This window comes from Brevibacillus soli, from assembly GCF_044759095.2.
Lineage (GTDB): Bacteria > Bacillota > Bacilli > Brevibacillales > Brevibacillaceae > JBIYSM02.
This window is the reverse complement of the sequence record NZ_JBIYSM020000040.1, coordinates 1-43,382: the sequence shown is the minus strand read 5'-3', so window position 1 is coordinate 43,382 and position 43,382 is coordinate 1. Positions and strand designations below refer to the sequence as shown.

Genomic DNA, 43,382 nt, shown 5'->3' with positions numbered 1-43,382 from the left:
AGGGACTCGCTCGACTTGCATGTATTAGGCACGCCGCCAGCGTTCGTCCTGAGCCAGGATCAAACTCTCCAATAAAGTTAGAAAGAAATTGATCAAGGTTCAAAACCATGTTTGCTTGGCTGTTTAAAACGCTTCGCTGTTCAGTTTTCAAAGAGCATTTTTTCTTACTGCCGCCCAGAGGCGACTTTTTTAATTTACCACATCACTACTTATCAGATCAAGTGGTAATTTTTTATTTTTTACCTTGCCACCGCGTTTCGTATCAGCAGCGACGTTTGTTAATATAGCATGGATGAAAGGGAAAAGTCAATAGGATTTAAAAAAATTCATCCTGATAAAAGATAAGCTTTTTCATTCACATGTTCCGTTATTGACGGCAGGAATACTTCCTGGACGATGGAGCGTTGAACCAGTTTTTCCAACAAGAGCGGTAGCTCAATGCGGCTTCTGGCGAGTACCGGGTGATCCAACAATTCTTGCAGAAGCCACGGTCGGTTTCTCGATTGCATAACGTCCAGCACATACTGTGAGCACTCCCTGAGCTTGGACGTCAGACAAAAATCAATAGCGAGCAACAGCAGTTCAATTCTCTTTTCCACTGTCTCACTGCTCGCCGACAATTCTTCGTAAAGCTTGTACACAGCGGAATCGAGCTGCTTAACCTGCAACCAGATGGCGGTTTGTGGCTGTTCACCTGCTTCGCTGACAATCAGTCTAGCCCAAGCCCGAAGAGCCAGCATGAGCGATTGATAAGCGTCAAGCGCGAGCCCTTGCTGAAGAAGATCTTTTGCCTCCAGGTACCGGCGTAAAAGACCGGAATACTCTTCACATACACGCTGTTTCTGCAATGGTGCAGGCAATCGCAGGAGACGCTGCTTCATCCCCTTCATATAATCAGCTTTGTCCCAAATAATTTCAGCCTGTTGGAACAACCCGACCAGCCGTTCGTTCATTCCATGGACCGCCCACTTTTCCAGCTGCCACGTACTAAACTGCTGTTCCGAAATAAACTCTCCATCATAGACGAACTGCCTGATTGTCATATCCGCATCCGGGCGGTTTACCATAACCAGGTAGCACTTTTCCGCGAGAAAAGAAGTGGGCATGTCGTGTCTTTGCACCACCAGCACGGATTGCACATCTGCACGTTGCAACAACGCCTGTGTATATGCACGTTGGGTTTCCACGACTCGCCCTCCCGTCCTCGCCAGTTTTGAACTTATGGATTCTACATGTTTTCCCGGTTTCCTGCTTGTCAACAAACAAATGGACAGTATGCTATACTGGAAGACAGGAGGAATGATGATGAAGAATATTGAACGCCTGAACAAAATCAAACGAATCCGAACGTGGGCAAACTGGAATATGGGACTCTCTATTTTGTTCATGTTCGTGGGAATGGGATTCTTTCTATATTTTCGCGGCACCGGACTCCAAAGTTCCTTTCAGATGCTGTTCCTTATCCTCTTGATGATCAGCTTTTTCATGATGATGATCGGAACGGTGCTATATATGATCTCCGGCATGGTTTCCACTTCGGCACCGGTGGTGGAGTGTCCATCGTGCCATAAGGCGACGAAGATGTTGGGAAAAGAGGACGCCTGCATGTTCTGCGGCCAGCCTTTGCGTCTGGACGAAGAGCGTGCCCAGGAAAAGAAAGCATAAGCCAGCCAACTCAAGCATAAAGCCACCTATCTCCGTACGGGAGAAGGTGGCTTTTGCTTACTTTGTGTTCAATCCCGATTCGATTGCCGACCAGATCTCTGCCTGTTCGAAACCGCGGCGCCACGCCGCCACACCGGCCAGATTGTACTTCTTCACGAGAGCCATTCGCTTTTGCATGGATGTCTCGTCTTCCAGCCACATTTTATAAACAGCCCGGTCCGTCGGGTCATTGTAGCTGACAAACAATTGCCCGGAGGCCGCATCCGGCTGCGGAGTCAGGTTGCGCTGCTTTACCCATTCTTCCGCGCGCATCATGGAGAGTGCCTTGGAGGTAACCTTCACACTGCCGTCCGGCTGCTTTTCTTCCTTCCACAAACGGGTGTAAAAAGGCACACCCAGCAGCAGTTTTTTGTTCGGCACCTCTTCGAGAACGCCTTTTAATCCCTGTTCGGTCCACGGAAGGGACGCGACCGAACCTGCCTTGGGACTGGTTGCCCAATGCTCATCATAGGTCATGACCGCGATGTAGTCGACCACCTGGGCCAGTGCTGCCCGGTCATAAAAACGGGACCATCTGTCGCTGCTCGATTTGATTGTCACATCCATTGACACCGTCAGACCTTGCTCATGCAGGAAAGGCGTCAGTTCCCGGACAAATTGAACCAACCGCTCTTTGTCATCGAGGTAGACATTTTCAAAGTCCAGGTTGATTCCATCCAGATCGTACAGGCGAGCATAATGCAAAATCTGGGCAATCAGTTTTTCCCGGAGCTGGTAGCTGCCAAGAACCGCCTTTGTCCAATCGGGATGAAAGCCGTTTGACACCAGACCCCAGACCTGGTACCCCCGCTTGTGTGCCCACTGCACGTACGCAGGATCGGCCTTGTTTTCCAATGTTGCCTGGTCGTCCTTTAGCTCAAACCAGGTAGGAGAAACTACATTGACTCCCGGCATTGTTCCAATATCCGAAAGATTTGGATTACGGTTGACGACGTGCTCCCACACCAGATTTACCTTGGCTCCGATCGGCTTCCACGCAGTCGTTTGCTGACTGGGCTGGGGAAGAATCACCTGGCGAATATCTGTCAGGACCACGGCCTCCTTTGGCAGAAAACCGGCAATGCCGTCGTCGGTGAGAACGCGGTACCAGCCCGCATCTTCCCCGAGAATATCGACCACTGATCCCGGCTGCAGCTCAGCCACGATCGGTTTCTTGGCAGAATTGCCCGTTCTCACAAATTGCGGCTGAGGATTCTTCTCCTCCCCCGGTATTGCCACTTTCCCCTGCTGAACGGCGTACCCCGCTTTCTCCACCAAGAGAACCCCGCTCTCCTTTTTATGCGTCAGGACAAGCGGATACAGCTTTTCCAACGGAGCCACCGGCAGATATCGGACACCGTTGACGTCCTTGACCGGAACGCGCAGGTCGACGGGCCGTTTGTTGAGATAGGCGACAAGTTGGTCGCTCTCCATCCGCAGCACCTTGTCTTTCGTCGTCACGATGACCGAGCGGCTCGGCTCGTCCCAGAACAAAATCGGATCGACATGCTCCTTGATAAAATCAAACGGAAGCATCAGCTGCTCTTCTTCCAACCGATACGACGCAGCATACGCCTCGCCCTGGAACACAATCACGTCTTTGCGGCCGTCATACGGAGCAACCCGCTCTGTTGATGGCAGTTGCAAGGCAAACCAGGCACAAGCGGCTGCCACCCCGACAGCGGTCGCAATCACTGCCACCTTAAGTGACGTGAACAGCTTATGTTTTCGTTTGGGGCGAGGAGACATGCCCAACGGCAAACTCAAGGCTTCAACCCCCCATGCTTTTCTTCATACTGAATGATATAGCAGTATGCTTGTTTCCACAACCTTTTGAAAAATCCCCATTGAAGAAGACGGTGATTCGGACAAAAGGTTTCAACGAAAAACGCCTCTTCCTTCTTGTTTCGAAAGAAAAGGCGTCATTTAATCCTGAACCTTAATGGGTATTCTTTTGGCATGCTTCACAGACCCCGTATACCTCCAGGCGATGTCCTTTTACCTGAAAACCAGCCGATTTCGCGGCAGCCGCCTCCGCTTCATGCAAGGAAGGGAAGTGGAAGTCGTGGATCGCGCCGCATTCCGTACAAATCACGTGGTAGTGATCCTCGGATACGTTGGCGTCAAAGCGGCTGGATGCATCTCCAAAGGTCAGTTCCCGCACCAATCCCGCTTCCTTGAACACGCGCAGGTTGTTGTAAATGGTCGCCACGCTCATGTTGGGAAATTTGCCTTCCAACGCTTTGTATATTTCGTCGGCTGTCGGATGGGTCATGGATTCGAGCAGATAGGCCAAAATCGCATGACGTTGAGGTGTCATCCGCACTCCGGTATTCTTCAGTATTTCGACAGCCTTTTCCACACGCTGCGCCATCATGTTACACCCCACAGTCCTTCAAAACAAATATCTCATTAGAATTACTTTAAATAAGTGTACGTCTAGGTGACGAAAGCTGTCAATATCCATTCCGTGTAAAACAGGCAATATGGTCAAGATCCTACTTGGCTGTTGTTTTTTTGACGGAGGCTTTCGCGGCCTTTTTGGCTTCGGCCTGTGCGTACCGGCACATCTTGTTAAGCGGGCACTCCCCGCATTTCGGGTTGCGCGCCGTACAAATCCGCCGTCCGTGCCAGATCAGCCAATGGTGCGCATCCGACCACTTTTCGCGGGGGATCCGTTTCATCAACTGACGTTCCACTTCGTCCACGTTGTCGCTTTTCGCCAGCCCAAGCCGGTTGGCTACACGGAATACGTGTGTATCCACCGCAATCGCCGGGATGCCAAACGCATTGGAGAGAACGACGTTTGCCGTCTTCCGCCCGACCCCTGGCAGTGCCTCCAGCTCCTCGTGGGTTTGCGGCACCTGACTGTTGTATTTTTCATACAGGATCCGACAGGTCTCCAGGATGTTCTTACTCTTATTCTTATACAATCCCAAGCCTTTTATATGCTCCTCCAGCTCTTCCTGAGTCAAGTGAATAAAATGCTCAGGCTGGTTGTGCTGCTTGAAGAGGGGCTCTGTAATTTCGTTTACCCGCTTGTCCGTGCATTGGGCTGACAAAATGGTCGCCACCAGCAGTTCAAACGGTGTTGTATAGTTTAATTCACAATGGGCGTCCGGATACATCTGTTGCAGAGTATCCAGTATTTCCCCCACCGGTACTGTTCGTTGCGCCATGAAAAATCCCCCTCTCATCTCTTCTTTTCATTATAACGCGGGAAAGGGATCCGACTACAGTAGAAGTGATTTTAGTCAATCGTGTACAATAAACTCAATGGAAACAGTTACCTTGGGGGTGGGGGATTCGTGAAAGTTCTCGTAACAGGCAGTACCGGATTTGTAGGAACCGGCATTGTGGCGAAGCTTGCAGAGGACGGCCATCAAGCGGTATGCCTGGTTCGGCCCGGGTCGGAACACAAACGGAAACGGGACCGCGTCGCAGTTTCCGCAGTGACATTTGCGCCGGGCGACCTGTTTGATACGGACTCGTTGGAACGAGCGGCAGAGGGATGCGATGCGGTGATCCATCTGGTGGGCATTATTCGTGAACAGCCAGGCAGAGGCGTCACCTTTTCCCGGATTCACGTAACCGGTACACAAAACGTGCTGGCAGCGGCAAAAAGAGCGGGAGTGCGCCGGTTCGTTCACATGAGTGCGCTTGGTGCGCGGGAAGGAGCCGCCAGCGCTTACCACCAGACGAAGTATGCCGCCGAACAACTGGTGAGGCAAAGCGGCATTCCGCACACCATTTTTCGCCCCTCGGTGATCTTCGGTCCCGGTGATGCGTTCGTCAACATGCTGGCAGACATCGTACGCCTGCCGGTTACACCCGTAATTGGAGACGGATCCTACCTGCTGCAGCCCGTGTCTCGGGTAACGGTGGCCGACGTTTTTTCCCAGGCACTTTCGCTTGAGCAGGCGACCAATCAAATCTTTGAAGCTGGCGGGCCGCAGCCGCTCTCGTACGAGCAGATTTTGGAGGCGATTGGCCGGGCCATCGGCAAAAAGCGGTTGAACAAAGTCCACATTCCCCTAGCCCTGATGAAACCGTTGATCAGCATGATGGAAGGCTTCTCTTTCTTTCCGATTACCAACACGCAGCTGACGATGCTCCTTGAGGGAAATGCCTGCAAGGATACTGAGCGGTTGTACAACGTGTTCCAAACGAAAAAAATCCCCTTTCAAGAGGGGATTGAGATGTACTTGCGGTAAGCGGTAACGCTTTGACCGGACGACAGTGTGACGCTGCGATCAAGCGCTTCGGGGATGTGGCGCAAAAGCCCGCCGATTGCCCTCGCCACCTTTACCGTATTTCGTGAATGCCTTTTCCGCCGCGAAACGCATGAACGAAGGGCAAGTGCCCCACCGTGTCAAATCCATATCTTTGGTACACTTTTTCCACCTGCTCATTGATGGGACAAACCAGCAGATGAGCAGCGCCCATGCGAGCGAACTGCTCCTGTACGTGCCGCAGCAAATGACCGATCAACCCCTGCCCGCGATAACCGGCAACGGTGGCAACGCTTTCCACGCGAACGCAATCTCCTGCGCGGAACAAGCAAGCAGTGCTGGCCGGTTCCCCTTTCCAGCGCAGCAAATAGTGCCGGTAGGCCGTGTTGCGGAATTCGAGGGCAAATGCCTTTTCACGCACAGCCCTTCCGCCGAATTCATCGATCGATTCCACCAACAGGAAATCTTCGTAATTTTCTGTCGTTACAGGTTCGATGCGAATGTCGGACATGGGCTTCACTTCGGCAAACGCTCCTGTCCACACTTGCACCGGTGTCTGGAAAAACTCCAGCCGAAACTGATGGTGCACAAGCACATCCAACAGCTGCTGATACTCCTGCTGGCCGTACAGGTAAAAGCGGGGAAAGATGTCTTTCTCTGAGTAAAAGCGAACGACTTCCCGCACGATGGATTCATTCTGGTCAGGGGCTGGTGCGATGTGAATGTGGGCGTGGTTCGCGTCGTAATGCAGCGGATTTCCCCTGTTGGAAAAAAGATACCCCCACGGTCTTGACTCCGTCGCCGCAAACGTCTGTTTCATGGCGAGATCCGTTTCACACACAAGCTGAAAGATATTCATATGCCGCTCCTATTCATGCAGATTGGGTTCGACCCTGCCTGTCTGTTGATTGACAAAACGCGTGACGACAAACAGGTAGTCGGACAGTCGGTTCAGGTATTTGAGAACCGCGCTGTTCACCTGTTCGTGTTCCGCCACCAGAACGGCCTTTCGTTCCGCGCGTCTGGAAACGGTCCGGGCTACGTGGAACGCGGCAGCGGCCGGATGTCCGCCAGGCAGCACAAAATTGGCAAGCGGCGGCAGCGCAGCGTCCAAGGCGTCAATCTGCTGTTCCAAAAAAGTGACATCCTCATCCTGGATCGGCCAGCCCACTTTTTTCCCTTCCGGGGTAGCCAGCTCCGCGCCGACGTGAAACAGCTTTGTTTGCACGATGTGAAACACCCTCCGCAAGTCGTCCCACTCTTCTGCTTCGGGAAGCAGCGACAGGGCCAGACCAATGGAGGAATTGGCTTCGTCACACGATCCGTACGCTTCTACGCGAGCGGAATGCTTCGGGACGCGAATCCCGTAGACAAGCGAGGTCTCACCTTTGTCGCCAGATTTCGTGTAAATCTTCACGTGCTTTCCCCTCCGTTTCCTTATTTCCCTGGAAATCGACAATAAAGAGGGCATTCACCATGCCTGTCACGAAAAGTGAATGCCCGTTGAAGCCATTGCCATCGGCCGTGATCAGATCGTCTGCGCCACGATGATCAGTTCCGAGCTGTTTTGAGTAAACGGCTCCTTGGTGAACGATCCAAAACGTTGGATTACCTTAAACCCGTTCAACCGAAGCAGATGGTGCAGTTCAGCGGGAAAAATGTAACGCAGCGTAAACCGTCCCACCACTTTTTCCGTCACCAAACCTTCCGGACTGATCCGTTCGTAGGTGCGGGTCACTTCGGAGAGCTGCTGGAAGTGATCGTATCGCGTATAGTCCCACATGGCGATCTCCTCTCCCGTTTCAAGACGGTACGTTCCCCGCAGCGACATTTTTTCGCTCTCCTCATACAGATGGGAGATTTTCGGGACGAATACATTCATCACAAAGGTACCGCCCGGCGCCAAATGCTTGCGGATGCAGGTGAGCGCCTTCATCTGCTCGTGGATATGCAGCAAGTGCAGGAAGGACCGAAACGGGATCATGATCAGAGGAAATTTCCTGCCCAAGTCAAATGTACGCATGTCACCCTGCAAAAATGAGACTCGGTCGGCAACGCCGCGCTCTTTTGCCTTCTCTTCCGCTCGCTTAAGCATCTCGGCCGACAAATCGAGCCCCGTGACCGTAAGCCCTGCCTCCGCCAGAGGAATGGAAATTCGTCCTGTCCCGCAGGCGAGATCGAGAATTTCTCCCTGCGCCTGTTGCGCCATCTCCAGATAAAACGGGATGTCCCCGGAAACTCCGCGCTGGGTCAAGTCGTAGTAATCCGCCCAGCGATACATGTCGTTGTTCATGTGAATGACTCCTATGCTTGCATCTTTTCAGACTGAAGGTAAGCAAGAACCAGCTTCGCCGTGTTGTCGAGCGCTTCCTTGTGTGTGCGCTCGTGCGAATGGGAAGCATCGACGCCCGGTCCGATCAACCCGTGAACGATGTCGTAGCCGGCACGCAGTGCTGCACTGGCGTCCGATCCATAGTAAGGGTAAATGTCCACCTGGTAGTTCAATCCGTTTTCATCTGCAAGGCGAACCAGATGCTTCCGCAAACCGTAATGGTACGGACCGGACGAATCTTTGGCACAGATGGAAACGCAGTATTCGTCAGTCGTTTGTCCGTCGCCAATGGCGCCCATGTCGACTGCCAGGTACTCCACCGTTTTTTCCGGTACGCCGGAGTTGCCGCCGTAACCGATCTCTTCGTTGTTGCTGATCAGGAAATGCGTGGTGTACGGGAGGGTTGTTCCCGTCTCCTTCAGGTGCTTCAACACTCCCAGCAGGATGGCCACACTCGCTTTGTCATCGATGTGTCTGGATTTGATAAATCCGCTGTTCGTCACCGTTACACGCGGGTCGAAGGAGACAAAATTCCCCACGCGGATCCCCAGCGCCAGCACGTCCTCCCTGCTTTTTACTTTTTCGTCCAGGCGAACTTCCATGTTTTGCTCCGTCCGCTCCATTTTGCCCGCTTCCCGCCCATAGACATGGACGGAGGCTTTGGTGGACAAAATGGTGCCGGTGATGATGCGTCCGCTGTCCGTCTCAATCTGGCAGTGCTCACCTTCTACCGCGTTGAATTCAAATCCGCCGATCAAGGCCAGCTTTAATCTGCCGTTACCCTTGATCTCCTTTACCATGGCCCCCAACGTATCGACGTGAGCGGTCAGCAGACGGTGCTTCTCGTCGTTTGCACCCGGCAGCGTAGCCATAACCGCTCCTTTGTTCATGCGGAAAAATCGAATCCCCAGCCGCTTCAGTTCCGTTTCAATCCACGCCATCACCTTTTCCGTGTTGCCTGACGGACTGGGAATGTTCGCCAAAGCGCAAAAGGTTTCCACCATGTAATCTGTCGATACCGTCATCCCTGCTCCCCTTTCCTGCCTACTGCAGATGTTCCTTGATAAACTCAAGCACTTCCTGGACGTGCCCTTTTACTTTTACCTTCGGCCATACCTTGGCGATGTTTCCTTCGTGGTCGATGACGAACGTCGAGCGCTCAATGCCCATGTACTCTCGGCCGTACATTTTTTTCAACACCCAGACGCCGTACGCTTCCGCCACCCGGTGATCGGGATCGGCCAAAAGCGGAAACGGCAGCTCGTGTTTGGCCACAAACTTGTCATGGGATTTGACATCGTCCGGACTGATGCCTAATACGACCGTATTCAACTTGGCAAAATCCGGATGAAAATCACGGAAATCGCAGGCTTCCGTCGTACAGCCCGGAGTCATGTCTTTGGGATAAAAGTACAACACGACGTTTTTCCCGCGATAATCCGATAGGGAAATGGTTTGATTGCCGCTCGATTGCAGCGTAAATTCGGGTGCAGCCTGTCCTACCGCTACCATATTTTGCATCCCATCCTTTTTTCCTATCGATCTTGTCTTATTTTACCACAAGCATAATAAGAATTCCCATTTTCGCTTACGCGTTGCGCTTTTTGAAAGAAAGAGATAGAATTGATTGATAATAAACATAAAGAATTATAAATTCGCTGAGCTAGCTGGATGGTGAAAAAGCACGATGAAAGAGTTTTTTGATGTAACCGACCCGGAAGCCCTCAAGTCGCTTGCAATACCCGAACGTGTAAAAATACTCGAACTTTTCGAAGATCTTGAGCCGCGAACTGCCAAGCAAATTGCGACCGAACTGGGTGAAAATGCCGCTCGTCTCCACTATCACGTAAAAGAACTTGTGCGAGTCGGTCTTCTTGAACAGGTGGATACCCGGGTAAAAGGGTCCATTGTAGAGAAATACTATCAACCCGTTGCCAAAGTCATACAGGTAAGCCTGCGGGTGATGATCGAAGAGAACGCCCAGGAGTTGAGCGACATCATCTTCACCCCGTTCCGCACCACGGAGAACGACCTCGTGCGGACGCTTAACCGGTTTGTCGCCAGTGATGTAGACGTACGCAAGGAGTACAAGGACACATTTGCCTACAACTTTACCGAGGTCTATCTGAACCAGGAAGAGCGGAACCAGTTTGTTCAAGAACTGCAGGAATTGGTGCACAAGTATAAGGGCTTGAAAAGCGAGGGAGGCCGTCGCAAGTTTAAATACTACGACATCCTGTTTCCTCTGACACCCGCGGACCCAAGCGAAGATGACAACGATTCTTTTGTAGACTTAGACGAATAAACATAGAAGAACAGCACACATCGCGAAAACCATCGGGCAGGATGGTTTTCTTTTTTGGGGAGGGCGTGGATGATAAAGACGATCTTGTTTGATTTTGACGGAACGGTCGCCGATACGTTGCCGATTATTTTTCACGCGTTTCGTTCCACTTTTCGCATGTTTCTTCAGCAGGACTATTCAGACGAGCAGATTGTCCGACTGTTCGGCCCCACGGAGACTGTCATTCTTGAGCAAATGATTCCTCCCGAGAAGCAGGAAGAAGCTTTGAGGCATTTTTTTCAGCTGTATGAACAGGAACACCGCCTGACAGCTGAGACCGAACTCGTACGGCAGATGCTGGCAAGTGTCCAGCAAGCCGGGATTCGCATGGGGGTGGTAACCGGAAAAGGGCGGCGCAGCGCGGAGATCTCCCTGAGGGCGCTTGATTTGACGCACTTTTTTGACGTAATGATCACCGGCGACGAAGTAGTTCTGCCAAAGCCCCATCCTGAAGGCATCTGCATGGCGATGAAGCAGTTGGGTGCAGAGAAGGAGACGACCTGCTTCGTCGGGGACAGTGATGCCGACATCAAGGCAGCCCGGGCTGCGTGTATCACCGCGGTGGGAGTCAATTGGCTGTCGGTTTCGCAAAAGACGGGTGGATTTACCCCTGAGCCGGACCTTGTATTTACAGATCCTATCGCCTTTGTCGATTGGGTGCAAAAAAATAACAGGCGAAACCGTTGAGTGGTTTTGCCTGTTATTTTTTCTTTGTTTTTTTATGCGCGAAGGTTTAGCCGCGGCGCCAGCTTGACGAAAATCGGATAAGCCAAGAGCGAGAGGACTACCCCTTTGATCACATTAAACGGGGCGATCCCGTATAAAATCAGTGACAACAGACTGTCGACCTGAAACATGGCCAGAAGATTCTCAATGGATACCTGATAAAGCGCGGCATAAGCCGGAATCAGGAACACCCAGTTGGCAATCGACATAACCAATGTCATCAAAACGGTGCCAATCGCAAGTCCGGCAAGAAATCCGCCTTTTCCCTGACGAAGGCGATGAACATATACCGCCGCCAGGATAAAGCTGGAGCCGGCCACAAAATTGGCAAACTCGCCGATAAGCAGGCCGTCCGTATTTTTGAACAGAAAGTGCAACAGGTTTTTCAACAGTTCTACAATGACCCCGGCCATCGGACCAAACATAAGGCCGCCCACCAAACCGGGGAGCGTGCTGAAGTCAAGCTTCAAAAAGCTCGGCATCAGCGGAACCGGGAACTCCAGATACTGCAGAATGAACGCGACTGCTGCCAACAAGGGCACTGTTACCAATCGCTTCATTTGCGTGGATTGCTGCGTGTGAAGTGCTGTTCCTTTCATCTGTACCATCTCCTCGTTTTCTCTTTCCTTCCTGAGGAATGGCAACAGCGGATTCGCCCGTACTTTTGCCCGGTCGGGTGCCGATCGGGCCCAGTCAAAAAAAGCCCTGAGGATGGAAAATCCCCAGGGCTTGGTCTTTATGACTGTGCTTTTTGCAAAACGGAACAGGAAAGAAAAGGGGTGAGTTCCCGCAAAATAACCCCTGTCATCCGTCCGTTTGCACAAGCAAACAAGCACGTGTGCGAACGTACTGTCGTCATCCTTCTCCCATCCAGACTGTACTGTCGGCTCTGGAGTCGCACCAGATCCTGCACTCTGTCACGATAAACCGCTCAAGAGGCTCGCGGGCTTACACCGTATGGCAGTAAACGCTGCCTGACTGTGATCACCGCCGGTCGGGAATTTCACCCTGCCCCGAAGGAAGTGTGTCGTTGTACGCCTTATTATACCGTGGCCGTTTTCGTTTTGACAATACCGGAAAGTGCAATCGGCTTTGTTACGACCCTGCGCCCCTGTACTTGCGCACACCCCAGTTCCACACAAGCAATCCGATGGAAAAGAAAATGATCCCCATGACTGGTGTAAGCATGGCGTAGGTGTACCAGACCTCTTTTCGCAGAAAGTAGGCGGCAGGATATACTCCGACGAAAGCAAACGGCAGGATCCAGGTGAGAATGAAGCGGATGATTTTGTTGTAGACATCCACCGGATAACGGCCGTAGTTTTGGATGTTCCAGATCATCGGGGCGATTCCGGTTCGGGAGTCGGAGAAAAAGCTGATCGCAGAGATCGAGGTGTACACCCCGGCGTAGATCAACACGCTGCTGATCACCAGTCCCACAAACAAAAACGGATCGTACCAGGCAAACGACAGATCCAGGCGAATAGCCGCGTACCCCATGATGATCAACCCCGTAAACACTCCAAAAATGCGGTCGGGGGCAATCGATTCCAGACAGATCTGGGCCAGGTTGTGCAGCGGACGGGTCAGGACTCGGTCCATCTCGCCGCGAATGATGTACTTTTCATTGAAGTCCCAGAAACCGAAAAACATCGTGAACACCGCGTACGGAATGAGGAAAAAACCGTAGATAAAAATAATCTCCTCGCGCGTCCAGTCGTTCAATAACGGCACATGCTGAAATACGACGATGATAAAGACCAGGTTGATCAGCTCAAAGATAAAATAAGAGACAAGCTCACCCAAAAAGTCGGTGCGATAGGCCAGCCGCGTCTTGAAATACTGGCTTAGGTAGTCCATAAAAATTCCAAGTATATGTCGCATGCGTTATCCCCCCTGCACGACCAGCTTGTGTCGGGCGCGACGCCAGAGCAGCACAATGGGAAGCAAAATGACGGCGATCCAGACGACCTGCAGCAGGATGATTTCCAACGCCCGCCCCGTGTCGACCGCCCCCGTAAAGATCAAGCTGGGGTAGTAGTTGATCGCCTGGAAAGGAAGATATGCCATCAGCGTCTGAGCCCAACCGGGAAAAAAACTGATCGGCAAAATCAGACCGGACAGGAGGTCGACAATGACCCGCTTGGCCCGCATGATGCCCTCGTTACGGAACAGGAAGAAGGTAAACAATCCGGTCAACAGGTTGATTTCCGTATTAATGATGAAGGCAAACATCAGACTGAGCAGGTACAGCCCCCCGGTTTCCACGGTGCCGGGAAAACGGAACGGGATAAACAGACTGACCAGCAGAATGCCAGGCGCCGCAAAAAACAGCAGGCGAAAAATTCCCTCTCCCAGCGCCTGCGCCGTTTTCACCGACAGGTAATTGTACGGCCGAATCATTTCGATGGCTACTTTCCCTTCGCGCACTTCCTGGGCAATCTCCATGTCGATGTTGTTAAAGTAAAACGCGCGTGACATCCAGGAGATTGCCACGTATGCCGTCATCTGTTCCACGGAGAGGCCGCCCAGCTGCTGCTGCCCGCCGTAGATGGCACCCCAGAGGAAGTAGTACGCACCGATGTTAATGCCGTAAATGACGATGCCGCTGTAATAGTTGACGCGATAGGCAAGCATGGTCAGAAAACGAATGCGGATCAGTTCGGCATACAGCTTACCCATAGCTGACAACCTCGCCGTCGGTGGAGTAGATGTTGCGCACGATGTCTTCCGTGCTCGCCTCGGAAATTTTCACGTCGCTCACCTCAAACGAGGTCATGACCGCGGACAGGACATGCGGCAGCATTTCCTGACTCCTGTTGATCTTGACCCGGATGGCGAAGTCGTTTTCCCGATTCACTTCGCACGGTATATCGCCCAAAACGGCACGCACCTGTTCCGTTGTCGTCCGCTTTTTGAACTGGAAAGTCACCTCGGTACCGTTCCCCCAACGTTCCTTCAGTTCGCTCAACTGTCCGTCAAAGATCAGTTTGCCTTTGTCCATGACCAGCACGCGCTTGCAAAGCGCTTCAATGTCAGAGACGTCATGGGTGGTAAGCAGGATGGTCATCTTCTCGGTCTCGTTCAGATTGCGCAGAAACTCACGAATCTTCTGCTTGACCAAGACATCCAGACCGACCGTCGGTTCGTCGAGAAACAGCAGTCTTGGCTTGTGAATCAGTGCCGCTGCGACTTCACACCGCATCCGCTGGCCCAGGCTCAGCTTCCGCACCGGCTGACTGATGAATGAACGGATATCCAGCTCCTCGATCAATCGTTCAAGCCAGCGTTCTCCTTCCGCTTCCTCCACCTTGTAGACTCTCTTGAGCAGCCGGAACGATTCCATCGGCGACAAGTCCCACCACAGCTGGGAACGCTGTCCGAACACCACTCCGATGGAGCGTACGTACTCTTCCCGCTGCTTGAACGGCACATACCCGTTGATCCGAATATCACCGCTGCTCGGGGTCAGAATGCCGGTCAGCATTTTGATCGTGGTCGATTTGCCGGCCCCGTTTTCGCCGATCAGGGCGAACATCTCTCCCTCTGCCACTTCAAAGGAAATATCATCTACAGCTTTAACTGTTTTGTACTCCCGGCTGAACAAGTCTCGAAACGCTCCCCCCAGACCCGAGCGCGCCTGGTGAATGCGAAACACCTTTTCCAAATGGTTGACTGAAATCATACGTTCCACGTCCTTTTCAGGCGTTGTGTCAAAAGTTCCATTGTAAGTGTATATGAGGAACGGGGATATCTGCAAAAAATATTGTGTGTGAAAGTGTTGCCATTCGATATCCAAAGTTTTTTGCTTTTGACATTTTGGTTGTATGTTACTATAAATGAGGACTTTTATGGAGAGGAAAGAGGAACCATGAACCGAGAACGTTCTGCCCGCCTGCATGAGCAGGCATTGGAAGTGATTCTGGGGGGAGTGAACAGCCCTTCCCGTTCGTTTAAAGCAGTTGGCGGAGGCGCACCCGTCGTGATGGAGCGGGCGCAGGGAGCCTATTTCTGGGACGTGGACGGCAACCGTTACATAGACTATCTGGCCGCATACGGCCCGATCATTACCGGACATGCTCATCCGCATATCACGAAAGCCATTACCCGCGCAGCGGAAAACGGCACGCTGTACGGTACCCCTACGCCGTGGGAGATCGACTTCGCCCGAATGATTCGCGAAGCCATCCCCTCCATGGAGCGCATTCGCTTCAACAACTCGGGGACGGAAGCGGTTATGACCTGCATCCGCGTTGCCCGCGCCTACACCGGCCGCAATAAAATCATCAAGTTTGCGGGCTGTTACCACGGCCACTCCGACCTGGTGCTGGTCGCCGCCGGTTCGGGCCCTTCCACACTGGGCATCCCGGACAGTGCCGGTATTCCCCAAAGCATCGCCAACGAAGTGATTACGGTTCCGTTTAACGACATCGACTCGTTTGCGGAAGCAATTCGCGTCTGGGGTTCGGAAACCGCCGCTGTGCTGGTGGAACCGATCGTCGGCAACTTCGGAATTGTTCCGCCCAAGCCCGGCTTTTTGGAAGAAGTAAACCGCCTCACGCATGAAGCAGGCGCTCTCGTGGTATATGACGAAGTGATTACCGCCTTCCGCTTCTGTTACGGCGGAGCCCAAAACCTGCTGGGTGTGGAGCCTGACTTGACTGCCCTGGGGAAAATTATCGGCGGCGGTCTGCCAATCGGGGCGTACGGCGGACGACGCGAAATCATGGAACAAGTGGCGCCGCTGGGACCTGCTTATCAGGCGGGAACGATGGCGGGAAATCCTGCCTCCATTTCTGCCGGCATCGCCTGCCTGGAGGTACTGAAACAGCCCGGCGTATACGAAGAGTTTGAACGGCTGGGAGCTCTGCTTGAGGACGGCATTCGTACAGCGGCTGCCAAGCACGAGTTATCCATCCAGTTGAACCGCGTCAAGGGAGCGCTGGCTGTCTACTTCACTGACAAGCCCGTCAACGACTACGAAACCGCACAGGCTGCAGACGGCGAATTGTTTGCCCGCTTCTTCCGCTTGATGCTCGACGAAGGCATCTGCCTCGCTCCGTCCAAGTATGAGGCATGGTTCATCACAACAGCCCACACCGAGGACGACATCCGTGAAACTATCGCTGCCGTTGACCGCTCTTTTGCACAGATGCGGAAGTAATTTCAAAGCGAGAGCGAAAGCCTTCTGGACATACTAGGGGTGAACCAAGAAGACAGGAGGGACCCTTCGTGTCAAAAGGCGAAAAAACCTTTCCGCAAGCACCGGAAAAAACCATGGAACCCAAAATGAACTCCAAAATGATGGAAGTGGTCGGGTTTCAGAATCCGCGCAAAACCGAACACCATAAAACGGAAGAACACGAGCGGTAGAAAACCCATCCGGTTTGAGCCCGCCCGGCGAATCGTTGCACCACGGACAGTGCGCATTCTCCTTTTGCGGAGGATGCGCTTTTTTCATTTCCGTTGTTTTCATTCGCCATTCGCCCGACAAAGAAAATTTTATTTGCATAAAAACGCTTACATTTGTATAAAAAGCCAAACGTTTATTGTGTCCCCTAGTCATTCGTGGTATCCTAGACAATACTTATTTAGACTTTTCCGACTTTTCACAAAGGAGGTGGAGGGTCAGGTTAACTGACCGGGACCATGCTAAACAGAGAGAAAAGAGAATCTATTGAACAGTTTCAACAGTTCGATCGCATCGAACACGACAGCTGCGGCATCATCTGTATTATTGAAAAATCAGGTAAACCTTCGCGAAAGAACGTGGACGAAACCATTCGCTCCCTCATCCAGATGGAACATCGTTCCGGATTTATTGACGGAGAAGGGGACGGCTGCGGGATTCTTACCGATATTCCCCGGACCTTGTGGGCGCAGTACTTGCATCTGGCCAACCTTGAAGGAGAGATCGCGTTTTCTCCCGCATTTGCGGTCGGACACATCTTTGTCCCTCGCACCGGACACAACGCTGCTCACGTGCAGGCACAGATTCGCGAACAATTTGCCAAACACGGCTTGACCATCGTGCTGGAGCGTGAAAATCAAGTCAACTCCACTGTTTTGGGCAAAAATGGAAAACGCGATGAACCGATTTTCTGGCAGCTTGCCGTCACTTCCTCCGAGGGGCTGACCGGGCAGGCGTATGCGAAGCAGCTGTTTGAGCTTCACACCGCCATCGAACTCGCCCACAATGTGCATGTCGCTTCGCTTAGTCCTTATTCCGCCGCTTACAAGGTAATGGGGGCCGCCAACATTTTGCCCCAGTACTTTTACGATTTGGCAAATGAAAACTTTGCCTCGTCCGTGACCATTGGTCACAACCGTTACTCCACCAACACCCTGTCCAATTTCTTCCGCGTTCAGCCGTTCTCCCTGCTAGGACACAACGGCGAAATCAACACGATCAGCAAGCTGGAGGAAGAAGCGCAGATGCTCGGCGTGCCGCTGGTGGACGGCGGAAGCGACTCGCAAAACCTGAACCGAACCATTGAGACCTTTATTCACCGTTACGGACTCACGCTGTTTGAAGCGATGGAAGTGGTGTTCCCGCCGATTCACCACGAAATGAAGGGGCTCGCCGAAGACCTGCAGGATCTGTACGTCTACCTGCGTCAGGCGTGGGGCCATTTTGCCCAGGGACCTGCCGGCATCGTCTCCCGCTACGGCAGCGAATGCGTATTCAGTGTCGATTCGCTCGGCCTGCGTCCGCTCTGGATGGTGGAAAGCGCGTCGTCGTACTACTTCTCCTCTGAACAAGGGGTCATTCCCGTGCATCAGATGGCAAGCGAACCAAAGTCGCTCGCTCCGGGCGAAAAGGTGGGGGTTATCCTTCACGCCGACCGTGACGTGGAAGTGGTGTACCATCACAAGCTGCAGCGGATGGTCCTGGAACGCTTTCAGGAGAAGGTGGAGTTCAGCGGCTTCCGCAGTCATCTTCACTTCCAATACGATGCGGAAGCGCTGGTCGCTGAACCGGATACACCAGAACCCACTTCTTCGGTATACAGTGCGTTCGGTTGGGATCGGGAACAGATTCAACTGGTGGAACAAATGGCCACCAACGGAGCGGAGCCGATCCGTTCCCTCGGCTATGACGGGCCGCTCGCTGCATTGGCCAAGGAACGTCAGAACCTCGCCGATTTCATCAAGGAAAGTGTCGCCGTGGTCACCAACCCGGCAATTGACCGTGACCGCGAAATGGAGCACTTCTCCACCCGCGTCGTCATCGGCTCGCGCGTGCCCCTTTCCTCCAAGCAAAGCAATGGCAGCCGGCTGGAGCTTCCTTCGCCGCTTTTGTTCGAAGGGCAGTCGCTGCAGTCGGTGGCTCAGGAACACGGCACTCTCTCATTGGAGCAAGTGGTGCATCACTTTAACAACCATCCGGCCAGCATCGCCATCCTGCCTACCTATTTCACCGAGCAGGAGGGTCTCGCCGGCGGGTTGGAACGGCTGAAGCAATCCGCCATCCGGGCAGTGGAAAACGGCGCGGAACTTCTCATTCTCGACGATACGGAGACGCATCAGAATGAAAAGTACTGGTTAGATCCGCTTCTGGCAGTCGTGCACACGGATCAGTCGCTGAAGGCGGCTTCAGGAGAAAACGGCAACCTCCGCCGCCAGTGCAGCATCCTTCTGCGATCGGGAGCCATCCGCTCCCTGCACGACCTGGCCTTGGCCATCGGTTCGGGAGCAGACGCGATCTCGCCGTATCTGATGTTTGCCGCTGCTTTTGCCAAGAACGGGGCTTCCGCGGTCGGCAATCTGTACGCGGCGTTGAACAAAGGATTGGAAAAAGTAACCTCAACCATTGGAATTCACGAACTGCGCGGATACGGCCGCCTCTTCTCCTCCATCGGTCTGCGCAAGGAAGTAGCTGATCTGCTGTCGATCGTCAACTTCTGCGGTTCCGAACATGCAGGTCTTTCCCTGGCTGATCTGGAACAGGACAGCGTGAAGCGCCATCAGGACTACGCCAGCGCTACCGCTCGGGAAGCAAAGACGTTCCACATCTTCCCGCGCCTGTGGAAGCTGATCGGACAGGTGGCGGCAGGAGAGATCCCGTATTCCGACTACGCGTTGAAGCTGGAAGAGAACGAGCGGGAAAACCCGATTGCCATTCGTCACGTCACCGATTTTGCCTTTGACCAGGTACAGGAACAGGCCGATCCCGAACAGGTTGATCTCAGCGTGGGAGATCACTCCCTGCCATTCCTGATCTCATCCATGTCATTTGGTTCGCAAAACGAGACTGCCTTCCGTGCCTACGCGGAAGCCGCAGACCAGCTGAACATGATCTGCATGAACGGCGAGGGCGGCGAAATCAAAGACATGCTGGGCAAATACCCGCGCACACGCGGCTTGCAGATCGCGTCCGGCCGCTTCGGTGTCAACGTGGAACTGGCCAACTCGGCCAACATTTTGGAGATCAAGATCGGTCAAGGCGCAAAACCCGGCGAAGGCGGACACCTTCCCGGCTCAAAAGTGACCGCAAAAATCGCTGCAGCTCGTAATGCAACCATCGGCTCCGACCTGATCTCGCCGTCCAACAACCACGATATTTACTCCATCGAGGATCTGGCGCAAATGATCACCGAGTTGAAAACGGCGAACCATCAGGCAAAAGTGTGCGTAAAAGTGCCGATCGTACCGAACATCGGAACCATCGCTGTCGGGATCGCCAAAGCCGGAGCTGACTTCATCACCCTGTCCGGCTTCGACGGCGGAACGGGTGCCGCCCGCGTACACGCCCTGCAGCACGTGGGTCTGCCTGCGGAAATCGGCGTAAAGGCGGCGCACAATGCACTGCTGGAAGCGGGACTGCGCGACAAAGTGGAGCTGTGGGCGGACGGCGGTGTGAAAAGCGCTGCCGACGTTGTGAAACTGATGCTGCTGGGAGCAAACCGCGTCGGTTTCGGCACGCTGGCCATGATTGCTGTCGGCTGCACCACCTGCCGCGGCTGTCACCTGGACACCTGCCACGTCGGGATCGCCACCCAGATCGACTCGATGGAAGAAGCTCATGAAAAAGGGCTGCGCCGCTTCGTTCCGCGTCAATTGGATCTCGCTGTTGCTGGATTGAAGAACTTCTTTACCCTGTTCGGGGAAGAAGTGCGCCGGATCACGGCAGCGCTCGGCTTTGACCGTGTGCAGGATCTGGTAGGCCGCTCCGACCTGCTGGTGCAGGCGCGGCTCCTGGAAAAAATCGACCTCTCCGCCCTGCTCGCTGTACACCCGCTCTACACGGCCGCTTCTGTCGTCGCAACGGAACAACAGGAAGCGCGCGTACTGGTAGCAGCAGGCAGCCACAGCGGAGAATCCGACCATCGCTACTTCAATGCGGAACAGCCCATTCAGGAAACGTTTGCCGGCATTCTCTCCAGCGAGCGCGTACTGGGCAGCCGCTGGTCCGGAGCCCGCGTGAAAAACTATCTGGACGGAAGTTACACACAACTTCCCGAAGTTTCCCTCAACTTCGTCTCCGGCAGCGTACCCGGCAATGGTTTGGCCGCTTACAACGCACAGGGTGTAAACATTCGCGTAGAAGGCGGCGCACAAGACGGCGTAGGCAAAACCGGTTTCGGCGGCCGCGTCTCCATTTTGAAAGCAAAAGGGCTGCACGGAGCATATATCAACGGATCGGTCGGCAAGAGCTTCTGCTACGGAGCGCAAAAAGGACTGTATATCGTTCAGGGCAACGCTGACTCCCGTGCATGTATCCGCTTGTCGGGTGCAGATGTCGTCTTCGGGGGCGAGATTACCCAACCGGTTCGTGACGATCTGGGCGGCATCGGGGCACGTGCCAACCTGAAGGGATTTGCCTTCGAATACATGACCAACGGCCGCGCCGTGGTGCTGGGCGATCCCGGTCCATGGATCTGTGCAGGGATGACCGGCGGAGTCGTATACGTTCGTCTGCAGCCGGAGCTTGGCTTCGACAAGGCGGCACTGGAGCGGCGCATCGCCAAAGGTGCGAAGGTATTCCTCTACAAGCTGGACGAGAAAGGCATCGCTGACATCCGCGAGCTGCTGTCCGCCTACAAGGAAGAGCTGCTGGCTACCGAACAGTATGAGACGGCGGGACGCGTACAGAAGCTGATCGACGACCCTGCTGCCCACTTCCTGATGATTTCTCCGAAGAAGGAACAAGCCGATCCGTCGGTGTCCACGGAGTAAAAAACTCAAACAAAAGCACTCTTTCCCGAGAAGAAAGAGTGCTTTTTTTGCCATATATAAGCATACAGTTATATTGTCAAAATTGGTCAGACATTGTACAATTTAATTGAAACGGGTGAACCGGTTCATCGTAAGAAGAAGTACAGGACAGAATAAAAGGGTACAGCCGTTATACGTACCCATACAAATAATCACTGAGGAGTGAATGTACGATGTTTTTTCACCCCATGGACTTTCTCATTCTCATCGCGTTCGGTTTGTCGCTTTGGGCCCAGTTCCGTGTGAAAGGCACCTTTAACCGTTACGCGGACGTACCCGCCTCTTCCGGTTTGACCGGGGCGGAGGCCGCACGCCGGATGCTGGACGCCAACGGTTTGTCCCATATTCCGGTACAGCATGTTCCCGGTACGCTGACAGACCACTACGACCCGATTGCCCGCGCGGTGCGTCTTTCGGATCCGGTTTACTTCGGCAATTCCATCGCTGCCTTGTCCGTCGCCTGCCACGAGGTAGGTCACGCCGTACAGCATAAAGTTTCCTATCCGATGCTGGTGGCGCGTCACCGCATCTTCCCGATTGTCAATATCACCTCGGGAATTGCGCCGCTCCTGCTCTTGGCCGGATTTTTCTTCAAAGCCGCCAACCTTTTGCTGTTGGGGATTATCTTCTTCTCCGCTGCGGTCGCTTTCCAACTGATCACCCTGCCGGTTGAGTTCAATGCAAGCAGCCGGGCCAAAGCAATGATGGTGAAGATGGGCTTCATCCGCAACGTGGAAGAGGAAGGTGTCAACAAGGTTCTGGGCGCCGCTGCCCTGACGTACGTCGCTGCTGCCATGATTTCCGTCCTGGAGCTTGTGAAATACCTGATGATCTTCAACAGCTCCGACGAAGAGTAATGCAAGGGTAGACATTAGTGAAAAGGTACAGCTTCCCTACGAGGCTGTACCTTTTTTCGTGGTCTGCTATCCGAGGCGTTCCCTCAGCTTCCGGCAAACCGCATCGCCCACTTCTACGGTGGTTGCTTTGCCGCCCAGGTCAGGAGTGACGGCCACTCCCTCTTCCAGCACGTCTTCCACTGCCTGCATCACGGCATCGGCAAGCTGTTCTTCCCCGAGGTGTTCCAGCATCATGCTGGTGCACCAGATGGCTGCAACCGGATTGGCGATGCCTTTGCCCGCAATGTCGGGAGCGGAGCCGTGAACCGGTTCAAACATGGAGGGGAAGTTCTTCTCCGGGTTGATATTGGCCGACGGAGCAATGCCCAGCCCGCCCACGATGGCAGCGCCCAAATCGGTCAGAATGTCGCCGAACAGGTTGGAAGCGACCACGACGTCGTACACGTCGGGTCTGGAAACGAAAAAGGCTGCCAGTGCGTCGATATGCACAATGTTGGTCTGCACGTCCGGAAACTCCTGATTGATCTTGTGTACGTACTCATCCCAGAACGGCATGGTGTGGTTGATCCCGTTTGACTTGGTTGCGGCGGTCAGCCTTTTTCTCCTGCCTTTCTCCTGAGCCAGCTTGAAGGCGTAGCGCAGCACTCTCTCCACGCCTTGGCGGGTAAAGACACTGCTTTGAATCGCCATGTCCTGGCTGGTGCCTTCGTACATGCGGCCGCCGATGCTGGAGTATTCCCCTTCGTTGTTTTCACGGATGACGATAAAATCGAGATCTTCCCGCCCCCGGCCGGCCAGCGGGGATTGGATGCCTCGCAAAAGCTTCACCGGCCGAATGTTGATGTACTGCTGAAACCCGCGGCGGATGGGCAAAAGCAAGCCCCAGAGCGACACGTGATCGGGTACGCCGGGATACCCGACTGCCCCCAGATAGATGGAGTCAAACGGTTTTAACAGCTCAAGACCGTTATCCGGCATCATTTTTCCGTGCCTGGCGTAATACTCGCAGCTCCACTCAAAACTCTCGTACTGCAAAGAGAGCCCGCCGTCCAGCTGGCATACCGTGTCCAGTACCTTTTTCCCTTCCCGAGTGACGTCTACGCCAATACCGTCACCTGGAATCAGTGCGATAGAATACTCTCTCATAGCCCCGCTCCTTTTATTTGATTCCTCTGTATAATCACTTCAGGATTCCCGATAAACTCCGGTGTTTCCCCCGCCAGCAGCCGCAGCACGTTTTTCGCCACCGTCGTCGCCATGATATAGTTGCACTCCACTGTGGTTCCTCCCACGTGCGGAGTCACGATCACGTTTGGCAAGGACAAAAGAGGCAGGTCCGGCTGCGGCGGCTCCGGGTCAAACACGTCCAGCCCGGCACCTGCAATGATTCCGGTATTCAACGCCTCGTACAAATCATCCTGCTTCACCACCGCGCCGCGGGCCGTGTTGATCAGATAAGCGGTCGGCTTCATCAGGGAAAAGTGGCGCTTGTTGATCGAGCCTCTCGTGTCGGCCGTCAGGGGGATATGCAGACTGACAAAGTCCGATTCAGCGAACACTTTGTCCATGTCGGTTGTCAGTTCGATACCCAGCTCTTCTATAAGGCCGTGCTTGCTTTTGTCGTACTGTCTGACCCAGACGGTTACGTCCATCTCCAGCCCCAGCTTTACGCGTCTCGCCACTTCCTTGGCGATGCTGCCGAAGCCGATGATGCCGACGCGTTTGCCTTTCAGCTCCCAGGTTTTCAGCACGGTTCGTGATGAGTAGTTGCCCTTGCTCATCTCCGCATGAAACGGAATCAGCGATTTACCCAACGCCATCATCAGGGTAACGGCATGCTCCGCCGTAGACGCGGCGTTCACGGAGGGAGCATGCAGCACCGGGATTCCCTTGGAGGTGGCGTACTGTACGTCGATGTTGTCCAGTCCGACACCCGCGCCGGAGATCACCTTCAGATGGGTAGCGGCATCCAGAATCTCGCGGGTAATTCGGGCGGGGGCACGCAGCACGATGCCGTCCACCTCTTGGACCCGTTCGCACAAGTGGGCCACATCGTAGTTGTCGGTGCGGATCACTTGCGCCCCCTCGTGAAGGATTCTCTCCCCCGCTTCGTGGTACATGGACAGAATCTGCAGAACTTTTGGTTTCGCCATGATCCCTGCTCCCTTCTGTTTACACGCGCAAATTCTCTACGATGGTGGCCAGGCCCTGGCCACCGCCGATGCAGAGCGTTACCAGACCATAGCGGCTTCCGCGCCGCTCCATCTCGTACATCAGCTTGGTCATGAGAATGGCGCCGGTACCGCCAATCGGGTGTCCCAATGCGATCGCCCCGCCGTTCACATTCAGCTTCCTCTGATCAATCCCCAGCTCTTTCACGCAGGCCAGCGTCTGCGCCGCGAAAGCTTCGTTCAGCTCGATCAAATCAATGTCCTTCATCGTGAGCCCCGCCTGTTTCAGCGCCTTCCACGTGGAAGGAACAGGTCCGATTCCCATGATTTCCGGGGAAACGCCGGCAGAGGCCTGGGCAACGATCCGAAGACGGGGGCTTAGACCGCGTTTTACCGCTTCTTCTTCGGCCATGACCAGCACCGCGGCCGCTCCGTCGTTACGCCCGCTCGCATTCCCCGCCGTTACGGTACCGCCCTGTTTGAAAACCGGCTTCAGCTCCGCCAGCTTCTCCAGAGACGTTGGACGAGGGTGTTCATCCGTGTCAAACACGATCGTCTCTTTTTTCTTTTTCAACTCAAATGGAACGATTTCGTCCCTGAACTTGCCGTCGCGAATGGCTGCCGCCGCTTTCTCCTGGCTTGCCAAGGCGAATTCATCCTGCTCCTGGCGGCTGATACGGTACTTCTCAGCCAAATTCTCCGCTGTCATCCCCATGGTCAGGTGACCGTACACCTCAATCGGCTGCGCCCGCGGCTGGCTTTCCGTGTTGGGATCTACGATCTCCGCGTTTCCTGCTTCGTAACCGTAGCGCGCCTTGCGAAGATAGTAGGGAGCGGTACTCATGCTCTCCGCTCCACCGGCCAAAACGATGTCGGCGAAGCCGCACATGATCTCCTGAGCCGCGTTGTTGATCGCCTGCAGGCCGGAAGCGCACTGGCGGTGCACCGTATATCCCGGCACTTCGATCGGCAGTCCCGCCCGAAGCGCCGCCAGCCGAGCCAGGTTGGGGTTGTCGGAGCTTTGCTTTGCGTGCCCCCAGACCACCTGGTCGATCGCTTCTCCTTCCACCCCGGTCCGTTTGAGAACCTCGCGCATCACTTTTTCCGCCAAAAAGTCAACCTCAACGTCCTTCAGGGTACCGCCCATACGGCCAATCGCCGTTCGGACACCGTCCACAATCACCACATTCCGCATTGGAATCCCCCCTTCTCTTATGCAAATTCCCGCTTCAATTCGGCGGCGATGATATTCTTTTGGATTTGCGTGGTGCCTTCGTAAATTTTTGTGATGCGGGCGTCGCGGTAGTACCGCTCAATCGGGTAATCGCGCATGTAGCCAATGCCGCCGTGAATCTGCACAGCCAAGTCTGCCACCCGGTTGTACACCTCCGAGCCGTACAGCTTGGCGATGGCCGCTTCCTTTACCACCCGCATCCCCTCGTCGCTCATCCAAGCCGCTCGGTAAGTCATGGCGCGGAGCACTTCAATCTCCGTTGCCATCTCGGCAAGCATATGCTGCACAGCCTGCTGCTCAAAAATCGGTTTGCCGAACTGCACCCGCTGCATCGCGTACTCCATGCTCATCTCCAGCAGCTTTTGGCAGGACCCGAGGTTCCTCGCGGCGAGACCCGCTCGGCCGTTGGCGAGAATCTTCAACGCATTGACATAGCCGTTTCCTTCTTCGCCGAGCACGTTCTCCTCCGGTACTTCCATATCCTCGAAGAACAGCTCTGCCGAGTGGGAGCCCCGCAAACCCATTTTTCTCTCCACCGCCCCCAGCTGAAAGCCCGGGAAATCCTTTTCGACGATGAAGGAGGTGATGCCTTTTGCCCCTTTGCTTGGGTCAGTCACCGCCATGACGGTAAAAACGTGCCCGCAGACGGCGTTGGTGATGTAGTGCTTGGAGCCGTTGAGGATATACCGGTCTCCTTTTTTTACTGCGGTTGTTTTCAGGCTGGCCGCGTTGGAACCGGCGCTTGGCTCTGTCAGGGCAAAGGCACCGATCCATTCCCCTCTCGCCATCTTCGGCAGATACTTTTGCTTCTGCTCTTCCGTCCCCAGCTCGACGATCCCTACCGTACCGATTCCCGTGTGGGCGCCGATCAGGGTGGTAAAGCCGTTATGCGTTTTGCCCAACTCTTCGTAAATGGCGCACTTGCCCACCATGTTCAAACCCAATCCGCCGTACTCCTCCGGGATGCTCAGCCCGAACAGTCCCATCTCCCTGGACAACGCTACGATGTGTTCCGGGATCTCATCCTTCTCTTCGATCTCCATCGCCACCGGCTCCACTTCGTTCAGGACAAAATCCCGCACCACCCTGCGCAACAATTCGATATCTTCCGAAAAACGAAAATCCATTCTTCTCCACTCCCGTCGCGTTATTTTCCGGTAAATTGCGGCGTCCGTTTCTGCAAAAACGCCTGTGTCCCCTCCTGCTTGTCATCCGAACCCATCAGCACCGTCTGGGCCAGCTTTTCCAGGAACAGCGCCGAAGTCATCTCGATGTCGGCCCCTTGATGTATCACTGCCTTGGCCAATCGCACAGCGAGAGGTCCCTTTGCGGCGATTTTGCCTGCATATTCTTTGGCGACGGGCAGCAGTTCTTCCGACGGCACCGCCCGGCTGACCAAGCCGATCTGTTCCGCTCTTTCGGCCGTAATGATGTCCCCGGTCAGAATCAGCTCCATCGCCCTGCCTTTTCCGATGATGCGGGACAAGCGCTGCGTTCCGCCCGCTCCCGGCATGATCCCCAGGCTCAGTTCCGGCAGACCGAGCTTGGCGTGAAACGCCGCTACCCGAATGTCACACGCCAGCGCCAGTTCCAAGCCGCCGCCCAGCGCAAATCCGTTAATCGCGGCAATCGTCGGCTTCTCGTACTCCTCGATTTTTCGATAGGTGGCGGTCATGTTAGGCATCAGCGCCTCGATCATCGTCCGCTTGTGCAGCTGAGAAATGTCGGCGCCGGCCGCGAACGACTTCTCGCCCGCCCCTGTGAAAATGACCACGCGAACGTCCTCGTCGTACCTCCACTCCTCCAAGGCTCGCTCCATTTCGCGCAGTGTGTTCAGATCCAATGCATTGCGCACATCCGGCCGATTGATCATCAGGAGCCCGATTCCCTCCTCTTTGCGAATTACGATCTGTTGAAAATCCATCTTCTCCCCTCCCTTATCCAACGCACGCTACCAGACCATCGTCCTCAAATCGCGGGCCAGCTCGAAGCGGGCTTCCGTCAACCGCCTGATTTCGTCCAATGAGCAATCCTCGGCGATCTCCTTTAAAAACAGTTGGCCGTTTTCCACCGTAAAGACCCCTTTTTCCGTCACGATCATCTCCGCGGAACGAATCCCGCTTGTGGGATACGTCAGCTCCCGCACCAGCTTTGGCTGCCCCTCCTTTGCCACGTGGGTGATGGCAATGATGATTTTTTTTGCGCCCGGCACCAGATCCATCGCTCCTCCCACTCCCAGGATGTCTTCTCCGGGGACAGCCCAGTTGGCAATCTCGCCCGTTTCGCTTACCTGCAGCGCCCCCAGTACAGCGACGTCGATGTGACCGCCGCGAATCATGACAAAGGAATCGGCACTGGAAAAGAGGGACGCACCCGGCGCAAGCGAAACAGGGTACTTGCTGGCACTGATCAGGTCCATGTCGATATCATCTGGGGTCGGAGTAGGGCCCATCCCCAAGAGTCCGTTTTCCGACTGAAGAAACACTTCCTGGTCAGGCCGCAGATAATCAGGAATCAGTGTCGGAATCCCCACTCCCAGATTGACTACCGTTCCCGACTGCAGTTCCCGGGCAATCCGTTTGGCAATCCGAACCCTGTCAGGATGAAGCTTTTTCAACGTATTCGCCTCCGATCTTCCGATAGCGGTTCAGCACCACGATATCCACGTAATTATGCGGGGTGACGACGCTCTCCGGATCCAGCTCACCCGCTTCCACTACCTCATCCACTTCGGCGATCACCAGGTCTGCTGCGGTGGCCATCATCGGGTTAAAGTTGCGGGCCGTTCGGGAATAGATCAGGTTGCCCAGCTTGTCGGCTTTCCACGCCTTGATCAGGGCGACGCGCGCTCGGATTCCTTCGATCAGGATGTACCGTTCACCCCGGAACGCACGCTCTTCTTTTCCTTCCGCCAGTTTCGTTCCCACACCGGTCTTGATGTAAAAGCCGGCAATGCCCGCTCCGCCTGCCCGAATCGCTTCCGCCAGCGTCCCCTGCGGCACCAGCTCAATCTCCAAATCTCCGTTTTTCCACGCTTTTACCGCATCCCGGTTTGAGGTGAAATAAGAACCTACCGCCTTTTTCAGATGGCCGGTCAAGAGCAGTTTCCCCAACCCTTTTCCCGATTCCCCCAGGTTGTTGCTGATCACGGTCAGGTTTCTGGCCTGATTCTGAGCCGCAATGGCGTCAATCAGCGTAAAAGGAGTCCCGCACAGGCCGAATCCGCCGACCAAGAGCGAATCGCCGTCCGCAATCAACGCTACCGCTTCCTCGGGTGTCTTAAGCTTTTTCATCTGTAATGAGCCTGCCATGCTGTATCCTCCTTTCAATAACAGTTGCCCGTTTCAATAATTGAAATGCCATTTCAGTAATTGAACATACAGCCGCACTCCCGGGATATCTTTCCAGCAGTCCGCTTTAATCTGGCGATGATGTGTTCCGTTCGTTCCTGGCTGAAATGGTCGCCGGGAATGGCGATGGTCAGCGAGGCGATCACATTGCCGGTGTGATCCCGGATCGGCGCCGAGATGCCCAGTGTGCCGGCCACATACTCTCCATAGCTGATGGAGTAGCCTTTTTCGAGTATCTCCTGCAAAACCTTGCGCAGCTCATCCGGATCGGTAATGGTCGATTCCGTATAGGGAGACAGCTTCAGCTGGCTCAGGATCTCCTCCCGCTCCGCTTCCCTCATGTAGGCGAGCAGCAGACGGGGCGCCGATCCGACGTAGAGGGGCGTGCGCAGGCCGATCCTGGTAAAGAGCCGCATCGGCTGGTCGGTTTCCACCCGCTCCACGTACACCGCATGGCCCCGGTCAAGGATGACCAAATGTACCACTTCATTTACCTCATCACGCAAGTTCTCCATGTGTGGCAGGGCGATCTTTCTCACTTCGATCTGCTCGGCGACGAAATTGCCCAGCTCCAGCAGGCGAAGCCCCAACTGGTACTGCTTGTCGTCCTGATTGATGCTGCTGCGGGTGACAACCCCCTCTTCTTCCAGTGCCTTTAGAAACCGGTACGCGGTCGGTTTGGACAATCCCGACATCCTGGCGATCTCCGCCAGGGAAAGTCTGGGACGCTCCGACGTAAACAGCTGCAGCAGCCTGAGTGCCTTTCCCACGCTCTGATTCATGGAATTTACCTTTCGTTGTTGTAGATGTAGAATCCGGCACCCGATTTGCGGCCCAGCCGTCCGGCCTTCACGTATTTGATCAACAGCGGGCACGGCCGGTATTTTTCTCCTAGCGTTTTGTACAGGTACTCCATGTTTCTAAGACGGGTGTCCAATCCAACCAGGTCAGCCAGCTCCAACGGGCCCATCGGATGGTTCAAGCCCAGCTTCATCGCCTTGTCGATATCCTCGGCGGAGGCGACACCCTCCATCAGCATGTTCATCGCTTCATTGCCGATCAGACAGTTCATCCGACTGGTAACAAATCCGGGAAACTCGTTTACCTCCACCGTCTCCTTGCCTAGTCTGCCCGCCACTTCCTTGGCGATTTTCACCGTCTCGTTCGAGGTATCCAGCCCGCGGACAATCTCGATCAGCTTCATCTTGTGAACCGGGTTAAAAAAGTGCATGGCAACGCATTTGTCCGGCCTGCTGGTTTGTGCCGCAATTTCCGTCGGACTCATCGTGGAGGTATTGGTAGCGAGAATGGTATGCCCCGGACAGAATTGGTCCAGCAGTTTGAAGATTCCGACCTTTACGTCCATCAGTTCAAATACGGCCTCGACCGCGATATCTGCCTGCTTCACCGCTTCTTCCATGCTGGTGGTGTAGATGATGTTTTCCAGCGCCTGCTCCGCCTTCTCCGTGGCGATGTAGCCCCGCTCGGCACTCTTGCGCATTTCTTTTTCGATGTAGCTTTTGGCTATGTCAAGCGCTTCCGCGTTTACGTCATGCACATGCACAACAAAATCGCCGAGTGCCGCGACATAAGCGATTCCTCGGCCCATGGTGCCGGAACCGATCACCGCGAAGTGTTTCATCCTGTCTCCCTCCTTCTCAAACTACAGAAAATTCCGGTTTTTATTATCGTTTTTTGCGGTGGCAAAAACCCCCGGATAACCGAGGGCGGACAGCATTATTCTCAGCTCGCATTTTCGTTGGCGATGGGCGGGATTTGCTCCCTTTTTTTGCTATGGATGAAATGGAAGTACAAGTAGCAGGCGGCGACGAAGCCAAATCCGATGAAGAATGAGGTGCGCTGAGCCGGGTCATAGGCGGTAAACCCGAAGATGAACAAACACATCGCGATGGCGAGAATCGGCACAATCGGGAAGAGCGGTGCGGCGTACTTGAGTTCGGCCACTTTTCCGCCTTCCTTCAAATACTGCCTGCGGAAATTGAACTGCGAAAGGGGAATGATCATCCAGGCAAGCGTACCTGCGATCGCACTGACGGAATACAGGAGGATAAACACCGTTTCCGCTGCGATGACACTTGTCAGCAGGGACAGCAGGGCAAAAGCAAGCGTTACAATCAAAGAGTAGAGCGGAACTCCCCGTTTGGATACCTTGGCGAATATCGAATGCGCCATGCCGCTTTGGGAGAGCGAATACAGGATGCGGGTACTCGCGTACAAGCCGGAATTGCCTACCGATAAAAGTGCGGTCAGAATAACAAAATTCATAATGTCGGCGGCATACGGGATTCCGATCGTATCAAAAACAGTCACAAATGGACTTTCCAGCAATCCGGCTTCCTTGTAAGGGATGATCGCGGACAAGACGAAGATGGCCAGAACATAGAAAAGGAGGACGCGAAACACGATGGTTTTGATCGCTCTCGGTATATTTTTTTCCGGCTCTTCCGTCTCTCCGGCAGCAATCCCCATCACTTCAGCTCCCTGGAAGGCATAGATGACGGTCATCAACGTAATGAACACACCTGTGAACCCATTGGGGAACAATCCGCCGTCACCGGCAAAGTTGGAAAAGAGCGGGGCGGGTTTGTCACCCATGCCTACCAGTCCAAAAATGGCGGCTCCGCCGATCATAATGAACAGGATGACGGCCATAACCTTGATCCCTGCGAACCAGTACTCGGTTTCGGCAAATCCTTTTGTGGTCAGCGCGTTGAGCGAAAACAGCAGAACGACAAACAGAGCGCTCCAAATCCAAATCGGGGTGTCGGGAAACCATCGCTGCATGAGAATGCCGGCTGCCGTGAACTCTGAACCTACCGTCGTGGCCCAGCTCATCCAGTAGACCCATCCAACCGTAAATCCTGTAGCCGGTCCGATAAATTTGGTTGCGTGCGCTTGAAAGGAACCGGTTACCGGCATAACCAGCGATAATTCCCCCAGACACATCATCACCAGGAACACCAGCAACCCGGCTATCAGATAAGCGAGGATCGCTCCTCCTGGTCCAGCTTCGCCAATTGTATAGCCCGAACTCAGGAAAAGCCCGGTTCCGATGACTCCGCCCAAAGAAAGCATGAATAAGTGCCTGCTTTTCATCGCCCGCTGCAATTGTGTGCCGTTCCCTTGTCCAATTGACATAGGTTTCCCCCCTTCAAAATGACAAAGCATAAAGATAAGCGCTTTCAAAGAACCTTCTCATTTTGAAGGTAACGGCAATACTCCTTGCAGCGCTTCCTGCACAAGCAAGTGAAAATGATGCACGCAGTTTTCCGTCAGTGAAAATCGTCCTTGCGTGTACGCACCGGTATTCAAGCCTCTCTGTACCACTTCGCAAATTTCCAGGTCTTCTCTGCGAACGTCCAGATCGATGGCAAACAGCTCTTCCTCTTCCTTGGTCATCGTCTCATTCATCAAGAAAGTGGTATACACATACCTGGTAGTCTTGTGATCAATCGGAATGGAGCGGTGAACCGAGACATTGGCCGGTCCCGGGTCGAAGGAAAACCACATATTCGGATACAGCCAGTAATATCGCCCGCCTTGTCCCAACGCATACTGGTCTGCTGCTTTCCCTTTTAGTGGGACACCCTGGTAAATATAATTTTGAAACATACTCACTTCATAGTGTTCCATGTCCAGCTTCTGCACCAACGATTTATGGACGGTAGGACAGTGATCGCATTCCAGATAGTTGTCGATTCCCACTTTCCAGTTAGACCTGCAAACAGTTTCAACCACTCTGACCCTTTTCAGATTTTCAAATGAAAACCGCCTAAAGCTCTCAAACAGTCCGCCAAATATCTCCCCCATCGGTCGGGCGTTTGGATCTATGTTGACGAAGAGAAAGGATGCCTGAATTTCCAGGCGAACCGGTTTCAGGCAAAAATCCTCTTGGTTGAAATGTTCGACGCCTTTCATATTGGGCGCTTTATTCAACCGGCCGTCCGTGTGGAAGGTCCAGGCATGATACGGACAGGTGAACAGACTTTTGTTTCCTTCTCCCTCCACCAGCTTCGCCGCGCGGTGCGTGCATACATTGTAAAAAGCCCTGACAACACCATCGTTCCCACAGGCAATCATGATCGGTTTATCGGCAACCTCAGCCGTAAAATAGTCGCCTGGCCGCTGTACCTGGCTGATATGCCCGACGTACTGCCACGTCTTGCTGAAAATCTCTTTTTTCTCTACTTCCAAAACGGACGGATCGGTATACAGCCATGCAGGCAGCGTATAGGCCTGGCTCAATGTTTCGCTTACTCTCACGTCAGTGTGGGCCAATTTCACTTCCTCCTCTCCTTTAACAGTGCGAATTTATTGTATAATACAAATTATCAGAAAACATATGTGTAATTTGAACAAAAATCAATTCATGCGATATCATTGATTTTGTCTCTTTTAACAGGGAGGACGGATCTCTTTGAAAATTCTCGAGCATATTGCCCAAGACATCGCCCAAAAGACGACCGCAATCCTGGGTTACCCCATCAGCATTACCGATAAGGAGGGGTACATCATCGGCTCTACGGACCGCAGCCGGCTGGGAATTTTTCATCAGCCTTCGCTGGAGGTGCTCAAGCGAAACGGCATGGTGAATTGCCAGACGGAAGAGGAAAAAAAGATTCTTCCCGGCGTTTCCGTTCCGTTGATGTTTAACAACAAGCCCATTGGCGTTCTGGGGATTGTCGGCGATCCGGCAGAAGTGGAAACGTACGTACAGCTGGTGAAAAACCACGTGGAAATGATGTGTCAGGAAGCCTTTCGCAAGGAAATGATGGATCTGGAGTCAAAAATGATCGAGGTGTTCGTCCAGCAGATCATACATCTTGCCAATGAAGAAGACGCCGACCACATCCTGCAGTACGCCAGAACGCTGGGCTATGATCTGGAAATCAACCGTACCTGTATTCTCATCGATATCCACATGAAAACGGAGTTTCTCGACAAGCTATCGTTTTCGTATTTTCAGCGGGACGTGCTCGACTTTCTCACCTTGATCTTTCGTGAATCCAAAGACGACATTATCTCTTTTTTAAATGTGGAGCGCTTTATCGTCATCAAGTCAGCGAAGTCAGCGGACGCCCATTCCACCTTTCTTGGCACCTTGGAGCAAAAGCTGCAGAAACTGAACAAATTCCTGGAATCAAAATACCAGTGTTCCGCCGCCATGTCGGTCGGTGATACAAATAAAGGCATTGGCGGGATTGCCGAGTCCTACCGCAACGCAACAAAAGCGATGCTGGCGGGAAAAAAGACGAACCAGAAACCGAATATCTACCACTACGACCATTGGGATATCACGCTGAATCTTCTCCCCAAGGAATTGACACCCGACCTGCAAAAGAAACTGATCAAGATCATCGGTTCCTTGATCGAGCAGGACAACTACGACGTACTCGCCTCCACCTTCCTCACATACTGCAAGCACAACATGAATTTGAGCGAAACGGCCAGAAACCTGTACATCCACCGCAACACCATCATTTATCGGCTGGAGAAAATCAACGAGCTGACTTCGCTCGATTCCAGCAGCTTCGAACACTGCATGCTGCTGTATACAGCGATGCGTTATTATGAAACAACCCCCGCCTCTCTTTAAGGGCGGGGGGGCTCGCTTCGTACTGCGGTGATTTATTCTACTCTTCCGATCAAGACGGACTTGCCGTTTTCAAACTTGTACATGAACACATCCGCCAGTGTGTTGTCCCCTTTATCATCGAACGAAACCTTCGTAAACATGCCCTGGAAGTCCTTCGTATGATGGACGGCCTCCAATACCTGTTCGCGACTCGGCTTTTTGCCGCCGTTGGCCTCGATCGCTTTCTTCACGCCGTGCAAAATCACGCTCATCGCATCATATCCGTAGACAGAAAAGGTCTCTGGCTTTTTGCCGATTTTGCTCTCGTAATCAGCCGCCCATTTCTTTCCTTCCTCCGTCTGGGTCACATCGCCTGCTGCCGAGGAGAAGACCACACCTTCCGCCGCCGGTCCGGCGATCTTCAGAAAATCTGACGAATCAAGCCCGGCTCCCCCCATGAAGATCCCCTTATAATTTTTCTCTCTCGCCTGTTTTACGAGAATCCCGCCTTCCGGATAGAGTCCGCCGAAGTAAACGAGATCAGGTTCGAGCGACACGGCACGGTTTATCACCGAGCTGTAATCTTTTTCTCCAGGTGTAATGCCTTCGTAGCCAAGAATTTGTACGCCATCCTTTTCAAATTGCCCTTTTACTTGATCAGCCAAGCCTTGACCATACGCGGTTTTGTCATGAATCAAAAAGGCCGTTTTCACGCCGAGTTGATTTTTTGCATAAATCGCTCCTTTCGGGCCTTCCTGGTCGTCTCTCGCACAAATCCGGTGTACCGTCTTCTTTCCTTCCTCGGTCAGTTTTACTCCCGTATTGGCGGGAGACACCATCACCAGTTTCCCCTCTTCATACTTCACGGACGACGGAACGGCCACACCCGTATTGTAGTGACCCATCACTCCCAATACATTGGGATTGGAGACAAGCATCTCGGCATTGGCTACGCCCTGCTTGGGATCCCCCTGATCGTCCTGCGGGAATAGCTGAAGATCAAAACCCAGCTTTTTAAATTCTTCCTTTTGCTGATTGAGCGCCAGTTCCGCCCCCGATTTGATCGCATCACCAACGGCAGACTGCGATCCGGAAAGCGGGGTTTGCGTCGCGATGAGGATCGTTGTGTCCCCCCCTGCAGAACTGCCATTGGAAGTACTGCCCTGTTGGGTGGAGGGTCCGCTGCTGTTCGTGTTGCCCGCGCATCCGGCGATAAGCATAGCCCCTGAAACAAGCAAAGCAAGAAAGCCCTTTTTCATACAACGCGCCTCCTGTTTTTGGTTTTTAGACAACTGCATCTTCGATAATCAGATCGTTCTCGGTAAACCTTTCTACTCGCAGCGGGGTTAAGTCGATCGTTTCATATTTTCCGGTACGGATCAGTTCGGAAAGCCCTTTTCCGACAGCCGGAGCCTGCTGCATGCCGTGTCCGCTGAACCCGAACGCCACATAATAGCCTTTTTTTCCAGGATGTCTGCCAAGGATTGCATTATGGTCTGCTGTGTTGAAATCGTATAAGCCGGCCCAGCCCCTTTCGATCTTCGCCTGCTCAAAATTCGGAATGCGTCTGGCCAGGACGGGCCACAGCTGTTCAATGAAGTACGAGCGTTTCCAAGTAAAGTCGTATCCCGGCTCTCGTTCCTCCGCATAGCCCGCAATCAATTTTTCACCTTCATGCCGGAAGTACACCCCTGTAGGGTCAATGGTCAGCGGCAAATATTTTTGCAGAGGCTGCACGACATCAAACTGAAATACTTGTCGGGGGAGCGGAACAACCGGCAGGGGAAGTCCCAGCTTGCCGCTTAATGCAGGGGCCCATGCTCCGGCGCAATTGACTACCACCGGGGCACGGTATTCACGGCCGTCGGCGAGACGGACTCCGGTGATGACGTCCTGTTCGCTCAGAATCATTTCCACGTCCTCGTAGATGTACTCTGCCCCCAATTTTTTTGCACAGCGGATGTATCCCTGCATGACTGAATACGGATCCAGATATCCGTCTTCCGCACAGTACAAACCGCCCGCCAAATCATCAATATGCAGTTCCGGGACAATATCCAACAGCTCGTTTCCGGTTAGTACCTGAGACGGGACGCCGTATTTTTGCTGAAGCATTTGATGTTTTTCCAAACGGGGCAGCATTTCTTCCGTGGCTAAAAACAAATACCCGCGCTGCTTGAAGTCGATTTCGGCATGTTCTCCGTCAACCGCCATCGTCTCGGGAAATGTTTGATAGGCTTGCAGACTGAATCGGCTCAGTTGAATGTTGATATCGGTTGTGAATAATTGCCGGATGCCGCCGGCGCTTCGCGGAGTGGAGGCGTACTCATACACCTTGTCCCTCTCAAAAATGATTATTTTTCCGCTGTATCCATCGTTTAGGAGATTGTATGCTATACTGGAACCGATGACACCCCCGCCCACAATAATGACATCTGCCGCGTTCTTCATATGAACTCCCACCTTTTTGTCCCAACTGAACCCTGCTTGTTTTTACATGGTACCAAGCCCGAAGTTGTCAAACTATGTGAAATATTCACAAAATTAACCGCGCTTAATCCGAAAAAATATGTGACTTTTTCACGTACATAGGAGGGGCATGCGATGATTTTGGAAGAAATTGCGCAAACGGTAGCAGAAAATACAGCAGAGATTATTGGACATCCCATCAGCATTACCAACGAAAAAGGGTATATTATCGGCTCTACGGACCGCAGCCGGTTGGGAACATTTCACATGGCATCCATCGAGGTTTTGACCAAAAATGATACGGTCAGTTACGGTTTCGAAGATGTGAAGTCCTTGGAGAACGTGTTGCCGGGAGTAGCGTCGCCGATCATTTTTGACCGAAAAGCGATTGGCGTACTGGGGATCATCGGAAATCCGCAGGAAGTCAAAAAATACGTCCAGCTCGTAAAAAGCCATGTGGAATTGTTGTGTCAGGAATCTTTTAAAAAAGAAATGACCGTTCTGGAAACAAAAGCGATTGATTCCCTGATCCATTACCTGATTCACGTTGACGCCAAGACCGATATCGAGCATATCCTCCGCTATGGAGCCATGCTGGGATACAATTTGGAGGGAAACCGCGTCTGCCTGTTGATCGAGATCAACATGCTGAACCTTCATTCGTCCGAAAGCCTGAGAGAACCCTACGATAAATTTTCGCTTCAATTCTATCAGAGAGAAGTAATCGATACGGTCAAACTGATCTTTCAAGACAGCAAACAGGATATCATCTCGCTGTTAAACCCGGAGCAATTCATCATTGTCAAATCACTCGACCGCAACGAAAGCACGGAATCGTTCATGAAATCAATCGAACGGAAGACTGCACAGCTGAATGCATATGTGCAGAGGAAATACAAGTTGAATGCAGCTGTCGCAGTCGGAGACGTGAAAAAAGGAGTAAGCGGGCTGGCCGAATCCTATCAGAATGCCTCAAAGGCGCTGGCAGCCGGCAAACGAACGAATCTGGAACCGAGACTCTATCGCTATAATGATTTGCACATCATGCTGGAGCTTTTAACCTGGGAAGTAAGCCCCAGTATTCGAAAAGGCTTGTCCGATCTTGTAAGCGCTTTACTGCATTCTGACAACTTTGCCATCCTGGCCCAAACCTTTCTCACTTATTGCAAATGCAACATGAACGTAAGTGAAACGGCGCGAAGCTTGTTTATCCACCGCAATACCCTGGTCTACCGATTGGAAAGAATCAGGGAACTGACCAGACTGGACGTAACGAATTTTGAGCATTGTCTGCTGATCTATATCACGATCAAAAACTATCAGCAGCAGATGATGCTAAGAGCGCATGAAAAAAAGAGCCGGTAAATTCCGGCTCTTCAGGGTGTCAAACAAGTGGATGCTGAGCGTTACTTGCAAACGTATTCAGCTAAAACACTCTGCAGTTCGTAAATATTCAAATTCTTATTAAATTGTTTTTGAATCGGTGTCGCATTTCCTGAAATCCAGATTTTCAGTTCGGCATCGAGATCAAAATTCCCCGCTGTTTCGATGCTGAAATGAGTGATGCTCTTGTACGGAAGGGAATGATACTCTACCTTTTTTCCGGTCAGCCCCTGCTTGTCGATCAAAATTAATCGCTTATTCGTGAAAATAAACATATCCCGAATCAGCTTGTATGCCCTGTTGACGTTTTCACCATTAGCCAATATTTTCCCAAATTCTTGTTGGACCTCTGCGGCGTTGACTTCCGAAGCATTTCCCATTAATCCGTCGAAAATTCCCATGAGAATGACCTCCCTTGTTTTTTCGTCTATTATTACATATTTCCTTCCCTGAAGGTTAAACGTAATAGAAACAGCCCGAATCGACGCGATGTCAATTCGGGCTTTCCCATCATTGTGTGTTATTTAGTAGTTGTCAATCTGCGCACGCTGCAGCTTGCCGCTGTAATCCACGTAGATGGACTTCCACTCGGTGTAGACGTCCAGCGCGGCCACTCCGGAATCGCGATGACCGTTTCCTGTTCCTTTCGTACCCCCGAACGGCAGGTGAATTTCCGCACCGGTCGTCCCCGCGTTTACGTATACGATTCCGGTATCGAGATCCTGCATCGCTTGAAACGCCCGATTGATGTCCCGGGTGAAAATGGAGCTGGACAGCCCGAATTCGACGCTGTTGTTTACCTCGATGGCTTCTTCCAGACTTTTTACCGGAATGATGGAGGCAACCGGCCCGAAAATCTCTTCCCTGGCGATTCGCATGTCAGGTTTTACGTCGGTAAAGAGAGTGGGGGCGTAGAAATTGCCTTTTTCCAACCCGTCTTCCGTTACAATTCTGCCGCCGCAGAGCAGTTTGGCTCCCTCGTCCAGACCGATTTTGACATACTCGTCGATCTTTTCCAACGAAGAACGATTGATCACCGGACCGACGTCCACCGATTCGTCCAATCCGTTGCCCAGCTTCAGCTGCGCTATGCGCTCCAGCAGTCTTCGCTCCAGCTCATCCTTCACCGCCTCGTGCACGATGATCCGGCTGCAGGCGGTGCATCGTTGCCCGCTTGTACCGTAGGCACTCCAGATGATTCCGTTTACAGCCAGATCAAGGTCGGCATCCTCCAATACGGTAACGGCGTTTTTCCCGCCCATTTCCAGCGACGTCCTTTTCAACATGCCGCCAGCGCGTTCATTGATCTGTCTGCCCACCTCGTTGGAGCCGGTAAACGATATGAGATCAATCTCGGGGTGATCAACGATTGCATTCCCCACTACGCTTCCCGAACCATACACCAGATTCATCAGCCCTTTGGGCAGCCCTGCCTGTTCGTATATGCGGACAAATTCTGCCGCGATAAACGGAGTTTCCGAAGCCGGCTTCCACACAATCGCATTGCCGGACACCAAAGCAGGCAATGATTTCCATGAAATGATGGCGATCGGGAAATTCCACGGTGTAATGAAACCGGCAATCCCGACTGGCACGCGGACGCTCATCGCAAACTTGTTGCGCAGCTCGGACGGAACGGTGTCGCCAAACAGGCGGCGCCCTTCCCCGGCCATGTAGTAGGCCATGTCAATCGCTTCCTGAACTTCTCCTCTCGCCTCCTCAATCACTTTCCCCATCTCCTGGGTGAGGATTTGCGCCAACTCTTCCTTTCTTTCCTTCAGCAGCTCGCCGACTTTATACAGAATTTCCGCCCGTTCGGGGGCCGGTACGAGGCGCCATGATTTTTGCGCCTGCTTCGCTGCCTGCACGGCGCGGTCAACGTCCTCCCTCGTGGACTGTGTCACTTCCCCCAACACTTCGCCGGTAGCCGGGTTTGTATTTACTGCAAACCTGCCGGATGCCGATTCCACCCATTCGCCGTTGATGTAGTTCAAATAACGTTTCATAAATTCCCTCTCCTTATCTGCCTATGATCATCGTGTGGCAATCGTTACTTTTTGCTTGATCCGCTCTACCGCCTCATACAAGCGCTCAGTCGGCACGGACAGGGAGACGCGGAAATACCCCTCGCCGGACGGACCGAAAGCACTGCCGGGGGTCAGAATCACGCCGGTTTGATCCAACACGCTTGTCACAAACTCACTGGATGTATATCCGTCGGGCACCGGCGCCCAAATAAAGAAGCTCCCTTTGGGCGGCGGAACATGCACGCCGATGGTCGCAAGCCCGTCGAGCATCGCTTTCATGCGCTCCCGGTAAATCCGGTTGTGTTTTTCGATGCAGCTTTGGTCGCTGTTCAAGGCAAAGGCGGCTGCCTTTTGGATGGGAGTAAACTGACCGGTGTCGGTATTGTTTTTATAGACAGCCAGTGATTTGATGATTTCCTTGTTGCCCGCCACGTAGCCGATCCGCCAGCCGGTCATGTTGTACGTTTTGGACAGGGAGCCAAATTCCACCGCGACATCTTTGGCCCCTTCCACCTGAAGAATGCTTGGCGCCTGATAGCCGTCAAACGTAATCATGTTGTAGGCAGAGTCGTGAGCGATCGGAATGCCGTGAGCACGGCCGAACGAGACTGCTCGCCGGAAAAAGTCCAGATCCACCGTAGCGGTAGTGGGATTGCCCGGATAGTTCAAAATCATCAGGCTGGCACGCTGAATGATCTCTTCCGGGATCGCATCCAACTGGGGCTCAAAATTGTGTTGTTGTTTCAGCGGCATGTCGTAACATTCGCCGTTCGCCAGGAGGGTGGCCATGCGGCAGGGAGGATAGCAGGGATCAGGCAGCAGCACGACGTCACCCGGATCAATCAAAGTCGGAATAAGATGCGCTATTCCCTCCTTGGAGCCAATCAAGGCGAGCACTTCCGTCTCGGGATCCAGCTCCACCTGAAACTGGCGCCTGTAAAAATCGGCCACCGCCTGTCTAAACTCGGTACACCCGATAAAACTGGGGTACTTTAAATTTTCCGGACGCCGAACTTCTTCGATCAGCTTCTCCACAATATGCTCCGGCGTAGGAAGATCAGGATCGCCTATCCCCAGGTCAATCACGTCAACTCCCGCTTTCTTCATCGCTTCTTTTTTCTTGTTGAGCTCAGCAAACATGTAGGGAGGGATTTGGGCAACCCTGTTGGAGCGATAACGCATGATCCGCATTCACCTTCTTTCCTGGGATACGCCATGGGAAACAGGCTGGGGTCTGATAAGCTAACTGTATAACGTTTCAGAATGGTAAGCCATGTTCCTTTTACACAAAAATGAGGCAGGTGTTCCCGCCGGAATCCGTACAGTTTTCACAAACCATGATGGAGGCCGACTGCTGGACTTGAACGGTGAATGATGAGAAAATAAAGGCGATTCCATACGCGAAAGAGGAGTTACATCAGATGAAAATTGGATGGATTGGATTAGGAAACATGGGAATCCCCATGGCCGGCAACCTGCTGTCCGCCGGTTATGACGTGACAGTGTGGAACCGTACGCCCGACAAGGCAGAGCCGCTGCTTGCCCGCGGTGCTGGGATCGCGGACAAGCCTTATCACCTGTTGGAGCAGTGTGATGTCGTCTTCACCATGGTCAGCGACGACACTGCTGTGAAAGCCATCTACATGGAGGCGGACGGCCTTCTTTCGGGAAACGCTCGTGACCGTATTCTCGTCGACATGAGTACAGTGTCGCCGGAAACCTCCCGCTTCCTCGCCGAGCGATGCAGGCAGGCCGGTCACCGCTTTCTGGACGCCCCCGTATCAGGCAGCGTCGGCCCGGCGCGGGAGGGCAAGCTGATCATTATGGCGGGCGGAGAGCAGGAGAGCTTTGATCGCGTACGCCCACTCTTTGACAAACTGGGCAAGCTGGCGCTCCATCTCGGTCCGAACGGCTCCGGCAGTTCCGCCAAGCTGGCGATCAACCTGCTGTTGGGAATTACCGTACAGGGCGTTGCGGAAACTGTCCTGTTTGCCCGGGAAATGGGCATTCCGACGGAACAGATGCTGACCATCATCTCCGAAAGCGCAGTCGGAACACCGTTGATCAAAGGAAAAGCGGCAAGCATTCTGGCCGACGAATTTCCAGCGGCGTTTGCGTTGAAACACATGGCCAAAGACCTGCGGCTTGCCCGCCAGGCCGGGGCTTCCTCCCCTTTGGCCGAATCGGTCTACGCCAGCTACCAGTCCGCTTTGCGCGAAGGATTGGGCGATCTGGACTTGATGGCGATTCTTCGGTATCTGAATGGTGCAAAAGTGGAAGCATAGGATGTTAAAAAAAGCTTCGATTGAAGCCCTCTCGAAGAAGCTGGTTCTTCGTTAGAGGAAACTTTTTATGCGTTCCGGAACGTTTATTTCAGGACGCTTTCACACGGTGAAGCCCTTAAACTTTCCTACACGATAAAAAAAGCTTCGATTGAAGCCCTCTCGAAGAAGCTGGTTCTTCGTTAGAGGAAACTTTTTATGCGTTCCGGAACGTTTATTTCAGGACGCTTTCACACGGTGAAGCCCTTAAACTTTCCTACACGATAAGAAAACCCACCCGGCATAAGCTATCCTCGACCCACTCGGCGTTAGCTAGTTACTCCTGAAAAAATCGTTTTTTGGCAGAAGCATCTCATTGTGGTGAATCTCAGGGGGCTACTGTGTAACTGTATCCGTTAATCGTTGCTTATTTGGCCATTTGGGCTGCTCTTCTGAGGTTATGAGCCCAGATTCCGAA

Annotated in this window: 40 protein-coding genes, 1 rRNA gene and 1 riboswitch; of the genes, 11 read left to right on the top strand and 30 right to left on the bottom strand. The window is 53.3% G+C overall.

The window, feature by feature from the left end; translation table 11 throughout:
* Both ACE99V_RS15975 and ACE99V_RS15970 read right to left on the bottom strand, forming a co-directional pair.
* Positions 1 to 75: ribosomal RNA gene (locus ACE99V_RS15975) — 16S ribosomal RNA — on the bottom strand; the annotation flags it as partial.
* A gap of 251 nt (positions 76 to 326) precedes the next feature.
* On the bottom strand, positions 327 to 1,187 hold the full coding sequence (locus tag ACE99V_RS15970) for a nucleotidyltransferase-like protein (protein WP_400492221.1): 861 nt from the start codon (positions 1,185 to 1,187) through the stop codon (positions 327 to 329).
* 118 nt (positions 1,188 to 1,305) lie between these two features.
* Here ACE99V_RS15970 and ACE99V_RS15965 point away from each other — a divergent pair, with 118 nt between their 5' ends.
* Complete coding sequence (locus ACE99V_RS15965; protein ID WP_400492220.1) at positions 1,306 to 1,665, top strand: DUF2614 family zinc ribbon-containing protein; 360 nt, start codon at positions 1,306 to 1,308, stop codon at positions 1,663 to 1,665.
* A gap of 57 nt (positions 1,666 to 1,722) precedes the next feature.
* Here ACE99V_RS15965 and ACE99V_RS15960 read toward each other — a convergent pair whose 3' ends face one another.
* The 3 genes from ACE99V_RS15960 to nth form a co-directional block, all read right to left on the bottom strand.
* Positions 1,723 to 3,471, bottom strand: coding sequence for a glycosyl hydrolase family 18 protein (locus ACE99V_RS15960; RefSeq protein WP_400492219.1), 1,749 nt, complete (start codon positions 3,469 to 3,471; stop codon positions 1,723 to 1,725).
* Positions 3,472 to 3,643: 172 nt separating this feature from the next.
* Positions 3,644 to 4,078 carry a peroxide-responsive transcriptional repressor PerR gene (gene perR / locus ACE99V_RS15955; protein ID WP_400492223.1) on the bottom strand — a complete coding sequence of 145 codons (435 nt, stop codon included), beginning with the start codon at positions 4,076 to 4,078 and terminating at the stop codon, positions 3,644 to 3,646.
* 124 nt (positions 4,079 to 4,202) lie between these two features.
* Positions 4,203 to 4,883, bottom strand: coding sequence for an endonuclease III (nth, locus tag ACE99V_RS15950; RefSeq protein WP_400492218.1), 681 nt, complete (start codon positions 4,881 to 4,883; stop codon positions 4,203 to 4,205).
* A 129-nt stretch (positions 4,884 to 5,012) separates the two neighbouring features.
* On the opposite strand from nth, the gene ACE99V_RS15945 reads away from it, so the two are divergent.
* Positions 5,013 to 5,918 (top strand): complex I NDUFA9 subunit family protein, encoded by a 906-nt coding sequence (locus tag ACE99V_RS15945; RefSeq protein WP_400492217.1) that lies wholly within the window; start codon positions 5,013 to 5,015, stop codon positions 5,916 to 5,918.
* Positions 5,919 to 6,009: 91 nt separating this feature from the next.
* On the opposite strand, the gene ACE99V_RS15940 is transcribed toward ACE99V_RS15945, so the two are convergent.
* From ACE99V_RS15940 to bcp, 5 genes are all read right to left on the bottom strand, one after another.
* The gene (locus tag ACE99V_RS15940) at positions 6,010 to 6,795 is read right to left on the bottom strand and encodes a GNAT family N-acetyltransferase (RefSeq protein WP_400492216.1); all 786 of its coding nucleotides are present in this window, start codon (positions 6,793 to 6,795) and stop codon (positions 6,010 to 6,012) included.
* Between the two features lie 9 nt (positions 6,796 to 6,804).
* Positions 6,805 to 7,353: a cob(I)yrinic acid a,c-diamide adenosyltransferase gene (locus ACE99V_RS15935; RefSeq protein ID WP_400492215.1), complete on the bottom strand. Its 549-nt coding sequence runs from the start codon at positions 7,351 to 7,353 to the stop codon at positions 6,805 to 6,807.
* 111 nt (positions 7,354 to 7,464) lie between these two features.
* Positions 7,465 to 8,229, bottom strand: coding sequence for a class I SAM-dependent methyltransferase (locus tag ACE99V_RS15930; RefSeq protein WP_400492214.1), 765 nt, complete (start codon positions 8,227 to 8,229; stop codon positions 7,465 to 7,467).
* A gap of 11 nt (positions 8,230 to 8,240) precedes the next feature.
* Positions 8,241 to 9,293 (bottom strand): M42 family metallopeptidase, encoded by a 1,053-nt coding sequence (locus ACE99V_RS15925; RefSeq protein WP_400492213.1) that lies wholly within the window; start codon positions 9,291 to 9,293, stop codon positions 8,241 to 8,243.
* Between the two features lie 19 nt (positions 9,294 to 9,312).
* Positions 9,313 to 9,780: a thioredoxin-dependent thiol peroxidase gene (gene bcp, locus ACE99V_RS15920; protein WP_400492212.1), complete on the bottom strand. Its 468-nt coding sequence runs from the start codon at positions 9,778 to 9,780 to the stop codon at positions 9,313 to 9,315.
* A 175-nt stretch (positions 9,781 to 9,955) separates the two neighbouring features.
* Between bcp and ACE99V_RS15915 the strand changes: the two genes are divergently transcribed.
* Together ACE99V_RS15915 and ACE99V_RS15910 are read left to right on the top strand one after the other, a co-directional pair.
* Positions 9,956 to 10,573, top strand: coding sequence for a helix-turn-helix domain-containing protein (locus ACE99V_RS15915; protein ID WP_400492211.1), 618 nt, complete (start codon positions 9,956 to 9,958; stop codon positions 10,571 to 10,573).
* A 69-nt stretch (positions 10,574 to 10,642) separates the two neighbouring features.
* Positions 10,643 to 11,299, top strand: coding sequence for an HAD family hydrolase (locus ACE99V_RS15910; RefSeq protein WP_400492210.1), 657 nt, complete (start codon positions 10,643 to 10,645; stop codon positions 11,297 to 11,299).
* A 32-nt stretch (positions 11,300 to 11,331) separates the two neighbouring features.
* On the opposite strand, the gene ACE99V_RS15905 is transcribed toward ACE99V_RS15910, so the two are convergent.
* The 4 genes from ACE99V_RS15905 to ACE99V_RS15890 form a co-directional block, all read right to left on the bottom strand.
* Positions 11,332 to 11,937, bottom strand: a complete 606-nt coding sequence (locus ACE99V_RS15905) for an ECF transporter S component (RefSeq protein ID WP_400492209.1) — start codon at positions 11,935 to 11,937, stop codon at positions 11,332 to 11,334.
* A 255-nt stretch (positions 11,938 to 12,192) separates the two neighbouring features.
* Positions 12,193 to 12,363, bottom strand: a riboswitch (FMN riboswitch).
* Positions 12,364 to 12,433: 70 nt separating this feature from the next.
* The gene (locus ACE99V_RS15900) at positions 12,434 to 13,222 is read right to left on the bottom strand and encodes an ABC transporter permease (RefSeq protein WP_400492208.1); all 789 of its coding nucleotides are present in this window, start codon (positions 13,220 to 13,222) and stop codon (positions 12,434 to 12,436) included.
* A 3-nt stretch (positions 13,223 to 13,225) separates the two neighbouring features.
* Positions 13,226 to 14,020, bottom strand: a complete 795-nt coding sequence (locus ACE99V_RS15895; protein WP_400492206.1) for an ABC transporter permease — start codon at positions 14,018 to 14,020, stop codon at positions 13,226 to 13,228.
* The gene (locus tag ACE99V_RS15890) at positions 14,013 to 15,023 is read right to left on the bottom strand and encodes an ABC transporter ATP-binding protein (protein WP_400492204.1); all 1,011 of its coding nucleotides are present in this window, start codon (positions 15,021 to 15,023) and stop codon (positions 14,013 to 14,015) included. The genes ACE99V_RS15895 and ACE99V_RS15890 overlap by 8 nt, the downstream gene beginning before the upstream one ends.
* Before the next feature lie 186 nt (positions 15,024 to 15,209).
* Here ACE99V_RS15890 and ACE99V_RS15885 point away from each other — a divergent pair, with 186 nt between their 5' ends.
* The 4 genes from ACE99V_RS15885 to ACE99V_RS15870 all read left to right on the top strand — a co-directional run bounded on the left by ACE99V_RS15885 (position 15,210) and on the right by ACE99V_RS15870 (position 22,413).
* A complete protein-coding gene (locus ACE99V_RS15885; RefSeq protein WP_400492203.1) occupies positions 15,210 to 16,502 on the top strand; it encodes a glutamate-1-semialdehyde 2,1-aminomutase in 1,293 nt (430 codons plus the stop codon).
* Positions 16,503 to 16,570: 68 nt separating this feature from the next.
* Positions 16,571 to 16,711 carry a hypothetical protein gene (locus tag ACE99V_RS15880; RefSeq protein ID WP_400492201.1) on the top strand — a complete coding sequence of 47 codons (141 nt, stop codon included), beginning with the start codon at positions 16,571 to 16,573 and terminating at the stop codon, positions 16,709 to 16,711.
* 276 nt (positions 16,712 to 16,987) lie between these two features.
* Entirely contained in the window at positions 16,988 to 21,517 is a 4,530-nt protein-coding gene (locus ACE99V_RS15875; RefSeq protein WP_400492200.1) for a glutamate synthase-related protein, read from the top strand.
* Between the two features lie 212 nt (positions 21,518 to 21,729).
* Positions 21,730 to 22,413, top strand: coding sequence for a zinc metallopeptidase (locus ACE99V_RS15870; RefSeq protein ID WP_400492199.1), 684 nt, complete (start codon positions 21,730 to 21,732; stop codon positions 22,411 to 22,413).
* 66 nt (positions 22,414 to 22,479) lie between these two features.
* Here the strand turns inward: ACE99V_RS15870 and ACE99V_RS15865 are convergent, their stop codons facing one another.
* The 11 genes from ACE99V_RS15865 to ACE99V_RS15815 form a co-directional block, all read right to left on the bottom strand.
* Positions 22,480 to 23,559: a tartrate dehydrogenase gene (locus ACE99V_RS15865; protein WP_400492198.1), complete on the bottom strand. Its 1,080-nt coding sequence runs from the start codon at positions 23,557 to 23,559 to the stop codon at positions 22,480 to 22,482.
* Positions 23,556 to 24,566 carry a hydroxyacid dehydrogenase gene (locus ACE99V_RS15860; protein ID WP_400492196.1) on the bottom strand — a complete coding sequence of 337 codons (1,011 nt, stop codon included), beginning with the start codon at positions 24,564 to 24,566 and terminating at the stop codon, positions 23,556 to 23,558. Before ACE99V_RS15860 ends, ACE99V_RS15865 begins: the two co-directional genes overlap by 4 nt.
* Before the next feature lie 19 nt (positions 24,567 to 24,585).
* Complete coding sequence (locus tag ACE99V_RS15855) at positions 24,586 to 25,779, bottom strand: thiolase family protein (protein ID WP_400492195.1); 1,194 nt, start codon at positions 25,777 to 25,779, stop codon at positions 24,586 to 24,588.
* 17 nt (positions 25,780 to 25,796) lie between these two features.
* Positions 25,797 to 26,945: an acyl-CoA dehydrogenase family protein gene (locus tag ACE99V_RS15850; protein ID WP_400492194.1), complete on the bottom strand. Its 1,149-nt coding sequence runs from the start codon at positions 26,943 to 26,945 to the stop codon at positions 25,797 to 25,799.
* A gap of 20 nt (positions 26,946 to 26,965) precedes the next feature.
* Positions 26,966 to 27,742 (bottom strand): enoyl-CoA hydratase/isomerase family protein, encoded by a 777-nt coding sequence (locus ACE99V_RS15845; RefSeq protein WP_400492193.1) that lies wholly within the window; start codon positions 27,740 to 27,742, stop codon positions 26,966 to 26,968.
* Positions 27,743 to 27,769: 27 nt separating this feature from the next.
* The gene (locus tag ACE99V_RS15840; RefSeq protein WP_400492192.1) at positions 27,770 to 28,435 is read right to left on the bottom strand and encodes a 3-oxoacid CoA-transferase subunit B; all 666 of its coding nucleotides are present in this window, start codon (positions 28,433 to 28,435) and stop codon (positions 27,770 to 27,772) included.
* Positions 28,416 to 29,111 (bottom strand): CoA transferase subunit A, encoded by a 696-nt coding sequence (locus ACE99V_RS15835; protein WP_400492222.1) that lies wholly within the window; start codon positions 29,109 to 29,111, stop codon positions 28,416 to 28,418. Before ACE99V_RS15835 ends, ACE99V_RS15840 begins: the two co-directional genes overlap by 20 nt.
* A 71-nt stretch (positions 29,112 to 29,182) precedes the next feature.
* Positions 29,183 to 29,950, bottom strand: coding sequence for an IclR family transcriptional regulator (locus ACE99V_RS15830; RefSeq protein WP_400492191.1), 768 nt, complete (start codon positions 29,948 to 29,950; stop codon positions 29,183 to 29,185).
* Positions 29,951 to 29,955: 5 nt separating this feature from the next.
* Positions 29,956 to 30,810 carry a 3-hydroxyacyl-CoA dehydrogenase family protein gene (locus ACE99V_RS15825; RefSeq protein WP_400492190.1) on the bottom strand — a complete coding sequence of 285 codons (855 nt, stop codon included), beginning with the start codon at positions 30,808 to 30,810 and terminating at the stop codon, positions 29,956 to 29,958.
* A gap of 101 nt (positions 30,811 to 30,911) precedes the next feature.
* Positions 30,912 to 32,327, bottom strand: coding sequence for an amino acid permease (locus tag ACE99V_RS15820; RefSeq protein WP_400492189.1), 1,416 nt, complete (start codon positions 32,325 to 32,327; stop codon positions 30,912 to 30,914).
* Between the two features lie 57 nt (positions 32,328 to 32,384).
* Positions 32,385 to 33,473, bottom strand: coding sequence for an aromatic ring-hydroxylating oxygenase subunit alpha (locus ACE99V_RS15815; RefSeq protein WP_400492188.1), 1,089 nt, complete (start codon positions 33,471 to 33,473; stop codon positions 32,385 to 32,387).
* Positions 33,474 to 33,606: 133 nt separating this feature from the next.
* On the opposite strand from ACE99V_RS15815, the gene ACE99V_RS15810 reads away from it, so the two are divergent.
* Positions 33,607 to 34,785, top strand: a complete 1,179-nt coding sequence (locus ACE99V_RS15810; RefSeq protein ID WP_400492187.1) for a CdaR family transcriptional regulator — start codon at positions 33,607 to 33,609, stop codon at positions 34,783 to 34,785.
* Positions 34,786 to 34,817: 32 nt separating this feature from the next.
* Here the strand turns inward: ACE99V_RS15810 and ACE99V_RS15805 are convergent, their stop codons facing one another.
* Positions 34,818 to 36,023, bottom strand: a complete 1,206-nt coding sequence (locus ACE99V_RS15805; RefSeq protein ID WP_400492186.1) for an ABC transporter substrate-binding protein — start codon at positions 36,021 to 36,023, stop codon at positions 34,818 to 34,820.
* A 25-nt stretch (positions 36,024 to 36,048) separates the two neighbouring features.
* Positions 36,049 to 37,215: an NAD(P)/FAD-dependent oxidoreductase gene (locus ACE99V_RS15800; protein ID WP_400492185.1), complete on the bottom strand. Its 1,167-nt coding sequence runs from the start codon at positions 37,213 to 37,215 to the stop codon at positions 36,049 to 36,051.
* 153 nt (positions 37,216 to 37,368) lie between these two features.
* On the opposite strand from ACE99V_RS15800, the gene ACE99V_RS15795 reads away from it, so the two are divergent.
* Complete coding sequence (locus ACE99V_RS15795; protein ID WP_400492184.1) at positions 37,369 to 38,598, top strand: CdaR family transcriptional regulator; 1,230 nt, start codon at positions 37,369 to 37,371, stop codon at positions 38,596 to 38,598.
* Positions 38,599 to 38,639: 41 nt separating this feature from the next.
* On the opposite strand, the gene ACE99V_RS15790 is transcribed toward ACE99V_RS15795, so the two are convergent.
* The 3 genes from ACE99V_RS15790 to ACE99V_RS15780 all read right to left on the bottom strand — a co-directional run bounded on the left by ACE99V_RS15790 (position 38,640) and on the right by ACE99V_RS15780 (position 41,825).
* The gene (locus tag ACE99V_RS15790) at positions 38,640 to 39,017 is read right to left on the bottom strand and encodes a PH domain-containing protein (RefSeq protein ID WP_400492183.1); all 378 of its coding nucleotides are present in this window, start codon (positions 39,015 to 39,017) and stop codon (positions 38,640 to 38,642) included.
* A gap of 123 nt (positions 39,018 to 39,140) precedes the next feature.
* Positions 39,141 to 40,622: an aldehyde dehydrogenase family protein gene (locus tag ACE99V_RS15785; protein WP_400492182.1), complete on the bottom strand. Its 1,482-nt coding sequence runs from the start codon at positions 40,620 to 40,622 to the stop codon at positions 39,141 to 39,143.
* A 27-nt stretch (positions 40,623 to 40,649) separates the two neighbouring features.
* On the bottom strand, positions 40,650 to 41,825 hold the full coding sequence (locus ACE99V_RS15780) for an LL-diaminopimelate aminotransferase (RefSeq protein ID WP_400492181.1): 1,176 nt from the start codon (positions 41,823 to 41,825) through the stop codon (positions 40,650 to 40,652).
* A 185-nt stretch (positions 41,826 to 42,010) separates the two neighbouring features.
* On the opposite strand from ACE99V_RS15780, the gene ACE99V_RS15775 reads away from it, so the two are divergent.
* Positions 42,011 to 42,928 carry an NAD(P)-dependent oxidoreductase gene (locus ACE99V_RS15775; protein WP_400492180.1) on the top strand — a complete coding sequence of 306 codons (918 nt, stop codon included), beginning with the start codon at positions 42,011 to 42,013 and terminating at the stop codon, positions 42,926 to 42,928.
* Positions 42,929 to 43,382: the final 454 nt, after the last annotated feature.

Excerpts from the sequence above, each read along its gene's own strand:
- ACE99V_RS15860 (WP_400492196.1), bottom strand. The coding sequence starts at position 24,566 with ATGGCGAAACCAAAAGTTCTGCAGATTCTGTCCATGTACCACGAAGCG.
- ACE99V_RS15795 (WP_400492184.1), top strand. The coding sequence starts at position 37,369 with ATGATTTTGGAAGAAATTGCGCAAACGGTAGCAGAAAATACAGCAGAG.
- ACE99V_RS15790 (WP_400492183.1), bottom strand. The coding sequence starts at position 39,017 with ATGGGAATTTTCGACGGATTAATGGGAAATGCTTCGGAAGTCAACGCC.
- ACE99V_RS15900 (WP_400492208.1), bottom strand. The coding sequence starts at position 13,222 with ATGCGACATATACTTGGAATTTTTATGGACTACCTAAGCCAGTATTTC.
- nth (WP_400492218.1), bottom strand. The coding sequence starts at position 4,883 with ATGGCGCAACGAACAGTACCGGTGGGGGAAATACTGGATACTCTGCAA.
- ACE99V_RS15905 (WP_400492209.1), bottom strand. The coding sequence starts at position 11,937 with ATGAAAGGAACAGCACTTCACACGCAGCAATCCACGCAAATGAAGCGA.
- ACE99V_RS15925 (WP_400492213.1), bottom strand. The coding sequence starts at position 9,293 with ATGACGGTATCGACAGATTACATGGTGGAAACCTTTTGCGCTTTGGCG.
- ACE99V_RS15940 (WP_400492216.1), bottom strand. The coding sequence starts at position 6,795 with ATGAATATCTTTCAGCTTGTGTGTGAAACGGATCTCGCCATGAAACAG.
- ACE99V_RS15805 (WP_400492186.1), bottom strand. The coding sequence starts at position 36,023 with ATGAAAAAGGGCTTTCTTGCTTTGCTTGTTTCAGGGGCTATGCTTATC.
- ACE99V_RS15915 (WP_400492211.1), top strand. The coding sequence starts at position 9,956 with ATGAAAGAGTTTTTTGATGTAACCGACCCGGAAGCCCTCAAGTCGCTT.
- ACE99V_RS15875 (WP_400492200.1), top strand. The coding sequence starts at position 16,988 with ATGCTAAACAGAGAGAAAAGAGAATCTATTGAACAGTTTCAACAGTTC.
- ACE99V_RS15785 (WP_400492182.1), bottom strand. The coding sequence starts at position 40,622 with ATGAAACGTTATTTGAACTACATCAACGGCGAATGGGTGGAATCGGCA.
- ACE99V_RS15965 (WP_400492220.1), top strand. The coding sequence starts at position 1,306 with ATGAAGAATATTGAACGCCTGAACAAAATCAAACGAATCCGAACGTGG.
- perR (WP_400492223.1), bottom strand. The coding sequence starts at position 4,078 with ATGGCGCAGCGTGTGGAAAAGGCTGTCGAAATACTGAAGAATACCGGA.
- ACE99V_RS15910 (WP_400492210.1), top strand. The coding sequence starts at position 10,643 with ATGATAAAGACGATCTTGTTTGATTTTGACGGAACGGTCGCCGATACG.
- ACE99V_RS15820 (WP_400492189.1), bottom strand. The coding sequence starts at position 32,327 with ATGTCAATTGGACAAGGGAACGGCACACAATTGCAGCGGGCGATGAAA.
- ACE99V_RS15865 (WP_400492198.1), bottom strand. The coding sequence starts at position 23,559 with ATGAGAGAGTATTCTATCGCACTGATTCCAGGTGACGGTATTGGCGTA.
- ACE99V_RS15930 (WP_400492214.1), bottom strand. The coding sequence starts at position 8,229 with ATGAACAACGACATGTATCGCTGGGCGGATTACTACGACTTGACCCAG.
- ACE99V_RS15855 (WP_400492195.1), bottom strand. The coding sequence starts at position 25,779 with ATGCGGAATGTGGTGATTGTGGACGGTGTCCGAACGGCGATTGGCCGT.
- ACE99V_RS15825 (WP_400492190.1), bottom strand. The coding sequence starts at position 30,810 with ATGAAACACTTCGCGGTGATCGGTTCCGGCACCATGGGCCGAGGAATC.
- ACE99V_RS15835 (WP_400492222.1), bottom strand. The coding sequence starts at position 29,111 with ATGAAAAAGCTTAAGACACCCGAGGAAGCGGTAGCGTTGATTGCGGAC.
- ACE99V_RS15780 (WP_400492181.1), bottom strand. The coding sequence starts at position 41,825 with ATGCGTTATCGCTCCAACAGGGTTGCCCAAATCCCTCCCTACATGTTT.
- ACE99V_RS15850 (WP_400492194.1), bottom strand. The coding sequence starts at position 26,945 with ATGGATTTTCGTTTTTCGGAAGATATCGAATTGTTGCGCAGGGTGGTG.
- ACE99V_RS15800 (WP_400492185.1), bottom strand. The coding sequence starts at position 37,215 with ATGAAGAACGCGGCAGATGTCATTATTGTGGGCGGGGGTGTCATCGGT.
- ACE99V_RS15870 (WP_400492199.1), top strand. The coding sequence starts at position 21,730 with ATGTTTTTTCACCCCATGGACTTTCTCATTCTCATCGCGTTCGGTTTG.
- bcp (WP_400492212.1), bottom strand. The coding sequence starts at position 9,780 with ATGGTAGCGGTAGGACAGGCTGCACCCGAATTTACGCTGCAATCGAGC.
- ACE99V_RS15885 (WP_400492203.1), top strand. The coding sequence starts at position 15,210 with ATGAACCGAGAACGTTCTGCCCGCCTGCATGAGCAGGCATTGGAAGTG.
- ACE99V_RS15895 (WP_400492206.1), bottom strand. The coding sequence starts at position 14,020 with ATGGGTAAGCTGTATGCCGAACTGATCCGCATTCGTTTTCTGACCATG.
- ACE99V_RS15845 (WP_400492193.1), bottom strand. The coding sequence starts at position 27,742 with ATGGATTTTCAACAGATCGTAATTCGCAAAGAGGAGGGAATCGGGCTC.
- ACE99V_RS15830 (WP_400492191.1), bottom strand. The coding sequence starts at position 29,950 with ATGAATCAGAGCGTGGGAAAGGCACTCAGGCTGCTGCAGCTGTTTACG.
- ACE99V_RS15890 (WP_400492204.1), bottom strand. The coding sequence starts at position 15,023 with ATGATTTCAGTCAACCATTTGGAAAAGGTGTTTCGCATTCACCAGGCG.